Below are 57671 nucleotides of genomic sequence, written 5' to 3' on the forward strand. Positions count from 1 at the left end.
CCCCACCAGCCGTCCAACTCCTCACCGCCTGGCGGGGCACGCTCTAGCAGTAGAGCTCGAAGCTCGGGAGCACGCAGTGCTCACCGCCAGGTGGCTCGGAGACCAGCCTCCCACCGGAGGCCGTTCCGCTCCCATTAGGAGCACCCGCTCGTCGCGCCACAGCTGGGGCACGCAAAGCACGAGCCCGCGCGCTGCATGATGTTCCCGCAGGCGTAGCAGAACGGCGCGTCCCTCGTCTCCGCGATACCCAGGTCGATGCCCGGCCGAGACAGGCTGTCGCCGCCCTCGCCGAAGCGCTCCTGCTCCTTTCGCAGCGCCCGCTCGTCGAGCTCGACGTCCTCGAGGCCCGGCAACGTCGGCTGAGTCCGCTCGCCAGTCGACAAGATCCCCAGCTCGATCCGCTCGTCGAGCGGTAGGTAGTCGAGCGCGAGACGCCGGAAGATGTAATCGACGAGGCTCGACGCGAGGCGAAGCTCCGGATCGTCGGTGATGCCGGCCGGCTCGAAGCGCATGTTCGTGTACTTGCGCACGAACGTCGACAACGGGACGCCGTGCTGCAGCCCGAGGCTCACTGCGATGGCAAAGGCGTCCATGACCCCCGACAGAGTCGAGCCCTGCTTGGACACCTTCATGAACACCTCGCCCGGCCGGCCGTCCTCGTACTCGCCGACCGTCACGTACCCTTCGCAATCCGCGACGCGGAAGGCGAACGTATTCGAGCGCCGCCGCCGTGGAAGGCGCGCCCGAGACGTCGGCGCCGGCGCGCTGGTCCGCAGCGCGGACTCCAGCTCGGCGAGGCGCGCCCGGAGGGCGGCGACGTCGGCAGCCGAGGGGGCATCCTCGCTGCCCGACTCGTTCCTCGTCGTCTGCAGCGGCTGGGCTACCTTGCAGTTGTCGCGATAGATCGCGACGGCCTTGAGGCCCATCCTCCAGGCGTCGATGTGGAGCTGCTCGACGTCATCGACCGTGACGTTCTCGGGAAGGTTCACGGTCTTGGAGATGGCGCCCGAGATGAACGGCTGCGCCGCGGCCATCATCTTCACGTGCCCGCTGTAGTGGATCACGTTGTCGCCCATGGAGCACGCGAACACGGGCAGGTGCTCTGCCTTGACGTGCGGTGCGCCGAGAATCGACTTGTGCGCGTCGATGTACGACACGATCTCGGCGATCTCTCCCTCCGTGTAGCCGAGGCGACGCAGCGCTCGCGGCACGGTCTGGTTGACGATCGACATGGTGCCACCACCCACCAGCTTCTTCGTCTTCACGAGACTCAGATCTGGTTCGATTCCAGTGGTGTCGCAGTCCATCAGGAACGAGATCGTCCCGGTCGGCGCGAGCACCGTCGCCTGGGAGTTCCGCACCCCGTACACCTCGGCGAGCTCGACGGCCGCGTCCCACGCCTGCTGCGCAGCGCCGAGCAGCTCCGGCGGCACGAGCTCCTCGTCGATCTTCGCGACCTCGGCTCGGTGCATGCGCAGCACATCGACCATCGGCTTCGCGTTCTCCGTGAACCCCGCGAAGGGGCCCATCCGGGCCGCGATGCGTGCCGAGGTGACGTACGCGTGCCCCGTCATGAGCGCTGTCACCGCGGCAGTGAACGCGCGCGCCTCGTCCGAGTCGTACGGCAGCCCGAGCGCCATGATCGTCGCCCCGAGATTGGCGTAGCCGAGGCCGAGCTGGCGGAAGCGCCGAGTCGTCTCGGCAATCTTCTCGGTCGGGTAGTCCGCGTTGCCGACGAGGATCTCCTGCGCGGTAATCATCACCGCGACAGCGGCCTTGAATCCCTCTGTGTCGAAGGTGCCGTCCTCGTCGAGGAATCGCAGGAGGTTGAGACTCGCAAGGTTGCACGCCGAGTTGTCGAGGTGCATGTACTCGCTGCAGGGGTTCGAGGCGCTGATGCGCCCGGTGTTCGGTGCCGTGTGCCAGCGGTTGATCGTCGTGTCGAACTGGAGGCCGGGATCTGCGCACTCCCAGGCGGCCTCGGCGATCTCCCGGAACAGTGCACGTGCAGAGACGGTCTCGAGCACCTCCCCGGTTGTGCGAGCCGTCAGATGCCACTCGCGATCCTCGAGCACGGCGTGCATGAAGTCGTCGCTCACGCGTACCGAGTTGTTGGCGTTCTGGTACTGGATCGAGTGAGCGTCCGCGCCGTCGAGGTCCATGTCGAAGCCGGCGGCAGCGAGCGCTCTCGCCTTGCGTTCCTCGCGGGCCTTGCACCAGATGAACTCGCGCACGTCCGGATGGTCGACGTCGAGGATCACCATCTTCGCAGCGCGCCGCGTCTTGCCGCCCGACTTGATGGTCCCAGCCGAGGCGTCCGCCCCGCGCATGAAGCTGACGGGACCAGACGCCGTCCCGCCGCCGGCGAGCTGCTCCCTCGAGCCGCGGATGCGCGAGAGATTGACGCCCGAGCCCGAGCCACCCTTGAAGATCGTCCCCTCCTCGACGTACCAGTTGAGGATCGAGGACATCGAGTCCTCCACCGAGAGGATGAAGCACGCCGAGGCCTGCTGGGGTACGCCCTTCACCCCGATGTTGAACCACACCGGCGAGTTGAACGCCGCCTTCTGCTCGACGATCAGGTGCTTCAGCTCGTCGCTGAACGTGGCGGCCTCCGAGGCATCGCTGAAGTACCCGTCCTTCACGCCCCAGCCCGTGATCGTGTCGACGACCCGGTCGACCACCTGACGCAGCGAGGTCTCGCGCTCGGGACTGCCGAGGGTCCCCCGGAAGTACTTCTGGGCCAGGATGTTCGTTGCGTTCATCGACCACGTCACCGGGACCTCGACGCCGAGCTGCTCGAAGGCCACGGCACCGCTGCGGAAGTCCGTGATGCGCGAGTCACGCCGCTCCCACTCGAGCGCGTCGTAGGGATGGAGACCTTCCGTCGTGAAGTATCGGCGGATGCCGATGTCGACGCGCTCCCCAGTTACGGCCATCGGTTCGCTCCTCCCTCGGCGGCGGGCTCCCGCGACACCCGCTCTAGCAGCTCGGTGTCTCGGTCTCCACGATCGAGACACAACATCTTGTGGTCGATCTAGAGCCTACCACTAGATGAGGAGGCAATTACACCATCGTGATTACACAGCTGTCAAGAGTCCGCGCGCCTCAGAGCTCGGCGAGTGCCCGGCGCATGGTTCGGACGGCCTGGGCGATCCGCTGCTCGTTCTCGATGAGCGCGAAGCGGACGAAGCCGTCTCCGCCCGGACCGAACCCGACTCCCGGCGCCGTCGCCACCTTCGCCTCGGCGATGAGGAACTTCGCGAACTCGAGGGACCCCAGGTGCGCGTACGGTTCCGGTATCGGCGCCCAGACGAACATGGTTCCCTTCGGTTTGTCGACCGTCCAGCCGATCCGCGCCAGACCGTCGCACAGGGCATCACGGCGGTGCAGGTAGATCTCGTTCACCGCCTTCGGATACTCCGGCTCCTCGTTCATCGCGACGGTCGCGGCGATCTGGATCGGCTGGAACGTCCCGTAGTCGAGGTAGCTCTTGAGCTTCGTGAGCGCCTGGACGACTGCTGCGTTGCCGACCATGAACGCGACGCGCCAGCCCGCCATGGAGAAGGACTTGGTGAGCGTGTAGAGCTCCACGGCCACCTCGTCGGCCCCTGGCACCTGGAGGATCGACGGGGGCGAGTACCCGTCGAAGGCGGTGTCCGAGTAGGCGAAGTCGTGGACGAGCACGACGTCGTGCTCGCGCGCGAAGTCCACGAGCCGCGCCATCGTCGCGAGGTCGATGCACGCGGTCGTCGGGTTGTGGGGGAAGGAGAAGATCACGACCCGAGGCTTGGGCCAGGCCGACTCCCACGCCTCGATGAGGTTCGCGAAGAACCCCTCCCCCGCGTCGACCTCGTTCCGGCCCAGGCCGTCGAGGCGCACCATGCGGACGTCGGCCCCGGCGAACAGCGGCGCGTAGATGTGGATCGGGTAGGACGGGGCGGGGACGAGCGCCGTGTCACCCGGGCCGACGAGCACCCACATGAGGTGGGAGAGCCCCTCCTTCGCCCCGATCGTCGTGACGACCTGGCGCTCGGGGTCGAGCTCGACCCCGAAGCGGCGCAGGTAGAGGTCTGCTGCGGCCTGGCGGAGCTTCGGGATCCCGCGCGAGGAGGAGTACCGGTGGTTGCGGGGGTTGCGCGCCGCTTCGGCGAGCTTGTCCACGGCCACGGTGGGCGACGGGATGTCGGGGTTCCCGAAACCGAGGTCGATCACGTCCTCGCCGGCTCGGCGCGCGGCCAGCTTCAGGGCATCGACCTCGGCGAATACGTACGGCGGCAGACCGTTGATCCGACGGAAGTCCATAGCTCAGGGTAGCGCTCGAGGCGATGCCGGGCCTCCTCAGTCCCGCAGGGCGATGCCCGAACCCCTCACGGCCGCGAGGAGCGGGGCGACGGACCCGGGCCAGGTGACGACGGCCCAGGTCGCCCCGGCTGCCTCGAGCGCCGAGAGGAGCCCCGCCGCCGCCGCGGTGTCCGCGGGGAGGACGCCGGCCCAGCTCACCGGGCCGGCACGGGCGGCTCGTGCGACCTGCTCGGGCGGTACCCCCCACAGGTTCAGCGTGGCCCCGCGGCGACGCGCCACCTCGTTGGTCTCGCTGGAGCCCGCGCCGATCCATACCTCGATCCCAGCGCGACCGAGCGCGGCGGCAACCTCCTCGAGCGACCGGCGCCGATCTCGCGCCGACGAGTAGGCGATGCCGTAGGCGCGGTTCTCCTCGGCGCTCTTGCGGTCCCCGGTCCCCAGGCCAGCGATCAGACGACCCTCGGCGAGCGCCGCAACCGTCTCGAGCGCGCCCACGAGCACCTCGTCGCTCGCGAGCCCGACGCGGGCGACGAGCGTGCCGACGGCGAGCCGCCGGGAGCGCACGGCGAGCGCTCCGAGCAGGGGAAACGCCGAGATCGCCGGCTTGCCCGGCTCGCCCATCGGCCAGAGGTGATCGTAGACGAAGGCGCCGTGGACACCTGCCGCCTCCGCCGCGTCGAGCGCGTCGCGTGCGTCCCGAGCGCTGGCCGCAAAGCTCGGGAGGATCACGCCGAGGCGCACCGCTACCTACCGCCGCGCACCCGTCCGGCGCGCGTCAGGCGGAGGACTCCACGCGCGACTTCAGGTCGCGGATCGCGGCGTGGAGGATGTGGCCCTCGGCCCGGCGCTTCACGAACCCCGGGAGGGGCACTCGCAGCTCGACGGTGAGCTCGTAGCTCACCTCGGTGTGCCCTTCCCCGATCGCCGCGAAACGGTAGCTGCCGTCCAGTCGGTTCGTGAGGTCCCCCTCCTTCTGGACCCACGAGACGACGTCGGGCGCACGCGAGTAGTCGTAGGCGAGGACGTAGTGCGTGCTCCGGCCGAAGGCGCCCGCGCGAAAGCTCACGACGCAGGCCCGACCCGCGTCGTCGCGCTCGAGGACGTGGACCTCCTTGATGTCGGCCACCCACTCCGGGTACCGCTCGAAGTCCGTGACGACCGCGAAGCAGCGCGCCGGCGTGCCGGCGATCACGAGGTGTTCGGCGGTGTGCTCCACGGCTGCTCTCCTTCCAGCGGACGCCTCGCGTCCTGTCAGCCTTGCACGTGGCCGAGCCCCCGTGCAGCGGCGCGCCCGGTAGGAGCCGCAGGTCAGCCCCCCGCGGCGGCGAGCGCGGCGGCGAGCCGTCCCGCGAGGACGGCGTAGTTGAACGAGCCCACCGCCCGCTCGTGCGCCGCGGCGCCGAGGGCAGCGCGCAGATCGGCGTCGACGACCAGGCGCCGCAGCGCCGCTGCCACCGCGACGGTGTCGGCAGGGCGGTCGACGACGAGCCCGGTGACGCCGTCCACGACCGCGTCCTCGGCGCCGCCGCTGCGTCCCGCGAGCTGCGGCACCCCGCACGCTGCCGCCTCGAGGAACACGATGCCGAAACCTTCCTGCTCGAGACCGAGCCACCTGGTTCGGCAGCACATCGCCGCCACATCCGCGAGCCCCGTGAGCCTGGGCAGGCCGTCCTCGTCGACGGCGCCGAGGAGGCGTGCCGGCGCCCGCAGGCGTCGGATCAGGCGCTCGAGGCGCGGGGCATCCCGCCCCGAGCCCCCGATGACCAGCCGGAGACCGAGTCCCTCGCTGGCCAGGCGCGCGGTCGCCTCGATCAGGACGTCCATGCCCTTGCGGGGAACGAGCCGGCTCACGCTCACGACGACGACCTCGTCGTCGCGCAGTCCGTAGGCTCGACGTGCCTCGCTACGGGCCGCCGGCGTCAGCGGACGGAAGCGGCCCGGGTCGACGCCCGGCGGGACGACGACCGTCTCGGGCGTCGTCCTCCCCGCCAGCGCGCGCGCCTCGCGCGCGGGGTAGTCACCGGCAGCGATGAGGAGCCGCGCGCCAGCCAGGACCCGCGCCAGCAGCGGGCGGAGCAGGGGTACTCGAGCGGGCACCGTGATCTCGGCACCGTGGAGCACGACCGCGTACGGGATGGGAAGGTCGCGTCCGAGCAGGCCGAGTGGCAGCGCAGGATCGAGCACGACGAGTCTGGCGTCGAGCTCCTGCGCCAGGGCCTCGATCCGCCGCCGCAGCTGCCTCGTCGGAAGGAGGATCGAGCTCTCGACCCGTTCGACTCGGAAGCCCAGGGAGGCATCGAAGCGCCTCGCACCCGGGTGTGCGGTCGTGACCACGGCGAAGCGCTCGGGGGGGAGGCGACGCCAGAGCTCGTAGAGGTAGCTCTGGATCCCGCCGACCTTCGGGGGGAAGTCGTTCGTGACGAGGAGGTGCCTCATCGACAGCGCGCGCCGATCAGGTGCTCCCGGTCACGACACCCGCCGCTCGTGGCGGAGGACTGGAACCAGGCCAACGGCAGCGAGCAGGCGAACCGCCCGCGCCTCGGCGGCGTCGATGACGACGGCGTCGTCGGGCTCGCGCCCGAGGAGGAACGTGACGACGCAGTCGTCACAGGCGCCGGTGCCCTGGAGCTTGCAGTCGTCGCAGCTGATCGTCATTGCCTGGTCCACGGCCCTCGCTCCTCGTTCTCCGACGGGCGGCGTCGCGACCCCTCGCGCGGTCCAGGCGATGATGCCGCTGCCGTGTGTCAGCGAGCTCGGTCAGGCGCCGCGCGCAGCGCCGGACACCGTGGGCAGTCCCTCCGCGTCACCGAGCACGTCGACGGTGGACGTTCCCCCACACCAGCGGCAGGTGACCGCCTCCACCCGGCTCTCGAGCAGCTCCTCCTCCTCGACGGTGCACTCTCCGCCCAAGGTGAAGTGGTGGAAGGCGCGCGTGCGCCTCGTGGATACCACGTCGAAGCGGGTTCGGTTGCCGCACGCTCGGCAGCGGTAGGTCGTCACCACGGAGCGAAACTAGCGCGGCCCGCGCCCCTCGCGTCCCGCCAGCACCTCGTCCTGGTCACCCGCCATCGCGGCGACCTGCAGGGCGAGCGCCCGCAGCGCCCGGCCGCGGTGTGACACGGCCTGCTTCTCGTCGCCTCGCATCTCCGCGAACGTGCGTCCGTCGCCGTCGTCGGGGATGAACACTGCGTCGTAGCCGAACCCGCCGGTTCCGCGCGGCTCGGCCGCGATCGTGCCGGGCGCCACGCCGTCCGCGACCAGCTGCGCGCCACCGGGCAGCTCGAGCACGACGACGGTCCGGAACCGTGCCCGACGATCGCGCACCCCGCGCAGGTGCGCAAGGAGCTTCGCGACGTTCTCGGCGTCCGTCGCGTCGGCTCCGGCGTAGCGGGCCGAGCGCACCCCCGGCGCCCCGCCGAGCGCCTCGACCTCGAGGCCGGTGTCGTCCGCCAGTGCGGCCAAGCCCGTCGCCTCGCGCAACGCCCTCGCCTTGATCCGTGCGTTCTCCTCGAGGGTGGCCCCGAGCTCTTCGACCGGCGGCACCGACGCAGGACGTGGGACGAGCTCGGCCTCGGGGACGAGGGGGCCGAAGATGCTCGCCAGCTCGGATGCCTTCTCCCGGTTCGCGGAGGCGACGACGATCTTCAGTCGGCTCATCGACCCTGCTCGGCACGGATGGCGTGCCGCGGCGGCGGGGGGACGGCGAGGGCAGCGCGCTGGAGGTCGAGGAGCCGCTCGATCCCACCCGCGGCGAGATCGAGGAGCTGGTCGAGCTCGCCGCGGGTGAAGGCGAGACCCTCCGCGGTGCCCTGCAGCTCGACGAAGCGCCCGCCACCGGTCATCACGACGTTCATGTCCACCTCGGCACGCGAGTCCTCGCTGTAGTCGAGGTCGAGCATGCACACGGCGTCGACGACGCCGACCGAGATGGCCGCGAGCCCGTCCACGAGAGGATGGCGCCCGATGACGCCGGCGGCGACGAGCCTGCTGAAGGCGTCGTGCAGCGCGACGTACGCGCCCGTGATCGCCGCCGTGCGAGTCCCGCCGTCGGCCTGGAGCACGTCGCAGTCGACGATGATCTGGCGCTCGCCGAGGGCGCGCAGGTCGCAGACCGCACGCAGCGAGCGGCCGATCAGCCGCTGGATCTCGTGCGTGCGCCCGGATTGCCGCCCGCGTGTCGCCTCGCGCGCGACGCGCTCGGCAGAGGACCCTGGCAGCAGCGAGTACTCCGCCGTCAGCCAGCCGCGCCCGGACCCGCGCAGCCAACGGGGCACGTCCTCGTCCACCGAGGCCGTGCACAGCACCTTCGTCTTCCCCATCGAGACGAGCACCGAGCCCGGCGCGAACTCCGTGAAATCGCGCACGAGCTCGAGCGGGCGACAGGCATCGACCGGTCGACCGTCGCGCCGAGCGGGGGACGGCGGCTGCATGGCTGCTCCTTCCGAGTGCGTCCCGCCGACCCTACCGTGGGGGCAGCCCGTGGTGCGCGGGCAAGGACCGAAGCTGCGGGTCGCCGAAGTCGATCCGCTCGGCGCGCGCGAGCTCGGGACCGAGGAGACGGCCCCCGAGCGACGCGAACTGAGCCGCATCGCCCGAGGAGAGGAACCGGTGGGGACCCTCGGGCGGCCGCACAGCAGCGAGACCGCTCTCCCGGAGGACCTCACGGACCTCGAACGCGGTCTCCTCCGCCGACGACACGAGCACCACGTCTCGACCCATCACGGTGCCGATCGTGCGCGCGAGGAAGGGGTAGTGCGTGCAGCCGAGCAGAAGGGTGTCGATCGAGCAGGAGCGGAGTGGAGCCAGGCGCTCTTCGACCAGGCGGCGAGCCTCGGGCCCCTCGAGCTCACCGCGCTCCACGAGCTCGACGAACCCGGGACAGGCGAGCCCATGGACCTCGGCCGTGATCCCCAGCGCCGCGGCTGCCTTCTCGTACGCGCCCGAGGAGATCGTGCCGACCGTCCCGATGACCCCGATGCGCTGGTTCTCGCTGACCCGGGCCGCGGCACGAAGACCTGGCTCGATGACGCCGACCACGGGGACGCGAAAGCGCGCCTGCAGGTCGCGAAGCCCCGCCGACGCCGCGGTGTTGCAGGCCACGACGAGCATCTTCACCCGCTCGCGCTCGACGAGGTAGTCAGCGATCTCGAGGCTGAACGAGCGCACCTCTTCCATCGGACGCGGTCCGTAGGGATAGCGAGCCGTGTCGCCCACGTACACGAGGCGCTCGTTGGGCAGCAGGTCGATGAGCGCCCGGGTCACCGTGAGCCCGCCGACCCCGCTGTCGAAGACGCCGATCGGCCGCTGCCTCACGCGAAGGAGGTTAGGCGAGCGATCCGGTCGCGCCGCTGCCACGCGGCGAGCGGCGACCTCAGAAGTAGATCACCCGCCTGGCCCGCTCGACGACGGCGTCCAGGTCTCCGGTCCACACACCGGTCGACAGGTACTTCCACCCGCCATCGGGCGAGAGAACGACGATCACGCCCTCCTCGATGAGACGGGCGCAGCGCACCGCGCCCGCCATCGCCGCGCCGGTCGAGATCCCCGCGAACACCCCGACCTCGGCCAGCCGCCTGGTCCACTCGACGGAGTCTCGTGGACCCACGACGGTCTTGCGGTCGAGGAGCTTCTCACCGCCGAGGTCGGTGAAGATCGGCGGGATGTAGCCCTCGTCGAGGTTCCGCAGCCCGTCGACCATCTCGCCCGTCGGTGGCTCGACCGCCCAGACCTGGACCTCTGGGTTCTGCTCCTTGAGGTAGCGGCCGACCCCGAGCAGCGTCCCGCTCGTGCCGAGGCCCGCGACGAAGTGGGTCACCTCGGGACAGTCGCGCCAGATCTCCGGCCCCGTGCCCTCGTAGTGGGCACGGGGGTTCGCGGGGTTGCCGTACTGGTACAGGAAGACCCACTCCGGGTGCTCCTTGGCCAGCCGCTGGGCAAGCCGGACGGCACCGTTCGAGCCTTCCGACCCCGGCGACTCGATCACCTCCGCTCCCCACACCTCGAGCAGCTGGCGACGCTCGGAGGAGACGTTCTCGGGAAGCACCACCTTGAGCCGATAGCCCTTCACCCGACAGACGAGCGCGAGGCCGATGCCCGTGTTGCCCGAGGACGGCTCGATGAGCACGGCTCCCGGGCCGAGCACGCCGCGCGCCTCCGCGTCCTCGACGAGCGCGACGGCGACCCTGTCCTTCACGGAGCCGCCGGGGTTCGTCCCCTCGAGCTTCACGACGATGCGCACCGCGGGGTTCGGGCTCAGCTGCGAGACGTCGACCATCGGCGTGTTGCCGATGAGCTCGAGCACGTTCCCGGCGATCGCCACGGCCGCTACGCCTGCGCGCCGCTGCCGCCGGCGACCGCCGGCAGGATCGAGATCACGTCGTCGGCGGCGACCTTCGTGTCGAGCTGGTCGAGGTAGCGGACGTCGTCGTCGTTGACGTACACGTTCACGAACCGGTGGAGGCTCCCGTCCGCGGTGAGCACCTGACCGGCGAGGCCCGGGTGGGCGGCCTCGAGCGCGCGCAGGACCTCGCCGACGGTCCCGCCCTCGACCGAGACCGTGGCCTGCCCGCCGGTCGCTGAGCGAAGCAGTGTCGGGACACGGACTTCGACGGACACAGCTCCTCCGGCAGGCTCATCGGCCAGGAAATCCTGACTCGCTAAGTCATAATAGCTGCCCCCTCGCCCGCCATGACGGCGAGCGTGCGTGCGCTGGCCGTTAGCGCGCGAGCTCGACCGCCTCCTCGACGACTCGACCGCCGTCGATCCGGTACGAGCGGACGGACGGGACCTCGTCGCGAAGTGACACGACGACGTAGTGCCAGGCGGGATCGGGTGCCTGGGCAACATCGGTCGGAGACGGGTAGGCATCGGTGTGCGTGTGCGAGTGGAACACGCCGACGATCTCGAGGCCCTCCGCACTCGCCTCGCGATCGGCTCGGAGGTGATCTCGCCCGTCGACCGAGTACAGGCGGGCCGACTGCGCCGCGTTCCGGGTGGGGTAGCAGCGCCGGACCTCTCCCGTGGAGGCGACGCCCACGAGCAGGCCGCACCCCTCCTCCGGATAGGCGGAGAGACAGTGAGCCACCATCGCCTCGAGCACGGCCCGCTCCAGGTGCAGGCGCGGCGGGCCCGGCTGCGTGCAAGCCACCGACGACGCCGATGGCGCGGGTCCGAACGGATCACCCATGCCCGTCGGAGGCTAGCTTGTCGTGATGACAGCGACGAGGGCGAAGCAGGCTCACCGCCGGTCGAGCGCGTCCCACCAGCGCGGGGCAGACCGCCGGGTCGCCCTGAACCGGCGCGCGCGGCACGAGTACGACATCCTCAGGACGCTCGAGTGCGGGATCGAGCTCCGCGGAGGAGAGGTGAAGTCCCTGCGCGCCGGACAGGTCAGCCTCCAGGACGCCTACGCCCGTGTGGAGAGCGGCGAGATCTGGCTGCTCGGAGCGCGCATCGCGCCCTACGAGTTCTCGAGCGGCTTCGGCTACGTGGACCCCGAGCGCCCTCGCCGTCTCCTGCTGCACCGAGCCGAGATCGACGAGCTGGCCGGCCTCGTCGCGCAGCAGTCGCTGACCCTCGTACCGCTGTCCATCTACTTCCGCGACGGTCGCGCCAAGGTGGAGCTCGCCCTCGCCCGGGGGCGCCGCCTCTACGACAAACGGCGAGCCATCGCGGAGCGCGAGGCGCGGGTCGAGGCAGCGCGCGCCATCAAGGCCTACCAGCACCGCTGAGGAGCCCCCGACAGCGCACGTGCGGCCAGCGGCTACACTGACCAGGGAAGGGGGTGACAGGCTTCGACTTCGGTCGTCGACGTGGGAGAAGCGAGCCGTGGTCTCCGGAGCCACGTTAAAGAGCCGGAGCACAAAACAAACGCCGAGCCTAAGCTCGCGCTTGCCGCCTAGCTGACGGCAACGTCTGGCCGGTCCAAGCCCCACGGGCCGGATCCAGGCGTCATCTTGTGGGGATCACCTGACTGAGGCTGTCGGCGCGTCGGTCAGGGACATCGCTGCCGACTTGGGTTGCACCCCGCGCCGGTGCCGGGATGGAGCCCGAGATGCCATGGCCGGATGCGCTCGGAGAAGGCCCACGGAGATCCCGAAGGACGCGGGTTCGATTCCCGCCACCTCCACAAGCGCGTGTTCGCATCGGCAGGCACGCAGTGTTCGCAATTGGCGCTAGCACGGCGCGGATGGGGCCCCGAGAGGGGTCAGACTCGGAATGCCCAGCCTTCGCGCCGCTGCTAGGCAGCGATCCAGCTCGGGGAGCGCCAGCCGACGGATCCTTAGCGCGCCGCGATCGGAGCGCGTGGCGACTGCGTCGTTCTCCTCCTCGAGGTGCTCGATTCTCCTCTGCGAGGTGCTCGGTCGGCGAGCCCGCGAGCGGCCACCTCGACCTCGCCGACGCCTTCTCGGGGCAGGACGAGACGTCTCCGGTGGTCCCCAGGCATCCGTCGCGCGTTTCGTCACGTGGGTGACCTGGAGTGCAAGGCGGACGGCGGTGCTCCTTCTCCCCGCCGCAGATGCAGCGCATCCGGCTCCTCCCTCCGCTCGCGGCACTGGCCTCGTCGTCGGCGCGCCGGCCGCGCTCCCCCCCTCACTGTGGGGTACGGAGGTTCGCGAGCAGGTCGCGCACGTGCCGGTCGATCTCGTCCACGATCGAGCGCACCGCGGAGACGTCCTTCCCGGCGGGGTCCTCGAGCTCCCAGTCGAGGTAGCGCTTGCCGGGGACGACGGGGCAGGAGGCGCCGCACCCCATCGTGACGACCACGTCGGCCACCTCCACGTCCCCGTGCGTGACGAGCCTTGGGAGCTCTCGCGACGGGTCGAGGCCGCGCTCGCGCAGCACCGCGACGACAGCGGGGTTCAGCTCGCTGCCCGGCTCCGTACCGGCCGAGCGGACCTCCACGGCGCCCCGCGCGTAGTGCTCGAGCAGGACCTTCGCTGCAAGGCTGCGACCCGCGTTGTGGGTGCAGAGGAAGAGCACGACCGGTCGCCGCTCCGTCATCGCCGACCGTCCGCACCCTCGATCTCACGCCTACCCCGGAGCGGTGGTCCGAAGCTCGCCGGCGCGCTCGCCCCCGCGAGGAGGCGCTGGCGGAGCCCCAGCGAGACGTACACGAGCGTTAGGAGCACCGGCACCTCGACGAGCGGACCGACCACCCCGGCGAGCGCTTCACCCGAGGTGGCGCCGAAGACACCGACTGCGACCGCGATGGCCAGCTCGAAGTTGTTGCCAGCCGCGGTGAACGAGAGCGTGGCGGTGCGCTCGTAGTCCAGCCCGAGCGCCCTCCCGAGGACGAAGGCGCCGGCCCACATCACGACGAAGTAGGCCACGAGCGGCACGGCGATGCGGACCACGTCGAGAGGATGCCCGGTGATCGCGCGCCCCTGCAGGGCGAAGAGGACGACGACCGTGAACAACAGCCCGTACAGGGCGAAGGGACCGAGGCGCGGGAGCAGGTGCGTCTCGTACCAGTCCTCCCCTCTCCAGCACACGCCGAGCACGCGCGTCGCGATGCCAGCGGCGAGCGGCACACCGAGGAAGAGGGCGACCGAGGAGGCGATGAGGCCGACGGGCGCGTCGATGCGACGACCGCCGAGGCCCAGCCACCCGGGCAGCACGACGAGGTAGAGGTAGGCGAGCGCCGAGTAGGCCGCGATCTGGAACACGGCATTGAGCGCCACGAGCACCGCCGCCGCCTCGCGGTCGCCACCGGCCAGGTCGTTCCAGATGAGCACCATGGCGATGCAGCGGGCCAGCCCGACGACGATGAGGCCGGTCCGGTACGCGGGCGCGTCGGCGAGCCACAGCCAGGCGAAGCAGAACATGACCGCCGGGCCGATAACCCAGTTGAGCACGAGCGACGCCACGAGAAGGCGGCGGTCGCGGGCAACCCCGCCGAGCTTCGAGAAGCGCACCTTGGCGAGCGGCGGGTACATCATCGCGAGGAGCCCGACGAAGATCGACGCCGGAACGCCGTCGGTCACCTGCGCGCCGTCGAGCGCGCGGCCGAGTCCGTGCACGCTCCGGCCGAGCCCCAGGCCGAGCCCCATGGCGAGGAGGATCCACGCCGGGAGGGACCGGTCGACGAGCGACAGCCCTGCGATCGGGGAGGCGCGCCCGGCGCTGGCGGGCGCGAGTGCCGCCGCCTCCCGCCCGCTCTCCCTCACGTGCCGGGACTGTCGCTCGCGCAGCACGCCACCGCTGGCGCACGACAGGAGCTCGTGTCGCCTGCGCCGCCCATCCGCGCGTCCGCGAGGACCGTGTAGACCTCCCAGGGCGTGCCGTCCGGGTCGGCGACCCAGACCTTGTCCTGCACGGCGTGGCAGCACGTCGCGGCCTGCTCGGTGACGACCGCCAGCCCCTCGTCCGACAGGCGCCGTGTCGCTCGCGCGACCTCGTCCCTCCCGCTGACCTCGATGCCGAGGTGGTTCAGCACTCCTGCGCCTCCCCTGCCCCGAACCCGTGGATCCTCGATCAGCACGAGCTTGAGCGGGGGGTCGGCAACGGCGAAGTTCGCGTAGCCATCTCGCCGCTTCGCCGGCTCGGCCCGGAGGAGCTTGCGGTAGAAGTCGACCGACGCCTGAAGGTCGGAGACGCTCAGGGCCAGCTGGACACGAGACGTGGGACGTCGGTGAGAAGTAGCATTCACGGACATCGATCACAGTCTCGCAGGTTGATCGACAACGGTCAATCCAGGAGGTGGACGTGCAGCGAGGGAGCGCAGCGATCGCGAACAGCCCGGCGAACCCCCCGCTGTGCTGTGGCGCCATCACGCGAGCGCCGCTCGCCGAGGCCGACGCGCAGCGTCTCGCACGAGTCCTCGAAGCGCTCGCAGACCCCGTCCGCCTCCGGCTCCTGTCGATCGTCGCCGCGCACGGCGAGGTGTGCTCGTGCGACCTCGAGCGGCCCCTCGGCAGGGCCCAGCCCACGATCTCGCACCACACCAAGGTGCTCGCCGAAGCGGGGCTGCTGACCGGCGAGCGTCGAGGCCGCTGGACGTGGTGGCGGATCGAGCCGGCGCGCCTGGCCGAGGTGCGGCGGGCCCTCGGCGCCTGAACGCGCCCCCGGCCCGAGGCGCCCGGCGCGAGGAACCGGAGGGCGGACCCGGGGCGCCGTGCGGCGACGGACGCGTCGGCCGCAGCTGCTCGGCCGGCGAGCAGCGACGAGGTCGCCTGCCCGCTCGACCGCCCACTGAACGGCTCGACGCGCGCCCTCGCTCACCACCCGCTGCGCCGCGTGCCGCCGACCGGTGCGCGCCGAGAGAAGGTTTCCGCTAGGCTGCTTGTCCGGTCATCAAGAGATACTCGGGAGTTGGCCGGAGCCGTCGCGAGGTCATGCTGCGGACGCCGACCGCGACGAGGGCTCCTCACGGCAGGAGGAGGGCGGTGATCGAGCTCGACAGCCAGCGCCTCGACCGTGACAGCCCGGTTCCGCTGTGGTTCCAGATTGCCGAGCTGTTCCGGGGCGCGATCGAGAGCGGAGCACTCGCGCCCGGCGAGCGGCTCGACAACGAGATCGAGATCTCCGAGCGGCTCGGCGTCAGCCGCCCGACGGTGCGCCAGGCCATCCAGGCGCTCGTGCAGAAGGACCTCGTCGTGCGCCGCCGGGGGGTGGGCACCATCGTCGCCGCGCGCCGCATCAAACGGCCCGTCGCGCTGACGAGCCTCCACGACGACCTCCAGCGCGCGGGCCGGCGCCCCGAAACCGAGGTCCTTCGCCTCGAGGAGCACCCGGCCAGCCCCGAGCTCGCCGCCTCGCTCGCGATCACCCCCGGCGACCCGGTCCTGCACATCGAGCGCCTGCGCTTCGCCGAAGGTGCACCGCTCGCGCTCATGGAGAACTTTGTACCCGTGGCCGTGCTCGGCACGGCGATCGACAAGGCCTCGCTCGAGTCCCACGGCCTCTACGAGCTGTTCCGTCAACGCGGCCTGCGACCGCAGAGCGCGGAGGAGACGATCGGCGCGCGGACCGCGAGCGCGCACGAGGCGCGCCTCCTGCGGGTCGGTCGCAACGCGACGGTCCTCACCATGACGCGCACGGCCGCCGACGCAACCGGCAGGATCCTCGAGATCGGCCGCCACATCTACCTCGCGAGCCGGTACTCCTTCGAGATCAGCCTCTGGCTGAAGTAGGCGCACGCTCCAACGCTGTCAGGACATCTTGGCATGTTGACGAGCTCGCTCGCCCGACCTAGCGTGGAGCAGATCCGAGGCAGGTGGCCGAGATGACAGCGCTGGCCGGACGCTCGAGCAAGCGGCGGCAGAGGTGAGCGAGACCGCAGACCACGAGCCGCGTCCCGGCTACGACGTCCTCACCATGGGCAGGGTAGGCGTCGACATCTACCCGCTCCAGCCCGGTCCGCTCGAGGACGTGAAGACCTTCGAGAAGTTCCTCGGTGGTAGTGCGACCAACGTGGCCGTCGCAGCAGCGCGCCTCGCGCGGCGCAGCGCCGTCATCACGCGCGTCGGCGAGGACCCCTTCGGGCGCTTCGTTCGCCGGACGATCCGCGAGCTCGGAGTTGACGACGCCTTCGTCGGCACGGTTCCGGGGCTGCCGACGCCGGTGACCTTCTGCGAGCTGTTCCCGCCCGACCGCTTCCCCATCTACTTCTACCGCTTCCCGAAGGCACCAGACCTCGAGGTGCGCCCCGAGGAGCTCGATCCTCACGCGATCCGTTCGGCACGGATCTTCTGGTGCACCGTGACCGGGCTGTCCGCCGAGCCGAGCCGGGCAGCGCACCGACACGCCCTCGCGCTCCGCTCGCGTCGCGGACCGACGGTCCTCGACCTCGACTACCGGGCCAGCTTCTGGAGCTCGCCGGAGGCCGCTCGCGCTGCGATCGACGAGGTCCTCCCGATGGTGACCATCGCCGTCGGCAACCGGGAGGAGTGCGCGGTCGCGACGGGCGCGAACGATCCGGAGCGCGCCGCGGACACCCTCCTCGAGCGCGGCGTGGAGCTGGTCGTCGTGAAGGCCGGCCCCGACGGCGTGATGGCGCGCACGGCCGAGCGGCGCGTCGTCGTCCCGCCCGTCGCCGTCGACGTCGTGAACGGTCTCGGCGCGGGCGATGCCTTCGGCGGTGCGCTCTGCCACGGCCTGCTCGCCGGCTGGGACCTCGAGCGGGCGCTGCGCTTCGCGAACGTCGCCGGGGCGATCGTCGCCTCCCGCCTCGAGTGCTCGACCGCGATGCCAACGGCTGCGGAGGTCGAGCGACTGCTGGGATCGGTGGCCCATGCTTGATCGCCGCACCGCCAGGCTGCGGGACATCCGGGTGCACGAGCCGCAAGCCATAGCGGAGGCGGCGCGCCGGAGGAGGCGGCGGCCGATCGTCGGGGCCGACGGCAAGATCTTCATCGTCGCCGCCGACCACCCCGCCCGGGGCAGCCTGGGTGTCGGACCCGAACCGATGGCGATGGCCGACCGAGAGGACCTCTTGGAGCGGCTGTGCATCGCGCTCGGCCGCCCCTGCGTCGACGGGGTCCTCGCCACCCCCGACATCGTCGAGGACCTCCTCCTCCTCGGCGTGCTGGAGGACAAGGTCGTCATCGGATCGATGAACCGCGGGGGCCTCGTCGGCTCCGCGTTCGAGCTCGACGACCGGTTCACGGCCTACGACGTGGAGACCATCGCCGCCATGGGGCTCGACGGCGGGAAGATGCTGTGCCGCATCGCGCCCGAGGACCCGGCCACGGCGCCGGTGCTCGAGGCGTGCGGTCGCGCCATCACCGCGCTGGCCGCGCACCGCATGATGGCGATGGTCGAACCGTTCTGGGCGCGCCGGTCCGGCGATCGCATCTGGAACGACCTCTCGAGCGAGAAGGTCATCCACTCCGTCGCGATCACGGCTGCTCTCGGCGCGACCAGCGCGTACACCTGGCTGAAGCTGCCCGTCGTCGCAGACATGGCGCGCGTCGTGGCGGCGACGACCCTGCCGGTCGTCGTCCTCGGCGGGGACCCCAGCACCCGGGAGGGCGACACCCTCGAGGCGCTCGCCAAGGCGCTCGCGCTCGACGGCGTCCGTGGCCTCGCGGCGGGCCGCGCCCTCCTCTACCCAGAAGACGACGACGTCGCGGCCGCCATCGACCGGATGGGCGCCGCGCTCGGCCGTGGCTGAGCCACGCGCAGTGCGCCGCCGGCGAGCGGCGCCCGCAGCTGACCCCCTTCCGCTGCGCGTCCGCGCCGGAGCGACCGGCGGGGGCACGCGGAGGTGACGAGGCGACCTCGGCGAGCGCGCCTCGCCGTCCTCGGGCTCGGGCGGATGGGCTCGGTGCACGCGGCGAACCTGGCGCGCGCCTGCCCATCGGCCGAGCTCATCGCCTGCTACGACCGAGATCCCGACGTCGCGCGCGCCGCCGCGGAACGCTACGGCGCCGTCGCGGTGCCCAGCGTCGAGGACCTGCTCGGGATCGAGGGCCTCGACGGCCTCGTGATCGCGGCGCCCACCGCGGCGCACGCGCCCCTCGCCCTCGCTGCGGCCGAGGCGGGGCTCGGCACGTTCGTCGAGAAGCCCATCGCACTCGACCGTCGCTCGACGCTGCAGGTCGTCGAGCGGTTCGAGGCCGCACGGCTGGCGCTGCAGGTCGGCTTCAACCGCCGTTTCGACGAGTCCGTCGCCGACGTCCATCGCCGCGTTCGTGCCGGCGAGCTCGGCCCGCCGTACTTCCTCCGGATCTCCCAGCGCGACATGGCGCCGCCGCGACCGGAGTTCCTGGCCGGCTCCGGCGGCATCTTCCTCGACATGGGGATCCACGACTTCGATCTGGCACGATTCCTCGTCGGCGACGTCGCGCGAGTCAGCGCCGTCGGCGCGGCGCTCGCCGACCCGGGGCTGCGCGACATCGGGGACTTCGACACCGCCGTCGCCACGCTCGAGTTCGCCAACGGGGCCCTCGGCGTCGTCGACCTCGGCCGCGCCGCGGGCTACGGCTACGAGAGCTCTGCCGAGCTCGTCGGCGCCACGGCGACGGTCCGGCTCGAGACCCCTCCCGCGCTGGCAGCCGAGTGGCTGCGCGCCGGAGAGGCGACCCGCCCGCTGCTCCGCTCCTACGACCGCCGCTATGGTCCCGCCTTCGCCGCCGAGCTCGAGGCGTTCGCCCGCGCCCTCCTCGACGGCACCCCGGTGCCCGTCACGGGGCGAGACGCGCTCGCCGCCTTCGAGGTCGCGCTCGCAGCGACGCGCTCGTGCGCGCTCGGCCGTCCCGTCTCCCTCGACGAGGTCGTCGAGTGAGGGCAACTCGCCGGTGGGAGCGCTCGGCTCGCCAGGCTGGCAGGAGCGGACGCCGATGAGCGCCTGCGCGGCCAGCGTGCTCGACCGCCTCGCGGGCGCGCCCATCTCCTGGGGCGTGTGCGAGGTGCCCGGCTGGGGCACCACGCTGTCCCGGGACCGGGTCCTGTCCGAGATCGCGGCGCTCGGGCTGCGCGCGACCGAGCTCGGTCCGCGCGGCTACCTCGGCGCGAGCCCCGAGGAGGTGGCCGCACTGCTCGGCGTGCACGGCCTCGCCTGCGTCGGCGGCTTCGTGCCCCTCGTCCTGCACGATCCCGGTGCCCGCGCCGCGCTGCGGCGAGACGCCGAGGACGCGGCCCAGCTGCTCGCGGGCGCCGGCGGCTCCTACTTCGTGACCGCGGCGGTCCGCGACGCCGCGTGGTCCGAGCCGCTCGACCTCGACGAGCCCGGATGGGCGGCGCTCGCCGCCGGGCTCGGCATCGTCGAGGAGATCTGCCGCGACCACGGGCTCGTGCAGGTGCTCCACCCCCACGTCGGCACGCTCGTCGAACGGGCCGACCAGCTGCAGAACCTCCTCGGACGCTCCTCCGTACGCATCTGCCTCGACACCGGCCACCTGGCGATCGGCGGCGTCGACCCCGTCGCGTTCGCGAACGAGCACGCGGCACGCGTCGCGCTCGTCCACCTGAAGGACGTCGACCTCTCCCGCGCCGCGGGCGTGCTGGCGCACCGAACGAGCCTGCTCGCCGCGACCCGTGGCGGCCTGTTCCGGCGCCTCGGCGCGGGCGACCTCGACATCGGCGCCGTGGTGCGCGCGCTCGAGGGCGCCGGGTACGGCGGGTGGTACGTGCTCGAGCAGGACACGGTGATCGACGCCGGCGTCGCGGCGGCAGCCGACCCGGCGCGAGACGTCCAGGCGAGCATCGACTACCTGCGCGGCGAGCTCGGGACCGCCGGTGGCTGACGCGACGATGGACGGCGAGCTCGCGATCGGCATCATCGGCACCGGCCACATCGGCTCGATGCACGCGCGCCTGCTCGCCGGCCAGGTGCGCGGCGCACGCCTCGCGGCCGTCGCCGACGCCGTCGAGGCCTCGGCGATCGCCCAGGCCGAGGCGCTCGGCGTGCCAGCCATGAGCGTTGCCGACCTGCTCACCGACCCCGGCGTCGACGCCGTGGGGATCTGCTCCCCCACGTCCACGCACCCCGACCTCATCGTCGCCGCAGCCGAGGCGGGCAAGGCGATCTTCTGCGAGAAGCCGATCTCGCTCGATCTCGGCGAGGTCGACCGGGCGCTCCAGGCGATCGCGAGGAACGGAACCCCACTCATGGTCGGGTTCAACCGGCGCTTCGACCCCGCGCACAAGGCGGTGCGCGACGCCGTCGTGAACGGCCGCGTCGGCGACCCGCACCTGCTGCGCATCACAAGCCGTGATCCCTCGCCGCCACCGCTGTCGTACGCGGCCGGCTCGGGCGGCCTCTTCCTCGACATGACGATCCACGACTTCGACATGGCCCGCTACGTCACCGGCTCGGAGGTCACGGAGGTCTTCGCACGCGGCGCGATCCGCCTCGTCCCCGAGCTCGCTGAGCTCGGCGACATCGACACCGCCGTCGTCGTCCTCGAGCACGAGAACGGCTGCCTCACGGTCATCGACAACAGCCGGCGCGCGCCCTACGGCTACGACCAGCGCGTCGAGGTCCTCGGGAGCCGCTCGCTCGTGGCCTCGGAGAACCCCCTCGCCACGACCGCACTCGTCGCCGACGAGGACGGCATCTGCCGCAGCGTGCTCCCCTCGTTCTTCGTCGAGCGCTACCGCGCCTCGTACCTCGCGCAGTGGGAGGCGTTCGCCGCCGCCGCCGCCGAGGGGAGCGCCCCGCCGACCACGGGCGACGACGGCCGGGCAGCGCTCGTCCTCGGTCTCGCGGCGCGGCGCTCGCTCGTGCATCGTCGCCCCGTCTCGCCTGCAGAGATCCTCGCGGCCTCGTGAGCACGCGGTCGCGCCGGTCGTCCACGTGCGACCGGGCGGGCCGGGCCGCGCTCAGCGACGTGCATCGCTCAGGAAGAAGCCTTCGCCCCGCTTCACGAGAGCGTCGAAGAGCACGTCGACGGCCTCGCCGAAGCGCAGCCCCACGACGTCGAGGCGCCGGAGGAGCTCACGGTGCTTGAGCAGCTCCACGCTCAGCTCCTCGGCGAACAGCGTCGCGACCTCGCGCTGGAAGTGGCGCCGAACCTCGTTCGCGTGGTGCTTGGCCGACAGCAGGGACGAGCCGACGCTCGCCGGGTTGCGGGCGATCGCGCCCACCCCGGCCGAGAGCGCCTCGATGCCCTCCCGCAAGGTCGCGAGGACGGCGGCGAGGTTGCGGGGCGACGTCGGGCGGTACAGCCGCCACTCCCGGACGAAGTCGCGCACGTTGTCCAGCACGTCGTCGATCGAGCGCGAGAGCCGAAAGAGGTCCTCGCGATCGAGCGGCGTCACGATGGCCTCGCTGAGCTCGGCGACGAGCCGCTGGCGCAGCTCGTCGCCGCGCTGCTCGATCAGACGGATCTGGGGCTCGATGTCGTCGCGGTCGTGCGCCCCCGCGACGACCTCCTCGGCGAACTGCACGCCCTCGAGCGCGCAGCCCAGGTGCTCGACGAGGATGGCGGCGAGCGCGGGTCCGCTGCGCCCGGCGACGTCTCGCACGTAGAAGCGCAGACGCTGGACGCTCTGGCCGAGGCGCGTCCGCGCCGGCCGGGGCGCGCCGCCAGCGCGCGCGGGGCTCGCGCCGGCGCCGGCCATCACCGTCCGGTCGGGAAGTGGTACGCCGGGGCAGGGGCCTGGGACGTCGGCCAACGGCTCGTGACGACCTTCGGACGCGTGTAGAAGCCCACGCCCTCGGGACCGTGCATCGGCCGCTCGCCGAACAGCGAGTCCTTCCAGCCACCGAAGGAGTAGTAGGCCATCGGAACCGGTATGGGCACGTTGATGCCCACCATGCCGACGGTCACGTTGCGGTGGAAGCGCCGCGCCGCCTCGCCAGAGCCGGTGAACAGCGCCGCTCCGTTCCCGTAGGGGTTGGCGTTCACGAGCGCGATCGCGTCGTCGACGTCGTCCACCCGCACGACGGAGAGGACCGGACCGAAGATCTCCTCGCGGTAGGCCTCCATGTCCGGCCGGACCGCGTCGAGGATCGTCGGCCCGAGGAAGAAGCCCTCCTCATGCCCGGCCACCCGCAGGTCCCGACCGTCGAGGACGAGCCGCGCACCTGCCGACGCGGCCCGCTCGATGATCCCGGCGATGCGCCGGCGCGCGGCGTCGGTGACGACCGGCCCCATCTCGCTCGCCGGGTCGAGGCCCGGCCCGACGACGATCTTCTCCGCGCGCTGCCTCACGCGCTCGACGAGCGCGTCGGCGCTCGCGCCGACGGCGACCGAGACCGACACCGCCATGCACCGCTCCCCCGCTGAGCCGAACGCTGCCGCCGACAGGTGGCCGGCGACGAAGTCGACGTCCGCGTCCGGGAGCACGATGGCGTGGTTCTTCGCGCCGCCGAGCGCCTGCACGCGCTTGCCCGCCCGGCTCGCGCGCTCGTGCACGGCGCGGGCGATCGGCGTCGAGCCGACGAAGGACACCGCCGCGACCCCGGGATGGTCGATGAGCGCCTCCACGGTGACCTGGTCGCCGTGCAGGACGTTGAACACCCCGGGGGGCAGCCCGGCCTCGGCCCACAGCCTCGCGACGAGCATCGACGCCCCGGGGTCTCGCTCGCTCGGCTTCAGCACGAAGGTGTTGCCGCACGCGATCGCGACGGGGTGCATCCACATCGGGACCATGACCGGGAAGTTGAAGGGCGTGATGCCGCAGACGACACCGAGGGGCTGGCGGTAGGAGAAGACGTCCACGCCGCTCGACACCTGGTCGGAGTAGTCCCCCTTCAGCAGCTGGGGGATGCCGCAGGCGAACTCGACGACCTCGAGACCTCGCTGGACCTCGCCGCGCGCGTCCGACAGCACCTTGCCGTGCTCGCTCGACACCGTCCGCGCGAGCTCCTCGAGGTGCTCGGCGACGAGCTCACGGAAGGCGAAGAGCACGCTCGTCCGGGCGCTCAGCGAGGCCTGCGACCACTCGTCGAAGGCTGCCGCCGCCGCGCGCACCGCGGCGTCGACGTCGCTCGGCTCGGCGAGGCACACCTCGGCCTGGACCTGGCCGGTCGAAGGATCGTACACGGGCGCGAACCGGGCTGCCGTGCCGGCTGTCGTCCTGCCGCCGATGTAGTGCTCGATGCGCTGCACGTCGTGCTCGCCTCCCTCGAGTCGGTCACTGCTGTGTCACAGGTAGCGGCGCTGGCGAGCCTTCCCCAGCTCGTAGGCGCGGCGCGCCTCGGCGGTCGCCTCCAGGCGCGAGACCTCGGCCACCGCCACATCCCACCACGCCTCGCTCGAGGGTGCGGGGATGAGCGCGCTCGCCTCGATCGTGAGGACCACAGGTCCCGCCACGCTCGCGGCCCAGCGGAGGCCCTCCTCGAGCTCGCCGATGTCCCCGCAGCGACGTGCCGCCGCGCCGAGGCTCGCGGCGTTGGCGGCGAAGTCGATCGCCAGCACCGGGCCCTCGAGGCGCCCACTCCGTGGGTCACGGCGGCGCAGGGCCGTGCCGAAGCGTGCCGCGCCCACATCCTCCGTGAGCGCGCCGATCGAGGCGAAGCCGTGGTTGTCGACCACGACGACGGTGATCTTCACCCCCTCCTGGACGGCTGTCACGAGCTCCTGCGCCAGCATCAGGTACGAGCCGTCGCCCACCAGGACGTAGACGTCGCGCTCGGGCGCCGCGAGCTTCACGCCGAGCCCGCCGGCGATCTCGTAGCCCATGCACGAGTAGCCGTACTCCACGTGGTAGCCCTTTGGGTCCCGGGAGCGCCACAGCTTGTGCAGCTCGCCCGGCGCCGAGCCCGCCGCGCAGACGATCACCCCGTGCTCGCCGCAGGCCGCGTTGAGCGCCCCGATGACCTCGCTCTGCGCGGGCAGCGGACGGTGCCGCGTCGTGTAGGCCTCCTCGACCCGCGCGTCCCACTCGCTGGCGAGCGCCCGGACACGCGTCCGCACCTCCGTCGCCACGCGGTAGCCGGCCAGCGCCTCGCCGAGCTGGGCGCACACCACCCGTCCGTCGCCGACGAGGGAGAGCGCCCCCAGCTTCGAGGCGTCGAGACGCGCAATGTTCGCGCTGATGAAGGTGACCTCCGGGTTGGCGAAGATGCTGTGGGAGGCGGTCGTGAAGTCGCTCCAGCGCGTCCCGATGCCGAGCACGACGTCGGCGTCGCGCGCGATCGTGTTCGCCGCTGCGCTGCCGGTCGCCCCGATCGCGCCGAGCGCGCAGGGGTGACCGTAGGGGAGCGAACCCTTGCCGGCCTGCGTCTCGGCGACGGGGATCCCCGTCGCCTCCACGAGCGCCGCGAGCTCGGCGGTGGCCTCGGCGTAGATGACCCCGCCACCGGCGACGATGAGCGGCTGGCGCGCCCGGCGCAGCACCTCGGCCGCGCGCGCGACGGCGGCCGGGTCGGCGGGCGGGCGGTCGATGTGCCAGACACGCTCCTCGAACAGCTCCTCCGGCCAGTCGAACGCCTCCGCCTGGACGTCCTGGCAGAGCGCGATCGTGACGGCGCCGGTCCCGGCCGGGTCCGTGAGGACGCGCATCGCCCCGAGGAGGGCGTCGAAGAGCTGCTCGGGGCGCTCGACGCGATCGAAGAAGCGCGACACCGGCCGGAACGCGTCGTTGACCGAGAGATCGCGCTCGAGCGGGTGCTCGAGCTGCTGCAGCACCGGGTCGGCCGGGCGCGTCGCGAACACGTCGCCGGGGAGGAGGAGGACCGGGAGGCGGTTGATCGTCGCGAGCGCCGCGCCCGTCACCATGTTCGTCGCGCCGGGGCCGATCGACGAGGTGCACGCGAGCGTCGAGAGGCGGTTGCGCATCCGCGCGAAGGCTGCGGCGGTGTGCACCATCGCCTGCTCGTTGCGCGCCTGGCGGTACGGGAGCTCCCCCGGACGCTCGAGCTCGGCCTCGAGCAGCGCCTGGCCGAGGCCCGCCACGTTGCCGTGCCCGAAGATGCCGAGGCAGCCCTCGATCAGGCGGTGCCTCTGGCCGTCCCGCTCGCTGCGCTGCGCCACGAGGAAGCCGACGAGCGCCTGCGCGACGGTGCGTCGCACGGTCATCAGGCTCTCGCCTCGCCACCTCCGAGCAGGCGAGCGTCCACCGCCTGGCGCTCCCAGCTCGCCCGAACCCAGTGGTAGGCGGGGTCGTCGCAGGCGAGCCAGCGCCGCTCGCCCGGTCCCGCCATGACGTTCAGGTAGTAGAGGTCGTAGCCGGGGACGGCCATCGAAGGGCCGTGGTAGCCGTGCGGGATCAGCACGACGTCGCCGTGGCCGACCTCGGCGAGCAGGTCGATGGGGCGCTCCGGCGTCCCGTAGAGCCGCTGGTAGGCGACGCCGCGCCGGCCCGACGGGTCTGGTGCCACCTCGAAGTAGTAGATCTCCTCGAGCTCGGCCTCGCCGTCGCGCCGCTCGTCGTGCTTGTGCGGCGGGAAGGAGGACCAGTTGCCCGCGGGCGTCACGACCTCGCAGCACAGCAGGCGCTCGGCCGGGAGGGAGTCGTCCATCGCGTAGTTCACGACCCGTCTCGAGCACGCCCCCGCGCCGCGCAGCTCGACCGTCGCCGACGCGGCGTCGCGGTAGGCGAACGGCGCACCGGTCGCGGCCCGGGCACCGGCGAGCGCGAAGCGTCCCCCCCCTCGACTCCCGACGCGGACGCTCGTGAACGGCGGCAGGTAGCAGCAGTCGCTCGGACCCCCGAACACGTCCGTCCTGCCGCGCAGCGTCGCTCGCGCCTCCCCGCAGGCGACGTCCGCCGCGCCGGCGAGCGAGAGCAGGAGCCACTCGGCCGCACCGGTGGCGAACTCGAGGGCGCCGCCAGGCGGCAGCTCGACGACGCGCAGCATGGCGTAGGCCCAGCCCGCCCGCTCCGGCGTGAGGTCGAGCGCGAAGCGCTCGGACGAGAGCTGGCCGGCGCGAAAGTGCAGCTGGCGTTCGCAGCCAGCTGGGCGCGCCTTGATCTCCGCCACGTCGCTCCTTCCCCGCCGCGCGCCGAGGGCCGCACGGACGCGTCACCGCATCGTCGCGCCGCGCACGACGCCGGTCAACACTTTCTCCGAATGTCATTACGTTTGTGGCTTCGTGCCACCTCCCTCGTACAGGGACCCGGCGCGACGCCCGCCGCTCGCGGACGGCCCACCCGTCCGCCGGCGATGCCCCACGCGCGCCGCGCCGCTGCTCGGGTTCACGCCGACCGCCGCCACGCGGAGCGGTCCGACCCGCTGCTCCCGCCCACCGGCTACCTCCTGCAGAAGAGGCCACCGAGGAGGGCGAGACCGAAGGCGCTCGGCAGGGTCGTCGCCCACGCCAGCGCGATCGAACGGACCTCGTCCCAGCGGACCCGCCACGGTTCGAGGCGCGCCGAGCCACCGAGGAGCCCTGCGGTCGTCGCCTGCGTCGACGAGAGGGGCATGCGGAGCGCGGATCCGCCGAGCACGGCAGCCGTCGCGGCGACGAGCGCCGAGAGCGTCCCGGCGTCGCCCGCGCGCGCCATCTGACCGGCGACGCGCGCCGACACGCGGCGAAGGTGGGCGAGCGCCCCGGCAGCGAAGGCAACGGCGAGCAGCAGCTGCCCCGTGACCTGCGCGTGGAGCGACGCAACCGCCGCCGGCCCACTGGCGAGCGCCAGGAGGGCGGGTAGCTTCTGGGCGTCGTTCGCCCCGTAGGCGACGCACTGCCCCGCGAACGCGCTCAGCTGGGCGAGCCGCGCTCGCCGGCGCCGCTCGGATCCCCCGCCGAGCAGCGCGCGCAGCGGACGTGCGAGCGCGAGCGCGAGCGCGAGGCTCACTACGGGCGCGAGGACACCAGAGACGACCACCGCTCCGATCGTCGCCCAGCGCGTCGGCAGGCCCGCACCGAAGCCGGCGCCGACGAGCGACCCGGTGAGCGCCATCGTGAGGCTGGTCGGCAACCCTCGCCTCGAGAGCGAGAGGACGATCGCCAGCGACGAGAGGACCGCGTCGACGAAGACGAGCCGGCCGTCGGTGCGCTCGAAGGAGACGAGGCCGTGCGCGACCGTCCCGGCCACGCCCGCGCCGAGCACGAGGGGCGTCGCGCCCACGGCGATCGTGAGCAGCGCAATCGCCGCCAACGGGGGCAGCGCACGCGAGCGCGCGCTCGTCGAGGCGAGCGTCACCCCGTCGTTGCCGCCGCTCACGAACGCGAAGGCGAGGGCGAGCGCGATGAGCCCGACGTGCGCCGTCGCTGGCCGCCTTTCTCGCGGAACGCTGGTGACGCCACACTACGGTAGCTGACGTCAGGACATCTTGACAGCGGGGCGACCAGAGGATTTCACCACCGCGCCACCCGCAGGTCACGAGGCGGTCACGCTGCCTTCACCTGCCCTCGCTACGGTGCCGACGAGGAGTCGCGGAGGGCAGCCAGCAGTGCGCGAGGACACCGCCGTGCAGACGATCGCCGCGCTAGCCGGCGGCCTCCTCGGCGCTCGCCCCGCGCCCGCGGTAGATGTCGAGCGTCACCTCCCAGGGGATGACCCCGACGCGTGCTGCCCACGACTCCCACGAGGCCCGCAGCTCGGCCACGACGCCCCGCTGCGCCGGCGCACAGTCGCGCAGCTCCGCGGGGTCGGTGGCGAGGTCGTAGAGCTCCCAGGGCCCGGGGTAGGCACGCACGAGCTTCCAGTTGGCCAGCCGGATTGCGGCGTTGCCCGTGTGCTCCCAGAACAGCGGGTGCACGGCCGGCGGCCCGCCCCGCAGCGCCTCGAGCATGCTCACCCCCTCGAGCGCAGGCGCACCGCTGGCGCGTCGGCTCGGGTACGTCGCGCCCGTCGCCGCGAGGACCGTCGGCAGGACGTCGGTGAGCTGGTACGGGGTGCGCTCGATGTGGCCTGCGAGGAGCCCGCCGGCGGGCCAGTGGACGACGAAGGGCGCGGCGATGCCTCCCTCGTGCACGTAGCGCTTGTAGTAGCGGAACGGTGCGTTCGAGAGGTTCGCCCAGGCGCGCCCGTAGCTCGCGTAGGTGTCCTCCGGCCCGGGCCAGATCTCGGGCAGGTTCCCGACGCGGATCGCGCCACCGGCGCGCGTCGCCCTGGGCAGGATGTCCGACCTCGCTGCGAAGCGCTCCGGCGAGACGAGCGGCAGCTCCTCGGAGGAGGCGCCGTTGTCCGACAGGAAGATGAGCAGCGTGTCGTCGAGCTGCCCCGTCTCCCTGAGGGCCTCGACGAGGGCGCCGACACCGGCGTCCAGGCGCGTCACCTGGGCGGCGTAGACCTGCATGCGTCGCACCTGCCACTCGGGCGCGCGCGCCTTCTCGAAGGGGGGCTCGCGCTCGTCCCGATCGCTCGCCAGCGAGACGTCCGGGAACAGGCCCTCGTCCACGAGCCGCTCGATGCGCCGGCGGCGCAGCACGTCCCAGCCAGCCTCGAACGCGCCGTCGTAGGCTCGGATGTCCTCCTCGGGCGCGTGCAGGGGCCAGTGCGGCGCGCTGAACGCCACGTAGCAGAAGAACGGGCGAGACCCGGCGTGCGCGCGGATGTAGCTCGCGGCCGCGCTCGCGATCGCGTCCGTGTAGTAGAAGCCCGGGACGAGTGCCTCGCTCGACGCATCCTCGTCCCCCCGCCGCAGCGTGCCTGGTTGGTAGTAGCTGCCACAGCCGGTGAGCGTGCCGAAGAACTCGGCGAAGCCTCGACGAGTGGGCCACGACGGATCGGGCACCGTCATCTGTGCGGAGAGGTGCCACTTGCCGAACATGGCCGTCGCGTAGCCGCTGGCGCGCAGCACCTCCGCCATGGTCGGGGTGCGCTCGCTCAGAGAGCCCGGGTAGCCGCGCGGCCGGTCGTCGTTCGTGAGGATGCCGATCCCGCTCTGGTGGGGGTGGAGCCCCGTGAGCAGCGACGCGCGCGACGGGCTGCAGCGGGCGCTCGTGTAGAAGTGCGCGAGGCGCACGCCGGCGCGCGCGAGCCGATCGATGTTCGGGGTGGCGAGCTCGCCGCCGTAGCAGCCGAGGTCCGAGTAGCCGAGGTCGTCGGCGACGACGAGGACGACGTTGGGCCTCCTCGGGCCAGGAGCCTCAGGAGCGACCGTCACGCGGACCCCACGAGCTGCGGCGTGCCGCGGGAACCGGCGCGGGCGGCCAGCGGGCCGTGCCGGGCTCCCGCCACCCCTGCCCGCACGCCCCCGACGACAGGGGCGTGCCGGTGCCCCGGCTCATGGACAAACCCACGGAGGTAGGCTAACGTGACCACTAGGTAAGTACAACATGACAAGGGGGGAAGGGCCTTTGGGTGGTGGAGCGGCTGACGCGCACGCCGACGGTGCAGCTCACTGCGGCGCGACAGCCCGGTGCCGGGCGCGCCGGCGGCCCACGGGCGGGCGGATCCGTCCCTCGACCGGCCGCCGTGTCAGCTACCCGTCGCACTCAGCGGCTCGCGAGCCACCAAGTCAGTGAGTGGCCGGCAACGACTGAAACGGAGGAACGTATGCGGCACAGAAGTCCCGTCATCGCCGCCACCGCGGTGGTCACCAGCCTGGTGCTCGCGGGCGCGCTCGCCCCGGGCGCGATGGCATCGAAGCGGTCGCCCACGCGTGCCGCGCACGCGGCCGTGAAGAACCCGTACCCGAAGTCCCTGCACGGGAGCTTCGCCTTCTACTCGGGCGGGGATACCAACGTCGAGTCGCTGTGGACGAACGTCCTCATCCCAAGCTTCAACCGCGCGTACCCGCACATCAAGATCGACTACGTGTTCGACGAGCACGGCGTCAACGACGTCACGACCCTCGCGCGTGTCGCCCAGGCAGTGCAGAACCACCAGCCGAGCGGCTACGCGCTCCTCGAGTCGGCGACGAACGCCGTGGAGCTGGCGGCGCGCAACCACCTGTTCATCCCCGTGACGAAGAAGGCGATCCCGAACATCGTGAACGTCCCCGCCTCGACCATGCAGGTGGTCCGGTACGACGCCGTCCCCTACCGGGGCTCGAAGGTGGTGCTCGCCTACAACTCGAAGGCGGTCCCCAACCCGCCGAAGACGCTCTCCCAGCTGCTCAGCTGGATCCAGGCCCACCCTGGCGAGTTCGCCTACTGCAACCCCTCCGGTGGTGGCTCCGGCTCGTACTTCGTGCAGGACGTGCTCGACTCGTACATGCCCAAGTCGGCCGTCCAGACGCTCGCCTTCAACGACGCCACCTCCCTCGAGAGCGACTGGGCGCCGGGCCTCGCCGAGCTGCACAAGCTCAACAGCTACGTCTACGGTCACGGCACCTACCCGGCCGGGAACACCCAGGTGCTCTCGCTCCTCGGCTCCGGCGCGGTGGAGATGGCGACGGTCTGGTCTGACCAGGGCACCCAGGCGCTGCACGACGGCCAGCTGCCCAAGAGCGTGAAGCTCACCGACATCTCGCCGCCCTTCGCCGGCAGCCCTGTCTACCTCGGGATCCCGCGGTACACGCCGAAGAACCAGGTCCGGCTCGTCGACGCCTTCTTGAACTTCGTCCTTTCGGTTCCCCAGCAGGCGAAGGTGGTGAAGATCCTGGCCGGGTTCCCCGCGATCAGCATCTCGAAGATGACCAAGACCGTGAAGGCAGAGTTCAGCGCACTGGGCGAGGCCGAGAGCCTCCCCTACGCCGCCCAGATCAGTTCCGACCTGAACCGGATCTGGCAGCAGCAGGTGCCGTAGGCAGCGACGAGGAGCGCTCGGTGACGACCCGGACCCCGCTCGTCGGCGAGGCAACCCTCACCGACGACGCGCCGGCCGGACCGGCGCCGGCCGCGCCACGGCGCGGCCGGCGCCGGTCACGGGCGCACGACGAGGCAGGGACCCGAGGGGGGGCAGCATCCCTCCTCGGGTTCCTGCCCCTCGCCTTCCTCCTCGTCTTCGGCGGGATCCCGATCGTCCTCAGCCTCCTGCTCGTGCTCGGGCACCTCGGCGGACCGAACGCCGCGGTCTCCGAGCTCGGCCAAGGGGAGATCCCTGGGCACGGCATCGGCACGCTCGGCGCCGTCACCCAGCTGTTCGACAACGCCTCCTTCCGGCGCGACGTGCTCGCGACCGTGGTCGTCTTCCTGGTCAGTGCCGCGCTCGTGCTCACGATCGCCGTGGTGCTGACCTTCTGGCACCGCCTGCGACCGAACCGTGCGCTCGCCGTCCTCCAGTTCCTCGCCGTGATCCCCCTGTTCATCCCGGTGGTCATCGCCAGCTTCTCGCTGTGGACCTTCTGGGGCGCACGGGGCTTCACGAACAGCCTTGCGCAGCTGCTCGGTTGGCACAACGCGCTCGTGTTCAGCGGGACCCTGCAGGGCGTCGTCCTCGCCGAGACGTGGGTGAGCCTCCCCTTCGCCGTGCTGCTGCTGCGCGCCGGCGTCGCCTCCCTGAGCGACAGCTCGCTCGACGCCGCCCGGGACGCCGGCGCCGGGCCGATCAGCGTGGCGTGGCGCATCATGCTCCCCCAGCTGCGCCGCGAGTGCACGATCGTCTTCTGCTTCACGGCCGTGGGCGTGCTCGGGAGCTTCACCGTGCCGTTCATCGTCGGCCCGTCGTCGCCGCTCCTGCTCGGCGTCGACGCCGTGAACACCTTCGCCGACTACAACCAGCCCCAGCAGGCCGCCGTCATCGGCTTCACCATCTTCGTCCTCGCCGGCGTGATCGGCTGCCTGTACGCGATCGGAGCGAGGAGGCGCCGTGTCGGTACCCGCTAGCGCTCGCTGGCGGCGCCAGGCGAGCGCTCCTGTCGTGCTCCTGCTCCGCCTCGGCCAGCTCGTCCTCTTCCTCGCCGCGGTGTTCTTCATCGTCGTGCCGCTCGGCTGGCTCGTGCTCCTCGCCTTCGTGAAGGGCTTCAACTTCCCGTCCCTCGCCCCCACGGCCTTCACGCTGTCCTGGTGGCACACCGTCCTCGCCACGCCGGGACTGCTGCACTCGGTCTTCCTCTCGGTGACGATCGCGCCGGTCGTCCTCGCGCTGTCGATGCTGCTGTGCCTGCCAGCCGCCTACGCCCTCGGGCGCTACAACTTCCCCGGGAAGCGATTCGTGCTCCTGAGCGTCTTCTCGATCAACGCGTTCCCCCGCATCAGCCTCTACATCGCGATGATCCCGATGCTGTTCTTCCTGAACCTGATGGGCACCGTCGCCGGCGTCGTCGTGGTGCAGCTCATCGGGACGATCCTGTTCATGACGTGGATCCCGGCAACGGGGTTCGCGGCCGTTCCCGACGCGCTCGTCGAGGCGGCGCGCGACGCCGGCGCCTCCCGGTTCCAGGTCTTCTGGCGGATCCTCCTCCCGCTGTGCCGTCCGAGCATCGCCGTCGCCGCCGTGCTCTCCTTCCTCGCCGCCTTCGACGAGGCGCAGGGGACCTTCCTCGTCGGCGCCCCGAACTACCTGACGATGCCGACGCGCATGTACTCGCTCGTGCTCGACTACCCGGTGCAGTTCGCCGCGGTGTTCGCCGTCGTGCTGTCGATCCCCTCGGTCATCCTGCTCCTCTTGGTCCGCAGGTCGCTGTTCGCGGGGACGAGTACGGCGCTCCAGCTCCGATAGGCAGGGAATCCGTGACCACGACCGACGCGACGCAGGGCTCCGAGCTCGTCCTCGAGCACATCACGAAGTCCTTCGGCGGCCCGCCTGCCGTCAACGACGTCTCCCTCACCGTCGCGCCGCACGAGTTCCTCACCCTCCTCGGTCCCTCCGGGAGCGGCAAGACGACGATCCTGCGCATGGTCGGCGGGTTCCTCGCGCCCGACGCCGGCAGGATCCTCATCGACGGCACCGACGTCGGGGGCGTCCCCGTCGAGCGTCGACCGACGGCGATGCTCTTCCAGCAGCTCTCGCTCTGGCCGCACCTCAGCGTCGCCCGCAACGTCAGCTTCGGGCTGGAACTGCGGCACCGGCCCAAGGCGGAGATACGGCGTCGCGTCCGCGAGCTCCTCGAGGTCGTCGGCCTCGCCGACTTCGGCGACCGCCTGCCCGCACAGCTCTCCGGCGGCCAGCAGCAGCGCGTCGCACTCGCCCGGGCCCTCGCGCTCGAGCCGCGGATCTTGCTCCTCGACGAACCCTTCAGCGCGCTCGACACGAAGCTGCGCGTCGAGCTGCGGACGTTCGTGCGCAGCCTCCAGCGCGAGCTCGGGACGACCACCCTCCTCGTCACGCACGACCAGGAGGAGGCGCTCGACCTCTCCGACCGGATCGTCGTCCTGCGCGAGGGGCGCATCGAGCAGATCGGCGACCCCACCGAGATCTACGAGTCGCCGAGGACGAGCTTCGTCGCCGAGTTCCTCGGCGCGATGAACTTCCTCACCGGCACCCCGAGCGCGCACGAGGTCCGCCTCGCCGACGGGGCCGTCGTTCCCGTCGACGAGGAGGCGTCGAGCCTCCGGCGCCAGACGACGATCGGCGTGCGTCCCGAGGACGTCGTGGTCTCCCGCGTCGACGCCTCGTCCCCGGCACGCTGCTCCGTCGAGTCGGTGACCATCAAGGGCCACTACAAGCAGCTGCAGCTGCGTCTCGGCGCCACGCTCGTGCGCGCCTACGTGGACAAGGGGCTCGCGGTCGGCCCGGGGGACACGGTCGCGCTCCGATTCCGCCGGATCCACGCCTTCGACGAGGCCGGCGGCGACGTCGGCGTGCACGAGCTCGCCGACGACTCGCGCACGGGGCGGCACGCGCACCACCACCTGCGTCACCTCCCCGACGACGCGCTCGTCGCCGACGAGCTGCGATGACGCTGCCTCCCGCGGGCGCGGACGCAGCCACCAGCGCGATCGAGACGCACCTGCGCCGCATCGCCCGCGTCGTGCTCGAGCGCGGCGCGCTGCTCACGGCCGAGCGGGCATCCCTGCAGGTCGAGGTGAAGCGGGGCCCGCAGGACCTCGTGACCGACGCCGATCGAGCCCTCGAGGCGTGGCTGTACGACGTCACCTCGGCCGCGTTCCCCCACGACGGATTCCTCGGCGAGGAGCAGGGGTGGCGACGCGGACCGACGGGCGAGCGGGACTGGGTCGTGGACCCCATCGACGGCACCGTCAACTTCGTCCACGGGCTGCCGTGGTCGTGCTGCTCGGTCGCGGCCGTCGTCTCCGGCGAACCCGTCGCCGGCCTGGTCGTCGACCTCTCCCGCCGCGAGGTCTACCTGACCGCCGGCCCCGATCGACCGAGCGAGCGCAACGGCCGCGCCGTGCGCGTCGCACCGGGCGCGGACCTGGCGGGCAGGCTCGTGCTCGTCGAGCTCCCCGCCGATCGCCCGCTCGCCGTGCTCGACGACCTCGTCGCCGAGATCCGGCGCCGAGGTGGCGCGATCCGGGTGCTCGGCGCCGGCGCGCTCGCCCTCGCCTCGGTCGCCGCAGGACAGGCGCATGCCGCCGTGCAGGTCGACCCGCACCCGTGGGATGCTGCCGCCGGGATCGCCCTCGTGCGACACGCCGGTGGCAGCGTGCTCGGGCTGTCCGCGGCCTACGAGCTCGACGGCGGCGGGCCGCTGTTCGCCGGCAACCCCGCCGTCGCCGAGCTGCTGCGCGACGCGGCGGCGCGCGGCGTCCTGGACGCGACCGCCACCGACGGCCCGCCCGCTCGTGAGCTCGCCGAGGAGCGCGGGTTCGGGGACGGGCCGGCGCGCCACCAGCAGCCCGGAGGAAGGCAGGAGAGGAGCATGCGGGCCCATGGCTGAACGCTCGCCGCTCGAGCTCGTCGATCGGTCGGGTTTCCCCCGGCCCGCCGACGGCTCCGCTCGGCCCTTCGTCTGGGCGCACCGCGGGGCGTCCGCGCTCGAGCCGGAGAACACGCTGCGCGCGTTCCTCGCGGCGGCCGACGCCGGGGCCGACGGCGTCGAGCTCGACATCCAGCTGACCCGGGACGGCGTGGCCGTCGTCGTCCACGACCCTCTCCTGTGGACCGACGGCAGCCAGCTGCACCTGCGCCACGACCGAGCTGCCGCCCTCCGCCCGCTGTGGGTGCGCGACCTCGACTGGACCGACCTCGAGCAGGCCAGCGTGCGCTGGCCCGACGGCCGCACCGAGCACCTCACGCGCTTCGAGGAGGTCCTCGAGGTGCTGCCGGGCCAGCTGTGGCTCGACGTCGAGCTGAAGGCCGGCTGGACCTACGACCCGGCGCTCGCCACCGCCTTCGTCGCCTTGGCCCGCCGTCGCTCAGGTCGCATCCTGGCGTCCTCCTTCGACCAGGTGATCCTGCGCGACGTGGCTGCGGTCGACCCGGAGATCCCGCTGCTCTCGATCCTGCATGCCCGCCCGGTCGACCTCCCCGGCGTGCTCGCCGCCGTGCCGGCCGCGATGGCCTCGATCGACCGCCCCTTCCTCGGCGCGGACGACGTCCGGCGCTGGACCGACGCGGGCGTCGAGGTGAGCATCGGCGGGTCGGAGCTCCTCGGTGACCTCGACGCCGTCCTCACCTGGCCCGTCGCCGGCGTCTTCCTCGACGACCCCCGGCTCGCCGCGCCTGCCGCACGGGCATGAGCGGCCACCCCGCCACCCCCCCACGAGCGCCGCGCGCCGTGTCGCCCTTCGACGACCCGGTCCCCGACCCGCCCTTCGTCTGGGCCCACCGAGGGGCGTCCGCGCTCGAGCCGGAGAACACCATGGCCGCGTTCCTGCGCGCCTGCGAGCTCGGGGCCGACGGCGTCGAGCTCGACGTCCAGCTCACCCGCGACGGGTGCCCGGTCGTCCTGCACGACGCCCAGCTCCACCACGACGGCCACCGCTTCCACCTGCGAGCGCCGTCGGACGGCTCGGCTCGACCCGTCTTCGTGCGGGATCTCGACTACGCGCAGCTCGTCGCCGCACCCGTCACCTTCCCCGATGGCCGGCGCGAGCCGCTCGAGCGGCTCGAGGCCGTCCTCGAAGCCCTCCCCTCGTGGATCTGGCTGGACGTCGAGGTGAAGGCCGGCTGGACCTACGACCCGCGCCTCGCGCCGGTGGTCGCTCGCTGCCTGGCTGCCCGCCCGCAGCGCTGCATCGTCTCGTCCTTCGACCACGTCGTCCTCGCCGAGCTGCACGCGCTCGCCCCCGAGGTGCCCCTCGCCGCGCTGTGCGACGCCCGCCTCGCGGACGCGGCCACCGTCCTCGGGCCCATCCCGGCGCGCCTCTGGAACCTCCGCCGGGCCTTCGTCACCGAGCGGGACGTAGTGGCGCTGCGCGCCGAGGGCATCCTCGTCAGCGTCTACGGCGAGGAGGTCCGCCTCGACCTCCACGCGCTGCGAGCCTGGCCGCTCGCGGGGGTCTTCCTCGACGACCCGCGCGAGGCCTACGGCTCGGCGCTGCCCGGAGAGCCGGCCTGAGTGACCCCGGCGACCACGGGCGACCCGGGCCTCGAGGCCAGCCTGCGCGAGCTCGGCGACGAGCTCGCGCGCCGGCTTCGCGTCGCGTTCGCTGGGCGCAAGCGCCTCGGCGTCCGCCGGAAGGCGTCGGCGCACGACCTCGTCAGCGACGCCGACCGGGAGATCGAGGCCTACGTCCGCGCCTTCGTCCACGCCCGCTACCCGGAGGACGCCTTCCTCGGGGAGGAGAGCGGCGGACAGCTCGCGAGCGGCGTGAGGCGCTGCTGGGTCGTCGACCCCGTCGACGGCACGATGAACTTCGTCCACGGCATGGCCTGGGCGGCGAGCTCCGTCGGCGTCCTCGTCGAGGGCTCGCCGCTCGCCGGCATCGTCGTCGCCCCCTTCAGCGGTGACGTCTACCTGTGCGCGGGGGCCGGCGCCGAGCTCGGCGGCGAGCCGCTGTCGGTCGCCCTCGGCGCCGACCTGCGCGGCGAGATCGTCCTCCTCGAGGTCCCCTCGGGCACCTCGCCGAGCGTCCTCGGCCCCGTGGCGGACGCGGTGATCGCCGCCGGAGGGTCGCCCCGCACGATGGGCTCCGGGGCGCTCGCCCTCGCCCTCGTCGCCTCGGGCGTCGTCCACGCCGTCGTCCACGCCGGGCCGTCCGTCTGGGACGTGGCGGCCGGCGTCGCGCTCGTCGAGCAGGCAGGGGGCACGGTCCGGTCCGCGCTCGGCCCCTACCGGCTCGGGCAGCCCGGACCGCTCGTGGCGGCCAGCGCGCCGGCTGCCGAGCTGCTCGCCGCGGCGCTCGCTCGCTGTGACCAGGTCGCTGGTCTCGACCGCTGACGCGAGCCGCCCCTCGCCCTCGGCGCCACGCGCGCGCTCACGCGCCGAGCGCGAGGTAGGCGACGGCGAGGACCACGGTGAGCGCCGTGAGCGCCCAGCCCCCCAGCGCGAGCGGCCGGGAGATCGGCCTCCCCGCCATCGCCTCGACGTCGGTAGCGGTGCGCACGAGGAAGCTGAGGCTGATCGGCGCGGTGAGGCCACCCACGACGCTCGCGACGACGAGCATCGTGATCGCCGGCACGCCGGCCGCCGAGAGGGCGACGCCGAGGCCGGCGGAGGCGGCCATGGTGGCGTAGAAGCGGCCTGCGCTGCGCGCGGGGACGGAGAGGCCCCGCCGCCAGTGGAACTGGGCGCCCGCGACGTACGCCGTCGTCGCGATGAGCACGGGCAGCGCGAGGAGCGCCGAGGCGAGCAGTCCGGCGCCGAACAGGTAGCGCGCGCCGTGGCCGACGAGCGGTGCGAGCGCGAGCGCGGCGTCCTGCGCGCTGTGCACCGTGAGCCCGCGCGCGTGGAGGCGTCCCGCGCTGACGAGGATCGACCAGATGACGAGGGCGGAGACGCCCGCGCCGCTCAGCGCGTCACGGCGGGCCTGCCGGAGGGCCGCGGCACCGGCGCGCTCGGCCAGACCGATGCTCTGCCAGACGTAGACGTAGCTCGTGACCGTCGTACCGAGGAGGGCGAGCGCAGCGCTGAGCTCGCGCCGGTCGAAGGCGAGCCGTGGCACGAAGCTCCCGGTCGCGACGCTCGCCCAGTTCGGATGCGCGACGACGGCCGCCACGAGGTAGGCGAAGAGCCCGGTCAGCGTGAGCTTGAGGACGCCCTCGACCTCGCCGAACGTGCGCGTCACGAGCAGCACGAGGAGCCCTGCCGCGAGCGGGACGACGAACCAGCGCCCAGGGATCCCGGTGAGCAGACCGAGGGCCGCCGCACCGGCCTCGAGGTCGGCTGCGATCGTCACGACGTTCGTCGCCACGACGGAGGCGAACAGGAGCGACGCCCAGCCCCGCCCGTAGCGGGCCGTCGCGACGGCCTGGAGGTCGCGGCCCGTCACGGCCCCGATCTGCGCCGCAATGAGCTGCACGATCCCGAGGGCCGGAAAGACGAGGACGGCGAGCCAGGCGAGGCGGTAGCCGGTCGTGGACCCGACGACCGAGACGGCACCCACGGTCGTCGGGTCGTTGTCCGCCGCCCCGGCGACGAGGCCCGGGCCGAGCGACGCGAGCGCGTCCCACCGCCTGGCGAGCCGCCGGTGCCCCGTCGCGACGCGTCCGCGCGCCACGGCCTTCAGCGAGGCCCGGCCCGACGCGACGGCGACGCCCCGCTCGCCCGATCGCGGCCGACGGACGCGTCGCGCGCCGCTCCGGTCGGGGAGGTCCCCGCCCCGCCCGACGATCGGCTCCCCGAGCTTCCGGCGGCCAGGCCGCCGGCGCGCCGTCGAGGTGCTGGCTCCGCCGGCCACGGCCTCGGTCCCCTGGAGGTCCTGGTCAATCGAGCGCTCTCCGTTCGCCCGCGTTCCCCGCACGCCGACCCACGGCGATGTCGGCACGCGACGAGGCCGGCGATCGAGCGCCCTTCGCCTCGCTCGCAGCCGGCTCGAGCCGACCACGCGTCCGGCCGCCATCCTCGCGCGGCTGCGGGCTCGTCGGCCCGAGCGCGACGGACCCGTCGACCGGGAAAGTCCCGAACGCATCGCGGGACCCCGCTCCCGCGCACGGAAGGGCGCGCCCGCTGCCGGCGTCGGTCCAGCGAGCGGCACGAGAACCGCTCAGCTCGGGACGGGCCGGCGCGCCAGGGCGTCGCTGTCGGGCAGCCCGAGGCGACCCTTGCCTCGTCGCACGTCGGCTCGGTAGCCTGGGCAGGTTAGCGCCGCCACGCAGCAACGGAACGATCGCATGGCGCGAGTACCTGAACGAGCCGAGCAGCAGGCCTCCACGGCGCTCGACACGGCCCGCCACCCAGCTCCAGCGCTCGCCGGCCGAGGCGCTCGTCCCGGCGCGGTCGCGTCGGCCTCCCGCGCCGTGGAGGGGCTGCGCTCGCCGGGCGCGGCGCTCGCCCTGCAGCGCGTCGCCGGCAACGCCGCCGCGTCGCGTCTCTTCGCCCCGGCCGACGAGGCGCGGGCGAGCCGGCTGCGACCCGAGGGCGTGCAGGCGCTCACGGCCACCGACACGAAGCCCCTCAAGGTGCAGCGTTCCTTCCTCGGTCTCCTGCGCCGAATGGGTCGCGCCGTGCGCGACGTGTTCAAACGTTCCTTCGGCCGTCACCCATCGACACGCGCGACCGCCCCGGGCGGGGCGCGCGGCACCGCGAGCGCGCCGCCCGCCCCGGCGGCGTCCGTCTACGGCGGCGTCCCCAGCCAGCCCGTCGCGAACGAGCAGCCGGTCGCGAACGAGGCGCAGGCGAACGACGCGCTGCAGCTCGCGGAAGCGCTGAGCGGCGAGACGGCGGGACCCGAGAAGGCCCAGCCCTCCTACCCGAACGTCCTCTCGCGCGGGCGCGAGTACAAGGGCGAGGAGCTCGGCCAGTGGCGCCGGATCGAGGAGTTCGTCGAGAACGCGAAGGCGGACCTCGCGTCGAGTCCGGCGAGGAGGCAGGAGCTCGCCCAGCGGGGCATCAACTCCCTCGGCGACTACATGCGCCTCGTCTTCGGGTGGACCCAGCAGGACGTCCAGGAGTACCTGAGCGGTGACAAACTCGTCGTCGACAAGGTCAAGGTGAAGTACCTGGCTCCCGACGAGCGCAAGGAGTTCGAGCTGCTCGGCGCGAACCCGTTCCACCAGGGATCGCAGCGCCGCGTCTTCACCACCGACGGGATGTTCTCGAAGTTCTCGGGCGAGGGCTACGGGATCTACGTGATGGACCAGCAGGGGCACCTGTACGCCGATCGCCACCGCGTCGGCCTCTTCCACCACTCGAGCTTCCTCGCCGGCGGCGACGTCGCCGCCGCGGGCGAGCTCAAGGTCTCGTCTTCGGGCGAGCTCCAGCACCTCACCTCGAAGTCGGGCCACTACCGACCGAGCCCCGCCGAGCTGTGGCAGGTCGTCGAGGAGATGCGACGTCGAGGCGTGTCGCTGCAGAGCTTCGTGGTGAGCACCTTCGACAACTTCTACGACAAGGTCCCGGCGGCGCAGTTCCACGAGCTGTGGAAGCCGCGCCAGGCCGAGCCGGAGCAGCCCGCGCCCGAGGAGCAGGAGGGCTACAACAACGGCGCCGGGCAGGGTGGGAGCCCCACCGGCAACAGGTACCAGAAGTCGCCCGCCGACAATGCGACCACCACCTCGAGCTCGTCGCCGGCGAGCGGATCCGGCCAGCGCTACTCGAGCACGCCCTCCGACCAGAATGCGCAGCGGCCGCCCGAGGAGCGGCAGGAGCAGCTCGTGCAGACGCTGCGCGCCGACGCGCCCGCGGTCGCGAGGCGAGAAGCGCTCGCGCGCGTCGGCCGAGGCGAGCCTCGCGACGACGAGGGCGGCTGAGGGTGTCAGCGGCCTCGCTCGTCGAGCGGATCCGCGCCGACCTCGTGGACTTCGGGATCAAGCTCGACGAGAGCGAGGACCCCTCGGTCCTCGCCTTCGAGGCCGGCGGCACACCAGGGACGTGGCACTGCTACGTCTGGGTCCGCGACCGCGAGTCGCAGGTCATCGTGCACGGCGTCGCGCCCTGGGCGGTCCCCGAGCCTGCCCGTGAAGCGGTCGCCCTCTACCTCACGCGGGCGAACTACGGGCTCGTCCTCGGCAACTTCGAGCTCGACCTCGACAGCGGCGAGCTGCGCTTCAAGACGAGCATCGACTTCGGTGGGGGCGACCTCGCCCTCGAGCAGGTGCGCCGGCTCGTCGCGGCGAACCTACGCGCGATGGAGCGCTACCTCCCGGGGGTGATCGAGGTGATCGACGGCGCGGAGCCCCGCCTCGCCGTGGAACGGGCCGAGCAGGCGCGCTGAGCCAGCCGGCGGGGACAGCCGCGCCCTGCCGAACGGCGCTCGCCGCCGGCATCGCCGCCTGCCGTGCCGCCGCAGCGCCAGTCGACGACCTCAGGTTCCCGGGCGCCTCGGCGGCCGGGAGAACACCTCGCGGATCATCGGCTCGAAGTGCTCGAGGGGCAGGGTGTCGTAGTCCGGATCGAACGCCTTGTTGTCCCACTCGTCGACGAAGCGCTCAGCGAGCTCGTAGTACGGGTGGTCGGCGTGCCGCCGGCGCATCATCGGGTCGAGGCCCATCCGGGCGAAGTAGTGGATCCCCTGGAAGTCCTGGTGGACCTTCACGACCCAGTAGCACTCCTCGCTGATCCACGGACGCATCATCTCGGCGGCGATCGCCGGGTGGTTGGAGTTCGAGATGGTCTTGCCGACGTCGTGGAGGACTGCGGCGACGACGAGGTCGAGCTCGGCGCCGTCACGCTCGGCCCGGGTCGCCGTCTGGAGGCAGTGCTCGAGCTGGTTCACCTCGAGTCCCTCCCGGATGGGCTCGAGCAGCCGGAGCTGGTTCAAGATGCGGTCCGGCACGAAGGTGAGGTCGTAGGCGACGAACTGGTCGAGGTAGGCCATGTACTCCGGGCTGAACTCCGCCATCGAGCGGCCCTTCGGCCCGGTGAAGGGCACCGACGGGTCGAAGGTGGCGCCGTCGGCGATGCTGGTCGCTGCTCCGGTCATCTCCTGCTCCTTTGCTCAGAACCTCTCGTCGACACCGCCGAGCGCCGTACGCCGTGCACACGCGACGGGCTGCTCCTTCGCCTCACGCCCCGGAGCCTCATCGGTCCCCCACGAAGCGGTCGGGCAGGCCGGCACGCGAACCGGTCACACGTCGACCGGGGCGCTCGTAGGGGAAGCGGCTGGCCGCCTCCTCGTCGAGGTCGACGCCGAGGCCCGGCGCGTCGGGGATCGGCAGCTCGCCGTCCACGATCTCCTCCGGTCCGAGTCGAGCGCCGATCCCGAGCGACCACCCCTCGGCGAGGGCGTAGGAGTACTCGATGCAGCGGATCGACGGGACGGTCGCGGCGAGCTGGAGGTTCGCCGCGAGCGACACCGGGCCAGCCGCGTGGTGGAGCACGACGCGCGCGCCGAAGTAGGCGGCGAGCTCCGCCATCTGGCGGGCCTCGCCGATGCCCCCGCTCGTCGAGGCGTCGGGCTGGAGGACGGAGAGCTGCCGGTGGCGCAGCGCGTCGAGCGCGTCCTCCCGGCCGAAGAGGTGCTCGCCGTAGGCGATGGCGACCGGCGAGCGCTCGGCCAGCTGCTCGATGGCGGCCCGCGCCGACTGGGGGACGGGCTCCTCGAACCAGGTCACGCCGAGGCTCGCGAGCCGGTCCGCGATCTCGAGCGCCGTGGGCAGCGTGAAGCTCTCGCTGCCGTCGACCATGAGCTCGATGGCGGGGTCGAGCAGCGCACGCAGCTCGGCGAGCGTCTCGAGGTCCGCCCGCCAGTCCGGGCCGATGCGGACCTTCGCCCTGCGCACCCCTCGCTCGAGGAGCGGGGCGAGCATCCCGGCGTGCCAGGTGGCCGAACCCTCCTCGAGGAACGGGTGAGAGGCGTAGACCTCGACGCGGTCCCGCACGCGGCCGATGATCCCGCTCACCGAGCGCCCGGTCGCCTTGCCGAGGAGGTCCCAGAGCGCGATCTCGACGCCGCTTCGTGCCTGGGTCGCCACCCACTGGTCCCCGAGACGGCGGCGCGTCGAGAGCCGCAGGCGATCGGCAAGCGGCTCGACGGCCTCGAGGACCTCGCCTTCGAGGAGCGGTGCGTACGCGTCCTCGATCACCTTCGCGACGACCCCGGCGTAGCTGCACCCGAAGCTGTCACACACCTCGCCGTAGCCGTCGAGCCCGTCCTCGGTCCTGATGCGGACGAAGCAGAACGAGAGGGGCTCGCGCTCGAAGGGGTACGTGCAGGCGATCGGCGTCACCGACGCGATCTTCGGCGCCGCCGTCATCGCAGGACGCCGGCGCTCACCGGGTCGCGACGCCCTCGGTGACGCGAAAGCTCGGCTCCGTCGCCGCCTCCACCTCGGCGAGGCCGACCCCGGGCGCGAGCTCGACGAGCTCGAGCCCGGACGGCCCCACGTCGAAGACCGCGAGGTCGGTGATGATGCGGTCGACGACACCCCTGCCCGTGAGCGGCAGCGTGCACTCGCGCACGATCTTGGGCGAGCCGTCCTTCGCGACGTGCTCCATGAGGACGACGACCCGCTTGGCGCCGTGCACGAGGTCCATCGCTCCGCCCATCCCCTTCACCATCTTCCCGGGGATGACCCAGTTCGCCAGGTCGCCCCGCTCGGAGACCTGCATGGCCCCGAGGATCGCCACGTCGATGTGGCCCCCGCGGATCATGCCGAAGGAGGTGGCCGAGTCGAAGAACGACGCGCCCGGCCGAATCGTGACCGTCTCCTTGCCCGCGTTGATGAGGTCGGGGTCCTCCTCCCCGGCGAAGGGATACGGGCCGACGCCGAGGATCCCGTTCTCCGACTGCAGCATGACGAGCATCCCGGCAGGGATGTAGTTCGCCACGAGCGTGGGGAGCCCGATCCCGAGATTGACCGACTGCCCGTCGCGCAGCTCACGCGCCGCCCGGGCGGCGAGCTCGTCCCGGCTGAGCGCCATTCAGCTTCCCCCCTCCCGCCGCGGCCGCGTCGTCCGGCGCTCGATCGGCTTCTCGGTCCCGGCCGGCACCTCGACGACCCGCTGGACGAAGATCCCCGGCAGGTGCACCTCGTCCGGGTCGATGCCACCGAGGGGCACGATCTCCTCCGCCTCGGCGATCGTCACGCGGCCGGCCATCGCGCACAGGGGGTTGAAGTTGCGCGCCGACTCGTGGAACACGAGGTTCCCGAAGGTATCGGCGCGCGCCGCGCGCACGAGCGCGAAGTCGCAGACGATCGCCTCCTCGAGGACGTAGCGACGGCCACCGAACTCGCGGACCTCCTTCGGGGGCGACGCGACGGCGACCGAGCCGTCCGGCGCGTAGCGCCACGGCAGCCCCCCCTCCGCGACTGCGGTGCCAACCCCCGTCGCGGTGTAGAAGGCCGGGATCCCGCAGCCCCCGGCGCGCAGGCGCTCCGCGAGCGTCCCCTGCGGCACGAGCTCGAGCTCCAGCTCCCCGGCGAGGTACTGACGGGCGAACTCGGCGTTCTCCCCGATGTACGAGCTCGTCATCCTCGCGATCTGCTTGCTGGCGAGCAGGAGGCCGAGGCCGTGCTCGTCGGTGCCGCAGTTGTTCGAGACGACCGACAGCCCGTCGACGCCCGAGGAGCGCAGCGCCTCGATGAGGACGGTCGGCACGCCGCACAGCCCGAAGCCGCCGACGGCGAGCGAGGCACCGGAGGGCACGTCGGCGATGGCGCTCGCCGCGTCCGGGAAGACCTTCCCGCCAGCGGTCGATGACGTCCCTCCAGCGCTCATGCCACCCCTCTCGTGAACGGCTGCGCCAGCGCGCGCGGGGCTCGGTAGGACTTGGCGAGGAAGATCATCGCGCCGAGCGCCGCGAGGTACGGCAGCGCGAGCAGCAGCTCGCCGTTCAGCGACCGCCCGAGCGCCGGGAGCACGAGACCCATCGCCTGCGCGGCCCCGAAGAGCAGGCACCCGAGGATCGTGCCGCGCATAGTCCAGCCACCGAAGATGACCGCCGCAATGACGACGAAGCCGATCCCGGCGGTCATGTCCTCCGTGAACTGGCCGACCTCGCACAGCGAGAGGAACGCTCCGCCGAGGCCTGACAGCGCGCCGCACAGGTACAGCGCCTGGCGGCGGCGCTTGTTCACCTGCACGCCCGTCGCGTCCGCGGCAGCCGGGTTCTCGCCACTGGCGCGCACCTCGAGGCCCCACTGGCTGCGCTCGAGGAGCCACCAGGCGAGGGGCACGATGGCGAAGAGGAGGTAGAAGGGCCAGGCCTGGTCGAAGATCGACGGGCCGACCGCGGGGATGGCGCCGAGGAGCGGGACCCTCGTCTGCGCGATCTGGTGCGGGGCGAGCTGGTGGGCGGTGACGAAGTAGTCCGTGAGGCCGAGCAGCAACGCGTCCAGGGTGAGACCGACGACGAAGGTGTTCGCGGCGAGCCGGTGGCTGAAGTTCGCGTGGACGAACGCGACGACGAAGCCGGCGAAGATGCCGAGCGGCAGGCCGATCGCCGCCGAGCCCCCGACCTCGGCGCCGAGCATGCCGAAGTAGGCGCCCGCGAGCATCATGGCCTCGATCGAGATGTTCAGCGTGCCGGCCCGCTCGGCGACGTACTCCCCGGTGGCTGCGAACAGGAGCGGGGCCGTCGTCTTTGCGATCCCGGTGAGGATGATCGTCAGGTCGACGACGCTCATCGCCCTGCCTCCGGCGTGCCAGGGCCCGGCGCCGTCACGCCGCCGCCTTCAGCACGAGGGCGCGCGCGGCGCGCAGCCGACGGGCCCACTCCCGGCGCTCGAGGTAGACCGGCGGGAAGACGGCCGCCAGGACGAGCAGGCCCTCGAGCACCTGCGCGAGGTAGAAGGGGACGCCGGTGGACAGCAGGAAGCTCCCGCCGGTCCGGATCATGCCGAAGAAGAAGGACACCGGCAGCAGTGCCCACGGCTGGTCGCGCACGACGAGGGCGCACAGCAGGCCGTCGTTGCCGAAGTTGTTGTCGAAGCCCGGCTGGATCCGGTAGACGCTGCCGGTCAGCAGGACGCCGCCGGCGAACCCTGCGAGGGCGCCCGAGAGGATCAAGGCGCCCGCCGCGATGAGGCCGACGCGCACCCCGAAGCGGCGCGACGCGACCGGGTTCGCGCCGACCATGCGCAGGCGCAGGCCCCAGGGGCTGCGCGAGAGCAGGACGGCGAAGAGCGCGACGAGCGCCACGGCGATCGGCAGGCCGAGGCCGACCCCGAAGTTCGGGTACTGCCCCGGGTGCGGCAGCCGGACCGACGCCGGGATGAGCGCGGACTGGGGCAGCCCGCCGGCCTGGCCACCCGGGGGCGTCGGCTCCTGGAGGATCGACTGGGTGCTCACCGCGTAGCCGAGCGCCTGGATGGCGACGTAGTTGAGCAGCAGCGTCGAGATGACGACGTCGATGTTGCGCCACAGCCGCAGCAGGGCTCCGATGCCCGCCCAGATCGCCCCGCCCGCCACCGAGGCGGCGAGCGTGGCGAGGAGCACGAGCGGGCCGGGCCCGTGCAGGTGCAGCGCCACGAGCGTGGCGACGCTCGCGCCCATGAGCAGCTGGCCCGTCTGGCCGATGTTGAACATCCCGGCGCGCACGGTGATGAGGCTGCCGAGGGCGACGATGAGCACCGGGACCGCCGAGTCGAGCGTCTGGCCGACCGCCCCGAAGGTGCCGATGCTCCCCGTGTAGATCGCACTGAAGACGCTCGCGAGCGACCCGCCCACGATCTCGACGAGGGCCCCGGTGACGAGGAGCGCCACGATGATGGCGAGGACGTAGAGCAGCACGAGCTGGCCGACGGCCGCCGCGCGGGACTGCTCCACCTCGCCTGGCGGCGCCGCGAGCAGGCCGCGCAGGCGCGTCACGACGGCGCTCATGCCTGGCGTCCGCCCATCAGCAGGCCGAGGCGCTCGACGTTCACCTCGTCGCGGCGCATCTCGCCGACGATGCTGCCACGGTAGAGGACGACGATCCGGTGCGCGATGGCGAGGATCTCGTCGAGCTCGGTCGACACGAGCAGGATCCCCACGCCCGCCGCTGCCGCCTTGCGGAGCTGCTCGCTCATGTACTCGACCGCGCCGACGTCGAGGCCCCGCGTCGGCTGCACCGCGACGAGGCAGGTCGGCCCGCGGGCGAGCTCGCGCGCGACGACGACCCGCTGCTGGTTGCCGCCGGACAGCGCGGACATCGGGGTCGTCGGCGAGGGCGTCGAGATGTCGAAGGCTTCGATGAGCTCGACGGCACGCCGCAGGATCGCCTTGCGGTCGAGGAAGATCTTCGAGCTCGTGAAGGCGCCGAGGTCGGACACGACGAGGTTCTCGGCCACCGACAGCTGGAGCACGCAGCCGGAACGGTGCCGGTCCTCCGGGATCACGCCGACGCCCGCCGCGAGGAGCGCCCGCGGCGAGGTGGCGCCGATCGCCTCCCCGTCGACCTCGATCCGCCCGCGCGTCACGCGCGCCAGGCCGCTCAGCAGGTCACCGATCGCGGCCTGGCCGTTGCCCTCGACGCCCGCGACCCCGACGATCTCGCCGTGGCCCACCTCGAGGGAGAGGCCGTCGAGCAGCATCCGGCCGTCCGGGGCGCGCACCTCGACGTCGACGATGCGCAGCGCCGGCGCCCGTCCGGTCGCGACCCGCGCAGTACCGGGGCTGGCGGGCGCGCCCGGCGACGGGTCGGCGCTCTCCTCGGCGGCGAGCACCTCGTCGCGCAGGCCGACCGCGGCCATCTCGGCCTGGAGGAGGACGTCGCGCCCGACCATGGCGCGAGCCAGGCGGTGCGCGTCCGCCTCGCTCGTCGCCATCGACTCGACCACCGAGCCGTCGCGCATGATCGTCACGCGGTCCGTCGCCTGGAGGATCTCGTCGAGCTTGTGGCTGATGAGGATGACGGCGCGCTGGTCGCGCAGCACGACCTCCCGCAGCACGCCGAACAGCTCGCGCGACTCGCTCGCCGAGAGCACCGACGTCGGCTCGTCGAGGATGAGGACGTCGGGGTCGAGGCTCAGGCACTTGATCACCTCGACGCGCTGGCGCTGCCCGACCGTCAGGTCCTCGACGCGCGCCTCCGGATCCGCCTCGAGCCCGTAGCGCCGGCCGATCTCCCCGACCACCCGCACCGCCTGGCGCCTCGACAGCTTGCCCCGGTGCGCGAGCGCGACGTTCTCCCACACCTTCAGCCGCTCGATCAGGCTGAAGTGCTGCTGGGCCATCGCGAGGCCGAGGGCCGCCGCGTGGACGGGGTCCTTCACGACGATCGGGCGGCCGGCGAGGCGCACCTCCCCGCCGTCCGCGGGGATGAGCCCGATCAGGACCTTCATGAGCGTCGACTTGCCGGCCCCGTTCTCGCCGAGCAGGCCGTGGATCTCGCCGCGCTCGACGCTCAGGCTGACGTTCCGGCAGGCGACGACCGAGCCGAAGCGCTTCGTCACCCCGCGCAGCTCGACCGCCGGGGCGTGCCCTCCTGACCTGGTCGCGCCGGCAGCGGGCCCGCCGGTGGCGCCGTCGACCGAAGGTTCAATCCGAATGGCCAAAACCTACCTGCCAGAGCATCGGTCCACGAGAGGGCCGGCCCCGGCGGCGCCCCGAAGGGCGCCGCCGGGGCCGGGCAACCTCCCCGCTACGGCTGGGGCGTCGCGTTGATGATCGCGGTCGGGTCGAGCTTGCCCTGCGCGATCCGCTTCATCAGGGCGTCGAGGGTCTTGTTGCTCATGATCCCGCTCGGCTGGCAGAAGTACACGGTCGGAACCTTCGACACGCCGAGCTTGAAGTTGTGCACGATGCCGACCCGGAACTTGCCCTGGGCGAACTGCGCGAGCGCGACCTTCAGGTAGTAGCCGGGCCAGTAGACCTGCGAGATCGCGAACCTCGGGTTCTTCATGTTGCACAGCGCGCCGCCGTCGCTCATGAGCGCCGCCCCGTGGGCCGCGGCGTAGCGCGCCGCCGGGAAGAGGGCGCCGCCGAGGTAGGGGAAGATGAGCTTCACGCCCTTGGCGAGCATCGCCTGGACGGCGGTGATCGCCGGGCCCGAGGCGTTGAAGTCACCCGTGTAGGCCGTGAGCAGCTTCGCGCTCGGGAGCGCGGCGCGCATGCCGGCGTAGTAGCCGCGCGCGGGACGCTCGGTGAACGAGAGGGCCGGCCCTGCGATGTAGCCCGCCGTCGTCTGGTGGTGCGCCTTCAGCCACAGCCCCATGGCGTAGCCGGTCACGAACGACTGCGGGTCCTCGAGGTCCTGCGCCATGTAGTAGTAGGGCGACGGCTGCATCGTCCCGGCGCTCGCGTACACCCAGACGGGGATCCGCCGGCACGCCGAGGAGCTGGCAGCGGGCCCCGCGGCGGCGAGCTCGCTCTCGCCGATCACGAGCAGGTCGATGTGCTGACGGCACATGTTGACGGCCGCCTGCAGCGCCTGGCCCGGGTTGACGAGGCTCTGGATGATCGGCTTGTGCCAGTGGTACTTCTTCACGTAGGCGTCGATCTGCTCGACCTCGCTCTCGTAGTAGCCGTGGTCGGTGATGTCGCCCGCCGTGATGAGGCCGATAACGACCTTGCCGTCCCGGTTGACGTCGGGCTCGTGCGGCGGCAGGTACCCAATCCTCGGGTTCCCCGGCCACCCCCACGGGTTGTCCAGGAAGTGCCGCGCGCGCGCGCCGGACTGCGCGGACGCGACGGACGTGCCGGCGAGCGTCCCGGCCATGCCGAGCGCCCCGGCGAGGCAGGCCGTGACGGCCAGCCGCCGACTCCATCGAAGCTGCATTGCGTGCCCCTCCCCTTTCGTTGTCCAGCCGGCCACAGGCCCCCCCGCGCCGGCGACTCGCGTGGCTCGCGGCGGGTCCCATCGCCCCCCAGCCTGCCAGCGGCGTCGCTACAAGCTAAGCGGAAGCGGCCATCTCTGTCAACGATGGCGGGACGCCATCATGAGAAATGGAACGCGCTTCGCCGCGGGGCGTCCGCCGGCGATTGTGGCAGCAACGTCCCGCTCGCGCCGGGCGGGCCGCTGGAGCGATCAGCGCAGGCCGACCTGCTCCTCGAAGTCGACCCCGTCGCGGTAGTCGACGCGGTGCGCGATCAGGCCGTCGCGCACCGTGAAGCGGAAGACGCCGCGGATGCGGAAGGGACGGCGCGTCCCGGCGACGGCGTAGCGCGCCGACATCGCGTAGGCGACGACGACCCGCTCCCCCTCGGCGACGACGTCCTCGACCTCGTAGTGCAGGTCCGCCATCGACTCGAAGAAGCCCGGGAGGCGCCGCCGGTACTCCTCGCGCCCTCGAAGGCTCGTCCCGCGCGCGCTGACGTGCTCGTTGAAGAAGTCCTCGGCGACGTGCGCGCAGACGGCGCCCGGGTCGTGGGCGTTGAGGGCCGCGAGGTAGCTCACGACGACCGAACGGGGCTCCTCGGACATCCCCTCCTCCTCTGCCAGGTTCACCGGTGCGGCCAGCGCGGCCGCGCCGCGAGGCCGGCGCGCGCGAGCACCTGGCGTGCCGCCTCGCCCGCCCGCGCGTAGAGGCGCTCCTCGTCGACGCTCGTCAGCCGGTAGCCCTCGACGACCTTGCGCCCGTCGACGAACACCGTGTGGACGCTGCGTCCGTCGACCGAGTAGACGAGCTGGCGCGCCACGTCGTGCAGCGGCGTCCACTCCGGCCGGTCCCGGTCGTGGAGCACGAGGTCCGCCTTCTTGCCGACCTCGATCGAGCCGATCTCGTCCTCGGCCAGCATGGCGCGTGCCCCGTTGAGGGTCGCCATCTCGAGCACCTGCTCGGCGGGGAAGACGGACGGGTCGCGCCGGGCGTCCTTGAAGAGGCCGGCGACGAGGTACGCGGCGCGGTAGCCGTCCGCGTAGTTCGACGCGTTCGCGCCGTCGGTGCCGATGCACACGTTGGCGCCGGCAGCGGCCATCTCGGGCATGCGGCCGCACCGGCTCACCCCGTAGGCGACCTTGAGCGCGGTCGTCGGGCAGTGCGCGACGCTGCAGCGCCGCGCGCCGAGCAGGGCGACCTCCTCGTCGTCGACGTGCACGAGGTGGACGAGGAGGGTGTCGGGGCCGAGCACGCCGAGGCGGTCGAGGTGGACGACCGGCCGCTCGCCGTAGCGTGCGAGGAACCACTGCGGGTCCGAGGGCGCGGGCGACAGGTGGAAGTTGATGCCCGCGCCGTAGCGGTCGGCGAGCTCGCGCGCGGCGCGCCACAGCTCGTCGCTCGCGGTCGAGTGGCCGACCAGCATGACCCAGCCCTTGATGCGGCCCTCGTCGTGGCTGCCGTGGCGCACGAGCACCTCCTCGAGCGCCGCGATGGCTTGGTCGGTGCTGAGGCGAAAGCGCGCCGGCTCGGCGGGCAGGTCCCACACGCGGCGGCCGACCCGGGCGCGGATGCCCACCTGCGAGAGCGCCTCCACCACGGCGTCGAGGTGCCACCCCGTCGCTGCCTCGACGAAGCTCGTCGTGCCCGACCGGAGCAGCTCGGCCGCGCCGAGCTGCGCGGCGAGCAGCTCGTCCTCCTCCCGGTACGCCGCCGCGAGCGGGCTCAGCCAGTGGAAGACGTTCTCCTCGAACGCGGTGTCGTCGGGGACGACGCCTCGCGTCAACGGCTCAGTCGACACGTGCAGGTGCGCGTTCACGAGCCCCGGGACCACGACGAAGCGCCGGCCGTCGACACGCGCTCGCGCCTCGAAGCGCCGGGCGAGGTCGGACGCCTTCCCCACCGCGACGATGCGCGTCCCGGCGATCGCCACGCTCGCGTCGACGAGGACCTCGCGCGCCGCGTTCATCGTCACGACGAGCGCACCCTCGATGAGCGTGTCGACGCGCTCGCGCACCGGAGCGGCGGGCTCGCTCACGGGACGAGCACGACCTTGCCGAACACCTCCCCGCTCTCGAGCCGGACGTGCGCGTCGGCAGCGGCCGCGAGCTCGAAGACGCTGTCGATGACCGAGCGGAAGCCGGACCGCCAGCACTCCTCGAGCATCGGCCCGAAGTCCGCGTGCGACTGCACCTTCGCGCCGAGGATCTCGATCCCGAGGTGGTAGACGGTCGGGAGCCGCAGGCGGACCTCGGCGCCGGTCGTCGTGCCGCACACGACGAGTCGGCCCTCCCGGCGCAGCGAGCGCAGCGACAGCTCGAAGACCGCCGGCCCGACGTGGTTGAAGACGACGTCGGCGCCGCCGCCGGTCGCCTCGAGCACCGCCTCGGCCGCGTCCGGACGCGTCTCGTCGATGCCCACGTCGGCCCCGAGCTCGAGCGCTCGCGCGAGCTTCGCCGGCGAGCGCGACGTCACGATGACGCGCGCCCCGAGGTGCTTCGCGATCTGGATGGCGAGCACGCTCACGGCGCTCCCCGCCCCGTGGATGACGACCTGCTCGCCCGGTCGCAGGCGCGCCGTGCCGACGAGACTGCGCCAGGCGGTGACGCAGGCGGTGGGGACGGCCGCCGCCTCGACGTCGCCGACCCCCTCCGGGATGGGGAAGACGTGGCTCCCGGGCACCGCGCAGCGCTCGGCGTAGCCGCCGGGGCGGTTGCCGCCGATCGTCGTCGGGTTGGCGCAGGCCCGGTCGTCGCCCGCCCGGCAGGCGGCGCAGGCGCCGCACGCCACGCCGGCCTTCACGACGACGCGCCGGCCCACGAGCGCGGGGTCGACGCCGTCGCCCACCTCCACCACCTCACCGGCGATGTCCATGCCGGGGATGTGCGGCAGGCGGAAGCCCGGGAGCAGCGGCGGCCCCTCGCGCTGGAGGAGGTCCAGGCGGTTCACGCCCGCCGCGCGCACCTCGACGACCACCTCGCCCGGGCGCGGCACGGGATCGGCGAGGTCGACGAGCTCGAGCACCTCCGGACCACCGTGGACAGCGTGCTGGACCGCCTTCACGGCGCCCGCCACCTGCCACGCGCGCCAGCGCCTCGCACCCGGCTCTCCGTCACGGCCGCCCTCCCTGCTCCCGGTCCCAGGCTATCCTCTCGCGTTCCAAGATATTGTCTCGCATCGCGAACGCACGTACGCTGGCGGCGCGCCGGGGAGGGAACGTGAGCGAGCACCCGGACCTCATCATCGTCAACGGGCGCCTCGTCACGATGAACGCGCGTCGCGAGGTGCTCGTGGACGGCGCGATCGCCATCGCCGGCGAGCGCATCGCGGCGGTGGGCGGGACGTCGGAGCTGCGCAGCCGCTTCCCCGGCACCCGCGAGCTCGACGTCGGCGGGGGCGTCGTGCTGCCCGGCTTCGTCAACGCCCACCAGCACGTGACCGGCGGACCGCTCACCTGGAGCTGCATCCCCGACGACCTACGGCCCGGCCAGTCGATCTTCGAGTGGGCCGTGCCGCTGCACGACGCGGAGCGACCCGAGGACGAGGAGCTCTCGGCCACCCTCGTGGCCGCCCAGAGCCTGCGCAACGGGGTGACGACCCTCGTCGAGCCCGGGACGGTCGGCGCCCCCGGCCCCGTCGCGCGCGGCCTGGCGGCCGCCGGGATCCGCGCCACGGTCGGGATCTGGGGCTGGGACATCGAGCAGGGACCGTTCGCCGCGCCGGCCGCCGAGGTGCTCGACCGCATCCGTGACGTCCTCCTCGCCTACCCCGCGGGCGGCACGATCGAGGGGTGGGTGACGATCATCGGCCACAGCCTCGCCTCCGACGAGCTGCTCGTCGGCGCCGCCGAGCTCGCCCGGGACTTCGGCGTCCACATGACGATGCACCTCTCGCCGACCTCGTCGGACCCCGAGGTCTACCTCGAGCGGACGGGCAAGCGACCGGCCGTCCACCTGCGCGACCTCGGCGTGCTCGGCCCCCACCTGCTCCTCGGCCACGCCGTGTGGCTCGACGACGCCGAGGTCGAAGCGATCCTCGCCTCGAGGACGGCCGTCGCCTACTGCCCCTGGGCCTACCTGCGCCTCGGCCAGGGCGTCGCCCGCAACACCCGCCATGCGGAGCTGTTCCGCGCCGGTGGGCGCGTCGCCCTCGGCTGCGACTCCGTGAACGCCGGCGACGCGCCCGACATCCTGCGGACGGCGGCGCTCGCGGCGGGCCTCGCCAAGGACCAGCGCGTCGACGCCACCTGGTTCGGGGCGCACGAGGCGCTCGAGATGGCGACGATCGCCGGGGCGGAGGCGATCGGCATGGCCGAGCGCATCGGCTCCCTCGAGGCCGGCAAGCTCGCTGACCTCGTCGTCCTCGACGCCGCTGGACCGCAGTGGGCTGCCGAGGGCGACCCGGCCCTCAAGCTCGTCTGGTCGAGCGACGGCCGCGACGTCCGCCACGTCTTCGTCGCCGGCCGTCAGGTCGTGCGCGACGGACAGCTCCTCACGCTCGACGAGGCGGCGCTGCGCGCCGAGGTCGCCGAGGCCTCCCGGGCCCTGCTCGCCCGGGCCGGCCTCACGCCCCCGGTGCGCTGGCCGGTGCTGCGCGGTGGCTGACGGCGCCACGCTCCGGGACGAGGCGCGAGGCGACCTCCTCGGCGAGCAGCTCCAGGTGGCCGAGGTCGGAGAGGTCGAGGACCTGCAGGTAGGCGAGCTGCGCGCCGGCATCGGCGTAGGCGGCGAGCGCGTCCGCGACCGTCGCAGGCGTCCCCACGAGGGCGTGGTCGCGCAGCACCTCGAGGGCCGGCCCCATCCGCTCGCGGCGAGCCGCGAGCTCCGCTCGGCTCCGCCCGCAGCAGACGGTGAGCGCCACGGAGAACACCGGCGGGCTCGGCCGGCCGGCGCGCGCGCACGCCTCGCGCACCCGCTCGACCTGCGCGGCGTACTCGGCGACCGACGGGAAGGCGACGTTGAACTCGTCCGCGTAGCGCGCCGCGAGCGCCGGGGTGCGGCGAGCGCCGTGGCCGCCGATGATGATCGGCGGGTGCGGCCGCTGCGCTGGGCGCGCGAGCGCGGGGTTCGCCTCGAGCCGGTAGTGCCTGCCCGCGAAGGAGAAGCGCTCGCCCTCCGGTGTGCGCCACAGCCCGGTGAGCACGGCGAGCTGCTCCTCGAGGCGCTCGAAGCGCTCGGCGAGGCTCGGGAAGGGCACGCCGAACGCCACGTGCTCGGCCGCGTACCAGCCCGTGCCGAGCCCGAGCTCGACGCGCCCGCCGCTCATCGCATCGACCTGTGCCACCGCCACGGCGAGCGGACCGGGGTGGCGGAAGGTCGCCGCGCCGACGAGGGTGCCGAGCCGGATGCGTTCGGTCTCGCGGGCCAGGCCCGCGAGGGTGATCCACGCGTCCGTCGGCCCCGGCCTGCCGTCGCCGGCGAAGTGCAGCAGGTGGTCCGAGGTGAAGAAGCCCTCGAACCCGCAGCGCTCCGCCGCGCGCGCCGCGGCGAGCAGGTCCTCGTAGGTCGCTCCCTGCTGGGGCTCGACGGAGATCCGCGTCCGCACCGATCCCTTCTATCATGGCTGCCTGGTCCTCGCGGAGGATCGTCCATCCGCCGGGGAGGCGGCCGGAGGCCACGAGCTGTCCGGCACGGGAGACCATGACGAGCGAGCCGAGCGAAGAGCGCGCCGAGGGCTTCGTCGGGCCGCTTCGCGCGGAGATGACGCCGACCATCCAGTCCGTCGAGCGCGCCGCGCGGATCCTCAACTTCTTCACCGTGAGCCGGCCTCGCCTCAGCCTCACCGAGATCACGGCGCGCCTCGGGATGAGCAAGGCGACGGCGCACCGCTACGCCATGGCGCTCCGCCAGGTCAACCTGCTGCGCTACGACCCTGCGGCCGCGGAGTACACCCTCGGCCCCCAGGTGCTCGTGCTCGCCGCCGCGGCGCGCGCCGGACTGCCGATCATCGGCATCGCGGGCCCGATCATGGAGGAGCTCGTGCGCGAGGTCAACGAGACCGTCGTGCTCAGCGTGTGGGAGGGCGAGGCTCCCGTCGTCGTGCGCGTCGACGACGGGACCGAGCGGATCATCCGGGTGAGCGTGCGCGCCGGCTCGCGCCTGTCCCCGTTCGAGTCGGCTCAGGGCCGGGTGTTCTGCGCCTTCCTGCCGGAGGGCTCGGTCGCCGGGCTCGAGGACGAGCTCGCCCGCTCGCCGCGCCTCAAGAGCGACCTCGACGCGATCCGCGAGACCGGCCTCGCCGTCAACTTCCCCAACGTGCACGGCGTCCGCACGATCGCGGCGCCCGTCTTCGGCGCCTCGCGCATCGTCGCCGTCGTCGCGCTCGTCGGCACCACGGCGACACTGTCCGACGACCTCGCCTCGCCGGCCGCGAAGGCCCTGCAGCGCGCCGCGAAGAAGCTCAGCGAGCTGCACGGGATGGAGCAGGCAGCCGGCGAGGTGGTCGAGCTCGGGCGCGCGGCCGCGGGCGGCCGGACGGACGTGGACAGGGACGTCGACAGGAGGTGAGGTGACGATGCGCTACCGGACGCTCGGGCGCACCGGGATGCAGGTGAGCACCCTGTGCCTCGGTACGATGATGTTCGGCGCCTGGGGCAACCCCGACGAGGCGGCGTGCCGGCGCATCGTCGACCTCGCCCTCGACGCGGGCATCAACTTCGTCGACACCGCCGACGTCTACGACCGCGGCGTCTCCGAGGAGATCGTCGGGCGCGCCCTCGAGGGCCGGCGCGACCGGGTCGTGCTGACGACGAAGGTCTTCAACCCGATGGGCGAGGACCCGAACGAGCGGGGCGCCTCGCGCCGCTGGATCGTCGCCGAGGTCGAGGCGAGCCTGCGCCGTCTGCGGACCGACTGGATCGACTGCTACCTCGTCCACCGGCCCGACCCCGCGACCGACCTCGACGAGACGCTCGGCGCGATGAGCGACCTCGTCCACGCCGGCAAGGTCCGGGCCATCGGGTGCTCGACCTTCCCCGCCGAGCTGCTCGTCGAGGCCGACTTCGTCGCACGCGCCCGGGGCCGGGAGCGCTTCGCCGTCGAGCAGCCCCCGTACTCGATCTTCGCCCGCGGCATCGAGGGGCACGTCCTGCCCACCGCCCAGCGCCTCGGGCTGGGGGTCATGGTGTGGGCGCCCCTCAATGGGGGATGGCTCTCCGGCAAGTACCGGCGAGGCCGCGACGTGGCGCCGGACGCCCGGGCGGTGCGCGAGGCCGAGCACTTCGACTGGGGCAGGCCCGAGGCGGAGGTCAAGCTCTCCCTCGTCGAGCAGCTCGAGAAGCTCGCCGCGGAGGCGGGCTGCTCGCTCGCGCACCTCGCGCTCGCCTTCGTGCTCGAGCACCCCGCCGTCACGTCGGCGATCATCGGGCCGCGCACGCCCGAGCAGCTCACCTCCCTGCTCGGGGCCGAGGAGGTCGTGCTCCCCGACGCGGTGCTCGACCGCATCGACGAGCTCGTGGCGCCGGGCACCGACGTCAACCCGATGAACGCCGGCTACGTCCCCCCCGCGCTCGTCGAGCCCTCCCTGCGCCGCCGGCGCGCCGGGCCGGCACGCTGAGGCCGGCGCGCACG

Annotated in this window: 56 protein-coding genes and 1 other RNA gene; 22 read left to right on the plus strand and 35 right to left on the minus strand. The window is 72.7% G+C overall.

Annotated features, from left to right (window positions below):
* Nucleotides 1-134: 134 nt before the first annotated feature.
* From VKV23_11005 to VKV23_11065, 13 genes are all read right to left on the minus strand, one after another.
* Nucleotides 135-2939 carry a vitamin B12-dependent ribonucleotide reductase gene (locus VKV23_11005; GenBank protein HLI16562.1) on the minus strand — a complete coding sequence of 935 codons (2805 nt, stop codon included), beginning with the start codon at nt 2937-2939 and terminating at the stop codon, nt 135-137.
* Between the two features lie 169 nt (nt 2940-3108).
* Nucleotides 3109-4305 (minus strand): aminotransferase class I/II-fold pyridoxal phosphate-dependent enzyme, encoded by a 1197-nt coding sequence (locus VKV23_11010; GenBank protein HLI16563.1) that lies wholly within the window; start codon nt 4303-4305, stop codon nt 3109-3111.
* Between the two features lie 36 nt (nt 4306-4341).
* Entirely contained in the window at nt 4342-5046 is a 705-nt protein-coding gene (locus VKV23_11015; GenBank protein ID HLI16564.1) for an LLM class flavin-dependent oxidoreductase, read from the minus strand.
* Nucleotides 5047-5080: 34 nt separating this feature from the next.
* Entirely contained in the window at nt 5081-5521 is a 441-nt protein-coding gene (locus VKV23_11020) for an SRPBCC family protein (protein ID HLI16565.1), read from the minus strand.
* 92 nt (nt 5522-5613) lie between these two features.
* Complete coding sequence (locus VKV23_11025; protein HLI16566.1) at nt 5614-6741, minus strand: glycosyltransferase family 4 protein; 1128 nt, start codon at nt 6739-6741, stop codon at nt 5614-5616.
* A 30-nt stretch (nt 6742-6771) separates the two neighbouring features.
* Nucleotides 6772-6972, minus strand: a complete 201-nt coding sequence (locus VKV23_11030) for a hypothetical protein (GenBank protein ID HLI16567.1) — start codon at nt 6970-6972, stop codon at nt 6772-6774.
* Nucleotides 6973-7062: 90 nt separating this feature from the next.
* Nucleotides 7063-7308 (minus strand): hypothetical protein, encoded by a 246-nt coding sequence (locus tag VKV23_11035; protein ID HLI16568.1) that lies wholly within the window; start codon nt 7306-7308, stop codon nt 7063-7065.
* 9 nt (nt 7309-7317) lie between these two features.
* A complete protein-coding gene (gene rdgB / locus VKV23_11040) occupies nt 7318-7962 on the minus strand; it encodes an RdgB/HAM1 family non-canonical purine NTP pyrophosphatase (protein HLI16569.1) in 645 nt (214 codons plus the stop codon).
* Nucleotides 7959-8735 (minus strand): ribonuclease PH, encoded by a 777-nt coding sequence (gene rph / locus VKV23_11045; protein HLI16570.1) that lies wholly within the window; start codon nt 8733-8735, stop codon nt 7959-7961. Before rph ends, rdgB begins: the two co-directional genes overlap by 4 nt.
* A gap of 31 nt (nt 8736-8766) precedes the next feature.
* The gene (gene murI / locus VKV23_11050) at nt 8767-9618 is read right to left on the minus strand and encodes a glutamate racemase (GenBank protein ID HLI16571.1); all 852 of its coding nucleotides are present in this window, start codon (nt 9616-9618) and stop codon (nt 8767-8769) included.
* A 58-nt stretch (nt 9619-9676) separates the two neighbouring features.
* Nucleotides 9677-10624 (minus strand): cysteine synthase family protein, encoded by a 948-nt coding sequence (locus tag VKV23_11055; protein HLI16572.1) that lies wholly within the window; start codon nt 10622-10624, stop codon nt 9677-9679.
* 5 nt (nt 10625-10629) lie between these two features.
* Complete coding sequence (locus VKV23_11060) at nt 10630-10920, minus strand: ubiquitin-like small modifier protein 1 (GenBank protein ID HLI16573.1); 291 nt, start codon at nt 10918-10920, stop codon at nt 10630-10632.
* Nucleotides 10921-11020: 100 nt separating this feature from the next.
* Entirely contained in the window at nt 11021-11491 is a 471-nt protein-coding gene (locus VKV23_11065; GenBank protein HLI16574.1) for a M67 family metallopeptidase, read from the minus strand.
* A 25-nt stretch (nt 11492-11516) separates the two neighbouring features.
* Here VKV23_11065 and smpB point away from each other — a divergent pair, with 25 nt between their 5' ends.
* Both smpB and ssrA read left to right on the plus strand, forming a co-directional pair.
* Nucleotides 11517-12035 (plus strand): SsrA-binding protein SmpB, encoded by a 519-nt coding sequence (gene smpB, locus VKV23_11070; protein ID HLI16575.1) that lies wholly within the window; start codon nt 11517-11519, stop codon nt 12033-12035.
* 49 nt (nt 12036-12084) lie between these two features.
* Nucleotides 12085-12436: a transfer-messenger RNA gene (gene ssrA / locus VKV23_11075) on the plus strand.
* 461 nt (nt 12437-12897) lie between these two features.
* On the opposite strand, the gene VKV23_11080 is transcribed toward ssrA, so the two are convergent.
* The 3 genes from VKV23_11080 to VKV23_11090 are packed head-to-tail and all read right to left on the minus strand — an operon-like array spanning nt 12898 to nt 14962.
* Nucleotides 12898-13308, minus strand: coding sequence for an arsenate reductase ArsC (locus VKV23_11080; protein HLI16576.1), 411 nt, complete (start codon nt 13306-13308; stop codon nt 12898-12900).
* Nucleotides 13305-14474: an ACR3 family arsenite efflux transporter gene (gene arsB, locus VKV23_11085; protein HLI16577.1), complete on the minus strand. Its 1170-nt coding sequence runs from the start codon at nt 14472-14474 to the stop codon at nt 13305-13307. Before arsB ends, VKV23_11080 begins: the two co-directional genes overlap by 4 nt.
* Nucleotides 14471-14962 carry an ArsI/CadI family heavy metal resistance metalloenzyme gene (locus VKV23_11090; GenBank protein ID HLI16578.1) on the minus strand — a complete coding sequence of 164 codons (492 nt, stop codon included), beginning with the start codon at nt 14960-14962 and terminating at the stop codon, nt 14471-14473. The genes arsB and VKV23_11090 overlap by 4 nt, the downstream gene beginning before the upstream one ends.
* Before the next feature lie 44 nt (nt 14963-15006).
* On the opposite strand from VKV23_11090, the gene VKV23_11095 reads away from it, so the two are divergent.
* The 7 genes from VKV23_11095 to iolG all read left to right on the plus strand — a co-directional run bounded on the left by VKV23_11095 (nt 15007) and on the right by iolG (nt 21522).
* A complete protein-coding gene (locus tag VKV23_11095) occupies nt 15007-15363 on the plus strand; it encodes a metalloregulator ArsR/SmtB family transcription factor (protein HLI16579.1) in 357 nt (118 codons plus the stop codon).
* Nucleotides 15364-15692: 329 nt separating this feature from the next.
* Nucleotides 15693-16439 (plus strand): GntR family transcriptional regulator, encoded by a 747-nt coding sequence (locus VKV23_11100; protein ID HLI16580.1) that lies wholly within the window; start codon nt 15693-15695, stop codon nt 16437-16439.
* A 133-nt stretch (nt 16440-16572) separates the two neighbouring features.
* Complete coding sequence (gene iolC, locus VKV23_11105; protein HLI16581.1) at nt 16573-17547, plus strand: 5-dehydro-2-deoxygluconokinase; 975 nt, start codon at nt 16573-16575, stop codon at nt 17545-17547.
* Nucleotides 17540-18421: a deoxyribose-phosphate aldolase gene (locus tag VKV23_11110; GenBank protein HLI16582.1), complete on the plus strand. Its 882-nt coding sequence runs from the start codon at nt 17540-17542 to the stop codon at nt 18419-18421. Before iolC ends, VKV23_11110 begins: the two co-directional genes overlap by 8 nt.
* A 93-nt stretch (nt 18422-18514) precedes the next feature.
* Complete coding sequence (locus VKV23_11115) at nt 18515-19534, plus strand: Gfo/Idh/MocA family oxidoreductase (protein HLI16583.1); 1020 nt, start codon at nt 18515-18517, stop codon at nt 19532-19534.
* Nucleotides 19535-19589: 55 nt separating this feature from the next.
* The gene (locus VKV23_11120; GenBank protein HLI16584.1) at nt 19590-20495 is read left to right on the plus strand and encodes a sugar phosphate isomerase/epimerase; all 906 of its coding nucleotides are present in this window, start codon (nt 19590-19592) and stop codon (nt 20493-20495) included.
* The gene (gene iolG / locus VKV23_11125) at nt 20488-21522 is read left to right on the plus strand and encodes an inositol 2-dehydrogenase (GenBank protein HLI16585.1); all 1035 of its coding nucleotides are present in this window, start codon (nt 20488-20490) and stop codon (nt 21520-21522) included. Before VKV23_11120 ends, iolG begins: the two co-directional genes overlap by 8 nt.
* Nucleotides 21523-21573: 51 nt before the next feature.
* Here the strand turns inward: iolG and VKV23_11130 are convergent, their stop codons facing one another.
* The 6 genes from VKV23_11130 to VKV23_11155 all read right to left on the minus strand — a co-directional run bounded on the left by VKV23_11130 (nt 21574) and on the right by VKV23_11155 (nt 29698).
* Nucleotides 21574-22314: a DUF47 family protein gene (locus VKV23_11130; GenBank protein ID HLI16586.1), complete on the minus strand. Its 741-nt coding sequence runs from the start codon at nt 22312-22314 to the stop codon at nt 21574-21576.
* Nucleotides 22314-23807: a CoA-acylating methylmalonate-semialdehyde dehydrogenase gene (locus tag VKV23_11135; protein ID HLI16587.1), complete on the minus strand. Its 1494-nt coding sequence runs from the start codon at nt 23805-23807 to the stop codon at nt 22314-22316. The genes VKV23_11130 and VKV23_11135 overlap by 1 nt, the downstream gene beginning before the upstream one ends.
* A 36-nt stretch (nt 23808-23843) precedes the next feature.
* Nucleotides 23844-25718 carry a 3D-(3,5/4)-trihydroxycyclohexane-1,2-dione acylhydrolase (decyclizing) gene (iolD, locus tag VKV23_11140; GenBank protein ID HLI16588.1) on the minus strand — a complete coding sequence of 625 codons (1875 nt, stop codon included), beginning with the start codon at nt 25716-25718 and terminating at the stop codon, nt 23844-23846.
* Nucleotides 25718-26623 (minus strand): 5-deoxy-glucuronate isomerase, encoded by a 906-nt coding sequence (gene iolB, locus VKV23_11145; GenBank protein ID HLI16589.1) that lies wholly within the window; start codon nt 26621-26623, stop codon nt 25718-25720. The genes iolD and iolB overlap by 1 nt, the downstream gene beginning before the upstream one ends.
* A gap of 269 nt (nt 26624-26892) precedes the next feature.
* The gene (locus VKV23_11150; GenBank protein ID HLI16590.1) at nt 26893-27810 is read right to left on the minus strand and encodes an inorganic phosphate transporter; all 918 of its coding nucleotides are present in this window, start codon (nt 27808-27810) and stop codon (nt 26893-26895) included.
* 265 nt (nt 27811-28075) lie between these two features.
* Entirely contained in the window at nt 28076-29698 is a 1623-nt protein-coding gene (locus VKV23_11155) for an arylsulfatase (GenBank protein ID HLI16591.1), read from the minus strand.
* 392 nt (nt 29699-30090) lie between these two features.
* Here VKV23_11155 and VKV23_11160 point away from each other — a divergent pair, with 392 nt between their 5' ends.
* Genes VKV23_11160 through VKV23_11195 form a run of 8 tightly spaced genes read left to right on the plus strand, consistent with a single transcriptional unit; the run spans nt 30091 to nt 37705 of the window.
* Nucleotides 30091-31284: an extracellular solute-binding protein gene (locus tag VKV23_11160; GenBank protein ID HLI16592.1), complete on the plus strand. Its 1194-nt coding sequence runs from the start codon at nt 30091-30093 to the stop codon at nt 31282-31284.
* A gap of 20 nt (nt 31285-31304) precedes the next feature.
* Nucleotides 31305-32303: an ABC transporter permease subunit gene (locus VKV23_11165; protein ID HLI16593.1), complete on the plus strand. Its 999-nt coding sequence runs from the start codon at nt 31305-31307 to the stop codon at nt 32301-32303.
* Nucleotides 32287-33138 carry a carbohydrate ABC transporter permease gene (locus tag VKV23_11170; GenBank protein HLI16594.1) on the plus strand — a complete coding sequence of 284 codons (852 nt, stop codon included), beginning with the start codon at nt 32287-32289 and terminating at the stop codon, nt 33136-33138. The genes VKV23_11165 and VKV23_11170 overlap by 17 nt, the downstream gene beginning before the upstream one ends.
* An 11-nt stretch (nt 33139-33149) precedes the next feature.
* Nucleotides 33150-34319 carry an ABC transporter ATP-binding protein gene (locus tag VKV23_11175; GenBank protein ID HLI16595.1) on the plus strand — a complete coding sequence of 390 codons (1170 nt, stop codon included), beginning with the start codon at nt 33150-33152 and terminating at the stop codon, nt 34317-34319.
* Nucleotides 34316-35260 carry an inositol monophosphatase gene (locus VKV23_11180; protein ID HLI16596.1) on the plus strand — a complete coding sequence of 315 codons (945 nt, stop codon included), beginning with the start codon at nt 34316-34318 and terminating at the stop codon, nt 35258-35260. Before VKV23_11175 ends, VKV23_11180 begins: the two co-directional genes overlap by 4 nt.
* Nucleotides 35253-36062 (plus strand): glycerophosphodiester phosphodiesterase, encoded by an 810-nt coding sequence (locus VKV23_11185; protein ID HLI16597.1) that lies wholly within the window; start codon nt 35253-35255, stop codon nt 36060-36062. The genes VKV23_11180 and VKV23_11185 overlap by 8 nt, the downstream gene beginning before the upstream one ends.
* A complete protein-coding gene (locus tag VKV23_11190; GenBank protein ID HLI16598.1) occupies nt 36059-36883 on the plus strand; it encodes a glycerophosphodiester phosphodiesterase in 825 nt (274 codons plus the stop codon). Before VKV23_11185 ends, VKV23_11190 begins: the two co-directional genes overlap by 4 nt.
* Nucleotides 36884-37705: an inositol monophosphatase gene (locus tag VKV23_11195; protein ID HLI16599.1), complete on the plus strand. Its 822-nt coding sequence runs from the start codon at nt 36884-36886 to the stop codon at nt 37703-37705.
* A gap of 37 nt (nt 37706-37742) precedes the next feature.
* Here VKV23_11195 and VKV23_11200 read toward each other — a convergent pair whose 3' ends face one another.
* Nucleotides 37743-39164: a divalent metal cation transporter gene (locus VKV23_11200; protein ID HLI16600.1), complete on the minus strand. Its 1422-nt coding sequence runs from the start codon at nt 39162-39164 to the stop codon at nt 37743-37745.
* 559 nt (nt 39165-39723) lie between these two features.
* Here VKV23_11200 and VKV23_11205 point away from each other — a divergent pair.
* Complete coding sequence (locus VKV23_11205) at nt 39724-41175, plus strand: hypothetical protein (GenBank protein ID HLI16601.1); 1452 nt, start codon at nt 39724-39726, stop codon at nt 41173-41175.
* A 2-nt stretch (nt 41176-41177) separates the two neighbouring features.
* Entirely contained in the window at nt 41178-41639 is a 462-nt protein-coding gene (locus VKV23_11210) for a YbjN domain-containing protein (protein HLI16602.1), read from the plus strand.
* A 90-nt stretch (nt 41640-41729) separates the two neighbouring features.
* Here VKV23_11210 and VKV23_11215 read toward each other — a convergent pair whose 3' ends face one another.
* From VKV23_11215 to VKV23_11265, 11 genes are all read right to left on the minus strand, one after another.
* Nucleotides 41730-42347: an HD domain-containing protein gene (locus VKV23_11215; protein ID HLI16603.1), complete on the minus strand. Its 618-nt coding sequence runs from the start codon at nt 42345-42347 to the stop codon at nt 41730-41732.
* A gap of 97 nt (nt 42348-42444) precedes the next feature.
* Nucleotides 42445-43620 (minus strand): mandelate racemase/muconate lactonizing enzyme family protein, encoded by a 1176-nt coding sequence (locus tag VKV23_11220; protein HLI16604.1) that lies wholly within the window; start codon nt 43618-43620, stop codon nt 42445-42447.
* A gap of 16 nt (nt 43621-43636) precedes the next feature.
* Nucleotides 43637-44287 carry a CoA transferase subunit B gene (locus VKV23_11225; protein HLI16605.1) on the minus strand — a complete coding sequence of 217 codons (651 nt, stop codon included), beginning with the start codon at nt 44285-44287 and terminating at the stop codon, nt 43637-43639.
* Nucleotides 44288-45085 (minus strand): CoA transferase subunit A, encoded by a 798-nt coding sequence (locus tag VKV23_11230; protein ID HLI16606.1) that lies wholly within the window; start codon nt 45083-45085, stop codon nt 44288-44290.
* On the minus strand, nt 45082-45993 hold the full coding sequence (locus VKV23_11235; GenBank protein ID HLI16607.1) for an ABC transporter permease: 912 nt from the start codon (nt 45991-45993) through the stop codon (nt 45082-45084). The genes VKV23_11230 and VKV23_11235 overlap by 4 nt, the downstream gene beginning before the upstream one ends.
* 34 nt (nt 45994-46027) lie before the next feature.
* Nucleotides 46028-47188, minus strand: a complete 1161-nt coding sequence (locus VKV23_11240; protein HLI16608.1) for an ABC transporter permease — start codon at nt 47186-47188, stop codon at nt 46028-46030.
* Nucleotides 47185-48741: an ABC transporter ATP-binding protein gene (locus tag VKV23_11245; GenBank protein HLI16609.1), complete on the minus strand. Its 1557-nt coding sequence runs from the start codon at nt 48739-48741 to the stop codon at nt 47185-47187. The genes VKV23_11240 and VKV23_11245 overlap by 4 nt, the downstream gene beginning before the upstream one ends.
* 188 nt (nt 48742-48929) lie before the next feature.
* Nucleotides 48930-50066: a BMP family ABC transporter substrate-binding protein gene (locus tag VKV23_11250; GenBank protein ID HLI16610.1), complete on the minus strand. Its 1137-nt coding sequence runs from the start codon at nt 50064-50066 to the stop codon at nt 48930-48932.
* A gap of 249 nt (nt 50067-50315) precedes the next feature.
* Entirely contained in the window at nt 50316-50711 is a 396-nt protein-coding gene (locus tag VKV23_11255; GenBank protein HLI16611.1) for a nuclear transport factor 2 family protein, read from the minus strand.
* A 20-nt stretch (nt 50712-50731) separates the two neighbouring features.
* A complete protein-coding gene (locus VKV23_11260; protein ID HLI16612.1) occupies nt 50732-52141 on the minus strand; it encodes an amidohydrolase family protein in 1410 nt (469 codons plus the stop codon).
* Nucleotides 52138-53178 carry a zinc-binding dehydrogenase gene (locus VKV23_11265; protein ID HLI16613.1) on the minus strand — a complete coding sequence of 347 codons (1041 nt, stop codon included), beginning with the start codon at nt 53176-53178 and terminating at the stop codon, nt 52138-52140. Before VKV23_11265 ends, VKV23_11260 begins: the two co-directional genes overlap by 4 nt.
* A gap of 143 nt (nt 53179-53321) precedes the next feature.
* Here VKV23_11265 and VKV23_11270 point away from each other — a divergent pair, with 143 nt between their 5' ends.
* Complete coding sequence (locus VKV23_11270) at nt 53322-54707, plus strand: amidohydrolase family protein (GenBank protein ID HLI16614.1); 1386 nt, start codon at nt 53322-53324, stop codon at nt 54705-54707.
* On the opposite strand, the gene VKV23_11275 is transcribed toward VKV23_11270, so the two are convergent.
* Nucleotides 54667-55647, minus strand: coding sequence for an LLM class F420-dependent oxidoreductase (locus tag VKV23_11275; protein ID HLI16615.1), 981 nt, complete (start codon nt 55645-55647; stop codon nt 54667-54669). The two genes, VKV23_11270 and VKV23_11275, sit on opposite strands and share 41 nt — an antisense overlap.
* 95 nt (nt 55648-55742) lie before the next feature.
* Between VKV23_11275 and VKV23_11280 the strand changes: the two genes are divergently transcribed.
* Nucleotides 55743-56609: an IclR family transcriptional regulator gene (locus VKV23_11280; protein HLI16616.1), complete on the plus strand. Its 867-nt coding sequence runs from the start codon at nt 55743-55745 to the stop codon at nt 56607-56609.
* A gap of 7 nt (nt 56610-56616) precedes the next feature.
* The gene (locus tag VKV23_11285) at nt 56617-57657 is read left to right on the plus strand and encodes an aldo/keto reductase (protein HLI16617.1); all 1041 of its coding nucleotides are present in this window, start codon (nt 56617-56619) and stop codon (nt 57655-57657) included.
* The last annotated feature ends 14 nt before the right edge of the window (nt 57658-57671 follow it).

Source organism: Acidimicrobiales bacterium (genome assembly GCA_035294085.1).
Taxonomy (GTDB): domain Bacteria; phylum Actinomycetota; class Acidimicrobiia; order Acidimicrobiales; family Bog-793; genus DATGLP01.

Bases quoted from the DNA above. Each gene is read 5' to 3' on its own strand.
- VKV23_11005 (HLI16562.1), bottom strand. From the start codon at position 2,939: ATGGCCGTAACTGGGGAGCGCGTCGACATCGGCATCCGCCGATACTTC.
- VKV23_11010 (HLI16563.1), bottom strand. From the start codon at position 4,305: ATGGACTTCCGTCGGATCAACGGTCTGCCGCCGTACGTATTCGCCGAG.
- VKV23_11025 (HLI16566.1), bottom strand. From the start codon at position 6,741: ATGAGGCACCTCCTCGTCACGAACGACTTCCCCCCGAAGGTCGGCGGG.
- rdgB (HLI16569.1), bottom strand. From the start codon at position 7,962: ATGAGCCGACTGAAGATCGTCGTCGCCTCCGCGAACCGGGAGAAGGCA.
- rph (HLI16570.1), bottom strand. From the start codon at position 8,735: ATGCAGCCGCCGTCCCCCGCTCGGCGCGACGGTCGACCGGTCGATGCC.
- VKV23_11065 (HLI16574.1), bottom strand. From the start codon at position 11,491: ATGGGTGATCCGTTCGGACCCGCGCCATCGGCGTCGTCGGTGGCTTGC.
- smpB (HLI16575.1), top strand. From the start codon at position 11,517: ATGACAGCGACGAGGGCGAAGCAGGCTCACCGCCGGTCGAGCGCGTCC.
- VKV23_11080 (HLI16576.1), bottom strand. From the start codon at position 13,308: ATGACGGAGCGGCGACCGGTCGTGCTCTTCCTCTGCACCCACAACGCG.
- VKV23_11090 (HLI16578.1), bottom strand. From the start codon at position 14,962: ATGTCCGTGAATGCTACTTCTCACCGACGTCCCACGTCTCGTGTCCAG.
- VKV23_11110 (HLI16582.1), top strand. From the start codon at position 17,540: ATGCTTGATCGCCGCACCGCCAGGCTGCGGGACATCCGGGTGCACGAG.
- VKV23_11120 (HLI16584.1), top strand. From the start codon at position 19,590: ATGAGCGCCTGCGCGGCCAGCGTGCTCGACCGCCTCGCGGGCGCGCCC.
- VKV23_11130 (HLI16586.1), bottom strand. From the start codon at position 22,314: ATGGCCGGCGCCGGCGCGAGCCCCGCGCGCGCTGGCGGCGCGCCCCGG.
- iolD (HLI16588.1), bottom strand. From the start codon at position 25,718: ATGACCGTGCGACGCACCGTCGCGCAGGCGCTCGTCGGCTTCCTCGTG.
- VKV23_11160 (HLI16592.1), top strand. From the start codon at position 30,091: ATGCGGCACAGAAGTCCCGTCATCGCCGCCACCGCGGTGGTCACCAGC.
- VKV23_11180 (HLI16596.1), top strand. From the start codon at position 34,316: ATGACGCTGCCTCCCGCGGGCGCGGACGCAGCCACCAGCGCGATCGAG.
- VKV23_11185 (HLI16597.1), top strand. From the start codon at position 35,253: ATGGCTGAACGCTCGCCGCTCGAGCTCGTCGATCGGTCGGGTTTCCCC.
- VKV23_11190 (HLI16598.1), top strand. From the start codon at position 36,059: ATGAGCGGCCACCCCGCCACCCCCCCACGAGCGCCGCGCGCCGTGTCG.
- VKV23_11215 (HLI16603.1), bottom strand. From the start codon at position 42,347: ATGACCGGAGCAGCGACCAGCATCGCCGACGGCGCCACCTTCGACCCG.
- VKV23_11220 (HLI16604.1), bottom strand. From the start codon at position 43,620: ATGACGGCGGCGCCGAAGATCGCGTCGGTGACGCCGATCGCCTGCACG.
- VKV23_11225 (HLI16605.1), bottom strand. From the start codon at position 44,287: ATGGCGCTCAGCCGGGACGAGCTCGCCGCCCGGGCGGCGCGTGAGCTG.
- VKV23_11230 (HLI16606.1), bottom strand. From the start codon at position 45,085: ATGAGCGCTGGAGGGACGTCATCGACCGCTGGCGGGAAGGTCTTCCCG.
- VKV23_11235 (HLI16607.1), bottom strand. From the start codon at position 45,993: ATGAGCGTCGTCGACCTGACGATCATCCTCACCGGGATCGCAAAGACG.
- VKV23_11240 (HLI16608.1), bottom strand. From the start codon at position 47,188: ATGAGCGCCGTCGTGACGCGCCTGCGCGGCCTGCTCGCGGCGCCGCCA.
- VKV23_11250 (HLI16610.1), bottom strand. From the start codon at position 50,066: ATGCAGCTTCGATGGAGTCGGCGGCTGGCCGTCACGGCCTGCCTCGCC.
- VKV23_11255 (HLI16611.1), bottom strand. From the start codon at position 50,711: ATGTCCGAGGAGCCCCGTTCGGTCGTCGTGAGCTACCTCGCGGCCCTC.
- VKV23_11280 (HLI16616.1), top strand. From the start codon at position 55,743: ATGACGAGCGAGCCGAGCGAAGAGCGCGCCGAGGGCTTCGTCGGGCCG.
- VKV23_11285 (HLI16617.1), top strand. From the start codon at position 56,617: ATGCGCTACCGGACGCTCGGGCGCACCGGGATGCAGGTGAGCACCCTG.